Here is a 57,671-nt window from a genome sequence, read left to right on the forward strand (position 1 = left end):
TTAGATTTTCGGTAAACCATAAAACCACCACCACCTATGTTTCCGGCATATGGATAAGCGACAGCTAAGGCCAATTGTGTTGCTGCCATAGCATCAAAAGCATTGCCTCCTTTTTTAAGAATATCACTGCCAATTTTTGAAGCTTCTGCCCGTGCAGAAACTACCATAGCATGTTTGGTTATTAAACCAATTTTTTTAGGCTCAGTGGTTTTTTTGCAAGAAACAAAAAGGAGAAATAAGAAGATAGCGTATTGGAGTTGTTTCATAATATATCCTCATTTAGTGTTTTAAGTTTTTGTTTAGAAAAGGCAATCAATTCATTAAAAAATACTGTAAATTCATTTTCAAATTCCTTATAAAATGCTTCAAGTTCAACTATGGCTTCGTCCATTCCAGATCTATTTTTAGTTCTTCTGTTCATACCATCTAAAACTCTGGAAATACCATTGATGGATGCGTAACTTAAAAGCCAGTTATCTGCTATCATATACGGCATCATTTTTTGTATTCGTAGCGGGAGTATATTATAATGAGCTTCTAAGGAATCGTAAAAAGTATCTACATATGTCTCTAATGGTACGGTACTATATTTGTTCCAGTTTTTAGCAAGAAAATGGTCGTAAAGAATATCTACAATGATACCTGAGTAATGTCCGTATTTTTCGTGTAATCTTTTAGTACTTAATCTAACTGTTTTGTGGGCATCTGTATAGGTGTCTATATTTCGATGTAATAAAATACCAATTTGAATGTCTTTAGGGTATTTTTTATAATCTTTTCCTTTAATCCCATCGGCAATAAAATTGCCAATAGTTATCAAGTCATTTTCTCCAGAGAGATAAATGTGTGCTAAGTAATTCATTTGTGAAATTTACGAATTCTGATTTACGAATTCCAACTTTGTAATTGTATATTTGCATTTTTAATATTGAAACTAAATAAATATGACACTTATAAAATCAATTTCAGGAATTAGAGGAACCATTGGAGGGCAAGTTGGCGAAAACCTAACACCCATTGATGCTGTAAAGTTTGCTGCTGCTTATGGTACTTGGTTAAAACAGCACAGAGAAAAAGAAAATTACCGCGTAGTTGTTGGTAGAGATGCTCGTATTTCTGGAAAAATGATTCAAGATTTAGTAATGAATACATTGGTAGGTTTGGGAATTCATGTTATTGATTTAGGGTTATCTACAACACCTACGGTAGAAGTTGCCGTACCTATGGAACATGCAGATGGAGGTATTATATTAACGGCAAGTCACAATCCAAAACAGTGGAATGCCTTAAAGTTGTTAAATGAAAAAGGCGAGTTTTTAGATGCTGTTGAAGGGGCAAAAATTTTAGAATTAGCAGAAAGCAATACCATGAATTTTGCAGATGTTGATAGCCTAGGAAAAATAACGAAGAACAAAGCATATATAGACTTACATATCATAGAAGTTTTAGACTTACCATTAGTAACCGTAAAACCTATTGAAGCTGCACGTTTTAGGGTTGTGGTAGATGGCGTGAATTCTACAGGAGGTATTGCTATTCCACTACTTTTAGAACGTTTAGGGGTAGATGTTATAAAATTATACTGTGAACCTAATGGGCATTTCCCTCATAACCCGGAGCCTTTAAAAGAGCATTTAACAGATTTGTCTGATGCTGTAAAGAAACATAAAGCTGATTTTGGAATTGTAGTAGACCCAGATGTGGATCGTTTGGCGTTTATGGATGAAAACGGAGAGATGTTTGGAGAAGAGTACACCTTGGTAGCTTGTGCTGATTATGTATTGAGTAGAACCCCAGGAAATACTGTTAGTAATATGAGTTCTACAAGAGCCTTAAGAGATGTTACTGAGAAGTATGGCGGAACTTATGAAGCAAGTGCTGTTGGCGAGGTGAATGTTGTAAAGCTTATGAAAAAGAATAAGGTTGTTATTGGAGGTGAAGGTAATGGAGGTATTATTTATCCGGAGTCTCATTATGGTCGTGATGCCTTGGTGGGAGTTGCTTTATTTTTGAGTTTGCTAGCTGATAAAAATATAAGTGTTAGTGAACTTAGAAAAACATATCCTAATTACTTTATGAGTAAAAAGAAGATTGAATTAACGCCAGATTTAGATGTTGACGGTATTTTAAAAGCCATGGAAGAGCGTTATCAAAATGAGCAAATAACAACTATAGATGGTGTTAAAATAGACTTTCCTGAAAGTTGGGCTCACTTACGTAAAAGTAATACTGAACCTATTATTAGAATTTATACAGAAGCAAAATCGCAACAAGAAGCAGATACTTTAGCTGATAAGTTTATTGAGGAGATAGGCCATGTTGCCAATGCCTTAGTTTAACAATGTATCCGTATCATAACAAAATAAAGCAGCGTATAAATAATAACGAATTGGTTAGATATGAATATGTGGAGAAATACAAAAATATAGCACCTTGCTTATTATTATATTTTAATACGGAACCAAAAATAAGACCAATCCGAGAGCATCGCTTTGAAGTATATGAAGCTCTTTTTAAGAGTTTATTATAAAATAAGGAGTCGATTTATAATCAGTATCCATGATTATTATTTTAATAAACTGTTTTTAGTTATTTGTTATTTAGATATTTAACGGCAGGGCATGATATTAAGTTAAGGCTGAAATGTCAGTCTGAGACCCGTGTTAAAATTTAACTAGCGTAAGCAATGACGTAGTCGAAATGATAGTTTCATTGTCCTCCTGAGCGCAGTCGAAGGACTTGTTAGTTATTACCTTTAAAGCGTTTCGACTGCGCTCGAGGAGACATTACGTCATTATTCCGCTTGAGAATTTTTTTGGTCTCAGGTCTCAAAATAACAATTAATTACTCCCTAAAAACAGGCTTATCAAACAAATACCATTTAAAGCGTACACCAATTTCTGTAAATGTAAAACCTGCAGCAGTAGCAGACGCTATGTTACTGCGTGTACCAAATATATTCGCCAAACAACGTTTTGAAAATTTATAGCCTAGTTTTCCTTGTACGCGGTAAGTACTTTGACTTTTATCATTTTCAATAAATTGTAACCCGGTGGCAGCGGTTAATTCGTAAAACCATTCGTTTGGTTTGGTGATGGCTTCATTTTTAATCAGGTTTATAAAAATTTCACCAGCATTAAAAGTAGACGGGCTAAAATAAATAGTAGGTACTTGATTTTTAAACGTAATGTATTGGTAGTTTAAACCTGCTTTTAATGCTGGTTTGCTTAAAATGTTATAATATAACGATGTGAATAATAAATTTCTGGTGTTATCGTCGTTTTGAGATGTATAAAAATACTGTGTAAACCATCCCAAGTTAAAATTAGTACTAACATTATAATTGGCATACAAATGATTCATCACAATTTCTCTGTCTAATAAATCGGCATTAAAGCTTTGAATCTCTCGTTTGTAACCAATATCTAGAACTTGTAATTTAAAAGGTCTTATATTAAAAGAGATATCGGTTAATAATTGTGTGTAATTATCAGTTTCAACTTTTGCTGACGTAATACCTCCTGTTCCCTTAAATGTAATATTGGGTAATAACTGATAGCTTAGGCCTAAAGAAACATTGTTGGATGTCGCTTTGTTATCGGTTATCGAGTTACTTGTCGTTCTATAACCGTAATTTGCTAGCCATTTAAATTTGGTGGAGGTTGGAAATTCTAAATTGATCTGAAAAGAAAGGGCTTCATTATCACCATTATCGAACGTATAAGACCCTTTTGTTTCTATAAAAGGTGTAAAACTTGTATTTAAATCTTTTATAAAGTTAGTAGCATCTTTTTGTTTGTCGTAAAACTTTAACGTGTTTTCTGCCGATGCATAGGCACCTTTATAAACTCCTAAAGCTTTCAAAGCATTAGCTTTTCCTAAGTTACCATCAAACGATGTACTATCATTTTTTAAAATACGATTGTAATCCGCAATACTCTTATTAAAATCACTTTTATAAATATTTAGAGTGGCACGTAAGGCTAATATCCAATTTTCGTTGGGGTGTTTAGTAATTAATTCATCTATTAAAATTTGTGCGTTTTTATACTTTTTATTCCAGATTAAAGCCTGTATATAGCGTTCTTTAGTTTGGTTTATTAAAGTGGAGTCTTTAGTATTAGAAATCCTATTATAAGCTTGTTTACTTATTTTTAGAGCGTCTTTTTCTTTGCCTCCTAAATGCGATACTAAAGCGAGTCCGTTTAATGAAATTAATTGGTTTTTGGGTTCAGATCCAATTGTTTGGTATGTTTTTTTAGCTTTTTCAAGTTGATTTGAAATAAGATACACATTAGCAAGGTTCAATAGAGTTTCTTTATCATTTTCAAAAAGTGACAAGTTTTCTTTAAGAAGTGTTTCTGCTTTATCATAATTCTGTTGCTGTTGGTTTTGGTATGCATAGCCTAAATAGATATACTTTTTAGAAATTAAGGCATTAGGGTTTCCGGGTAATACTTCTAAAGCTTTATTTACATTAATTAATGCTTCATCATATATTTTAAGATTGGATAGGGTGTTGGCATACCCTAAGAGAGCAGCGAAACTTTGGTTGTTTTCTTTAATAAGCCCTTCGTAGTAGTGCTTTGCATCAGGATAATTTTTACCCCAAAGTAAAGATTCAGCATAATTTAACTTGATTTCAAAATCGTTAGGGAAAATAGTCAACAATTCTGTAAAAACAGACACGGCTTTTTCGGCATGTCCATTTAAACCAATAGCACGTCCGTAACATAATTTTGCTGTTTTGTTTTCTGGATAATCTTTTAAAATAGTTTCAAAAAAGGATTCTGCAGCTTTATAATTACCGGTTTCTAGTAAGCTAAAACCTTCTTGCATGTTTTGAGAAATACTTAATGTGCTAATAAACAATAGTATAATGGTAAAATGTAATTTATAATTCATGAGCGATTTTTAATACGCGCAAGTTAAGCAATAGATTTCAACCATTCGTCTACAGTAAACAGTAATTCACCGAATTTTCCTACTTTAATAAAAATTCTATTCCTATATTGGGAATTGTTAACCCCAATTAATATGAATTTAAACCAAAAATTATGGCACTTAAAATTACTGAAGAAAACGGAACATTTTTATTAGAAGGAGTTATTAACGCTACTACGGCAACTAACTTCAAGAATCATTTAGAATCTATTTTTAATGAGCATGAAACATTAACCATAGATATTGAAAATGTAACTAAAATCGATGTCAAAGGTATGCAAACTATAAGAGCTCTTTATAGTAATGCTTTAACTCTTAATAAACCATTTTATATTATTGGTACTGGTTGCAAAGAAATCTATGATGATTTTGCGTTAATAAATGCAGCTTAGTTTTATATTAAGTATCCCCAAATCTATAATATTATGAATTTTGAAATAATAAACAATAAGGGTGTTTTCGAAATACACGGTGATTTCACGCACGCACATAGTAACCAAGTTGCTAATTACTTTAATAAGCTGTTAGATAGGTATTATGAGATTGTAATTTGTCTTAAACAAGTTACATGTATGGATGAGACAGCAATGAATGTCATGCATTTTATTTCAGCTAAAGCAAAAAGAAGAAGTAAGGTGTTATTTGTTTTAGGTGAGGATAATAAAAGTATTAACAGACAATTAAATAGCTCTAACTTGAATACCATTTTTAATAATGACTATAATAACAAATAAATTAAAGAAAAGCCCCTTTTGAAAGCCTATTTGTAGTAGTGTTTTGGTTACCCGATCGAGAATTATTTATAATGAATTAATTCTCGATCGTTTTTTTGTGCATATACATCATTCAAACTAACATAAATTTTTCTTACCCATAGCTCATCTTAATTACTTTCGGTTTCACCTTTTATTTAAAAATATCACCTTCACCAATTGTTACTATTTTTTTCAATCAAAAAGCTTATACTGCTTTATTCTTTTAGTAAAAGATTCTTTTCAGGCTTAATCTAAAACAAATAACCATTCGTCTACAGTAAATGTTGACCTACCTATAATCAGCTCTTTTTCAGTTTTAAAATTCTCAAATTTATACTATATAAAAAAGAAACAATTTACGATATAAGATGTATCACTATTGATTTCACGACTTTATAGAAAGATTAAAAAGATTTTAAAACCCCATTAAAAATATACTTATGAAACTAGCAATTGTAACAGCGTATCCGCCAAGTAAGGTCACATTAAATGAATATGCGTACCACTTAGTGAAACATTTCAGACAAAGAGAAGGTGTTAAAGAAATCGTATTATTAACAGATAGGATTAAAGGTGAAAAAGATATTGAATTTACTGAAACCGGGTGTAAAATAACCGTAAGAGAATGCTGGGCTTTTAACAGCTATAAAAATATTTTTAGTGTGACTAAAGCTATTAATGAAACGAAACCAGATTCTGTATTATTTAATTTAGATTTTACAAAGTTTGGAGATAAAAAAGTTGCTACAGCTTTAAGTTTAATGCTGCCATTGGTATGTAAGCTAAAAAAGATACCAAATATTGTATTGTTACATAATATTTTAGAAACAGTAGATTTAGAAAGTGTGGGATTTAAGAGCAATTATAAATGGATACAAAGAATTTATGGGTTTATTGGAAGAACTTTTACCCGATTAATTCTTAAAGCTGATGTGGTTGTAGTAACCATGAAAAAATATGTAGCCATTTTAGAAGAGAAGTATCAAGCCAAAAATGTAAAAATGATTCCGCATGGTACGTTTGAAATTCTGGAAGAACCAGCCTATAAGGTGCCATTAAAACCATTTAAGGTATTGGCTTTTGGAAAGTTTGGAACATATAAAAAAGTAGAATCATTAATAGAAGCTATTGAAAAGATAAGAAAGTTTTCAAATTTAAATTTAGAAATTGTAATAGCAGGTACAGATAGTCCCAATGCTCTCGGATATTTGGAGTCTGTAAAAGAAAAATATAACCATGTAAATGGGCTAACTTTTACTGGCTATGTTAAAGAACAGGATGTTCCAAGGTTATTTAAAGAGAGTGCTTTGGTAGTATTTCCTTATATGTCTACAGCTGGAAGTTCTGGAGTATTACACCAGGCGGGAAGCTACGGTAAAGCTGTTGTTATGCCTAATTTAGGAGATTTAACCCTTTTAGCAAAAGAACAAGGATACAGAGGTGAATTTTTCGACCTAGATTGTGTATATAGTTTAGCTTTAGCATTGCAAAAAATTCTTGAAAATAATGCGTATCGGGTTGAATTAGAGCGCGCCAATTACAAAGCAGCAACTGCTTATTCAATGTCTAGAATTACCAATATGTATTTAAATACATTTCAATCCATAATTTTAAAAAAGGAAAAAGAAAAATTACAGCAGGAACAGGTTATTGCTTAAAAATATAAGAACGTACCCTTTTTTGCCCCAATTATATAAAAGGTGTATTCTAACTGCAGAGTAGGATACATATTAATTCTAATGGGTTTAGTCTCTCCATTTTGGTACGTATATCCAAAATGTTAGACCCGTTTATATCAAAGAAGTCGTAAAAACGACTTCTTTGGCTATTATATAGAGTTGTAAATGCGATTATAATTTTTTACTGTATTATCTATAATGTATTGCTATTTGCCCAAGTTGCCCAACAATTTTTATAGAATCTTTCATTGATAATTTAGACCCGTCGGCATGAATCCACCTTTTAAGAGGTTGTTCACAGATATACGAAATGGCTTTTTTCTTTCCGTAATATTTTCGCATTCTTATAAAAATTTCAACATCAAAAATCCAACGTGTAATAAATTTATCTTTAAACATAAGCTTGGCTATGTCTTTGTCCATAATTTTTGCGCCACATTGTGTATCATTAAATGGCATGCCTAAAATAGTCCTTATAATAAGGTTTATTGTTTTACTAATTATTTTACGGGCAGATTCTTTAGTAATATTTGCACCCATTCTACTCATTCTGGAACCACTTACAATTTTAAAATCGGAAGTTTCTATTGTTTTAACCAAATCATCAAAGTCCCTAAAGTCGGTAGATAAATCTGCATCTAAGTAACCGATGTAGTCTAATTGATCATCTTCAGCAAGGTGTAAAATGCCTTGTCTTACAGCTTCTGCTTTTCCTCCATTTTTTTCGCAGTTAAATACACTAATATTAGTTTCTCTGCTTTTGCTCAAGTCATTTAAAACTTCTAAGGTTTTATCAGTACTTCCGTCGTTTACAAAACATAAATGATACCCTAGATTACTGTTAACAAAATCAATAAACTCTTTACTTAATAACCTTTTTTCCTCATTATAACACGGTATAACAACCCCAACACATCGCTTTTGAAGCATTTGATCTTTTGAGTCTTTATTATCGGATTTGATAGTTTTTATTCCGAACATTCTAGAAATTCTTACAGTAACTTCATTAAGGGATACTGGTTTTTTCATATAGTCATCTATACCTAAACCAAACCCATCAATAATGGTGTCTTCATCTGTATTTCCCGATAAAACCAAAATTTTAGCTTTCGATTTTTTTTCTAGTCTAATAGCTTTTACGACCTCTAATCCAGACATACCATCCATATTTATATCTACAATGACAGCGTCTGGGTTAAATGTATCGAAAAGCTCTAAGCCTTCTTTTCCATTGCTAGCGTATTTTACATCATAGCCTAAGTCGGTTAAGTGTTTTTCCAGTGATAACAGTATTAATTCTTGGTCATCAATTGCTAAAATTTTTATCATGATTTGAGTGTTTTTTGAGTTGGTTTTTTCTTCCTTTTAACTTGTTAATTCTTACAAAAATGATTGTTTTTATGTGTTTAAATTTACTTTTTATGTAGTAAATATATTATTTTTTTTGAAAGAAATGTAATATTTTTTATAAAAAAATCAGATAAAATGATATATTTGTTCGACAACATGTTATTTTTTTAAGAAAAAACAACTGTTAAAAGATGCTTTTTTTAACTATTATTCCTGTCTATATATTATTGGATTGATAGTGTGAAAAATTTAATTTTTAATGAAGAAGGTTGATTTAAGACAATAAAAAATAAGTCATAGATATTAAATTATTAGCCCATGCAGATAAAATCGTTTAGTCTACCAAAAAAAATTACTCCAGAACAACTATTTATGTTAAGCGTACTTATAGTTAATGGCGGAAATTATTTATATAATTTAATACTTGGTCGCCTTTTAGGACCAACACAATTTGCTGATGCAGCTGTACTGGTTACATTTTTACTTGTACTATCATTTATGGCAATGACGTTTCAATTAGCAACAGCAAAGTTTTCTGTGCTTTTTGATTCAGGTTTGTTTAAAAGTTTTATTATAAGAGTTTATAAAAATGCTGTTTTCGCAGGGATACTTTTAGGCCTTGTTATTGTAATATTTGCTCCACAGCTACAGAAGTTATTTAATACATCAACTTCATTAATGTTTGTAATTTTTGGTTGTGGTGTACCCTTTTACTTTTTAATGAGTGTTAACAGAGGTATATTTCAAGGAAAAAATGAGTTAAAATCACTTTCTGTAACCTATCAGGCAGAAATGCTTAGTAGGCTAATAATAACTTTAAGTTTAATTTTTGCATTATCCAGTGTGGCAAATTCTGCACTGATAGCTTTGGGTATTTCGATATCCTTTCTATTTGGTTTAATACCATTTAGTTATAAAGATATTTCATTTAAAGAAGAAACAATTATAGATAAAACAGATCTAAAATCTATAAGAAGCTTTTTTTTGTTAACCGCATTTTATGAACTCACCCAAATTATTATTAATAATAGTGACATACTATTAGTTAAACATTATTTTGAACCGTATGAAGCAGGGTTATATGCATCTTTGGCACTCATAGGGCGTATCGTTTATTTTATTGCCTGGATGTTTGTGATGCTTTTATTACCCAAAGTGGTACAATTAAAAAAAGAAAATAAAAGTGCATCAAAAGTTTTATTTAGGTACGTGCTATATATAGGTATTATTTCTTTTATAATAGTACTAGGTTGTTTTCTATTTCCTGAAACAATTATTATCATTCTTTTTGGTGAAAGCTATATATCAATGGCCAGTTTACTTTGGAAGTACGGACTAGCAACTTCCATGTTTGCTATATCAAACATTTTTGCTTATTACTATTTGTCTTTAGACAAGTACATACCAGTGGTTATATCTGGTGTATTTGGTATGTTACAAATGATGTTGGTCGTGTTCTTTCATGACAGTTTAAAACAAGTCGTTTATATGCAAATAATAGCTATGGTTTTATTATTATTTATACAGCTTACGTTTTATAAATTGGATAATAAGAACAGGTAAAACCATAGATTTAAATAAATACAATATTAATTATTAACCTCGAATATTATGAAATTAGCTATCGTAACAGCATATCCACCAAGTAAAGTGACTTTAAATGAGTATGCTTATCATCTAGTAAAATATTTTAGACAAAAAAAAGACTTAACAGAATTAATATTATTGACAGATCATACTGAAGGTAGTAAGGATATTGAATTTGCCGAGTCTGGTTGTAAAATAACTGTAAAAGAGTGCTGGTCTTTTAATAGTTATATTAATATTATAAGTGTGAATAAAGCGATTAATAAAACACGACCAGATGCCATACTATTTAATCTACAGTTTATGAAGTTTGGTGACAAAAAGATTGCTGCAGCCTTGGGTTTAATGTTACCTTGGGTTTGTAAGCTAAAAAAGATTCCGACAATAGCGCTATTGCATAATATAATGGAAGAAGTCGACCTAGAAAGTGCTGGTTTTACATCGAATAAAATCATGCAAAAGATATACGGATTTATAGGGTCGACTTTAACCAAATTAATTCTTAAAGCCGATGTTGTTGCCGTGACTATGCAAAAATATGTAGATATTTTAAAGACAAAATATAAAATAGAAAATGTTAAATTAATACCACACGGAACGTTTGAGATTCCCGAAGAACCAGATTCTAAAATAGCAACAGATCCTACGCAAATTATGACCTTTGGAAAGTTTGGTACTTATAAAAAAGTAGAGGGAATGATTGAAGCAGTCGAACAAGTACGACAATCTACAGGGTTAGATTTAGAGGTTGTAATTGCAGGAACCGATAACCCAAATGTACCAGGCTATTTAGAAAAAGTTAAAGCCGATTATAAACATATAAAACAAGTACGTTTTACAGGCTATGTAGAAGAAAGTGCCGTGCCAGTACTATTTAATGAAAGTGCCGTTGTTGTATTTCCATATACATCTACAACAGGTAGTTCTGGTGTATTGCATCAAGCAGGTAGTTATGGTAAAGCAGTTGTTATGCCCGATTTAGGAGATTTAGCTTTACTTGTTAAAGATGAAGGCTATCAAGGCGAGTTTTTTGAACCTACCTCTGTTGATAGTTTGGCAAAAGCTATCGAAAAGATTGTCACAGACGACGATTACAGAAAAGCATTAGGATATGCCAATTATAGGGCAGCAACCGCATACCCCATGTCTAAAATCACAGAAATTTATTTAGATACGTTTAAAGAGATAAACAACAGGCATACTAAAAAAGTAATGCTGTATAAAAGTTGATATGGATTTTTAGAAGCTGATTAAAACAATTAAAATTACAAACTCTTGTTACCGAAAGTAGTTTGGAGCTATTAAAAACGATCTGGGTCTTTAAGTATTATTGTATATTTGGGTGTATATAAAATGAATGTATACATCTGTGTCTGTGTTGTAGCACATTAGATGAAGAAACTGCAAAAAATAAAATTAATCGATAAGATTGGGAGAGAACTTCAAGAAAGAATGAAGTTCAATGAAATTGATGGCTATTTTGAAAGTTACGGAATACCAACTGACCACCAACCAAGTTACAACAGTAAATATGTTTATGTTAAAGAAGTTTTGCCGAAAGTAAAAGATGAAATTGTATTAGAAATTGCGTCAGAATTAGGAATTGAACACGAAGCTATTTCTTCAATTCCTGTTATAGTAAAAGAAAGTGAAGCGACATTTTGGAAACCTGGACATTTTAAACTTTTTGTTAGTCATTTAGCGAGTTTTAAAACAACAATTGGAATTTTAAAAACAGAGCTTGAAAAATATGGGGTTTCGTCATTTGTAGCACACGAAGACATTGAACCGACAAAACAATGGCAAGACGAAATCGAAAAGGACTATTTTCAATGGATGCCTTTTGTGCAGTATTAATGGAAGGGTTTAAAGAAAGTAATTGGACTGACCAAGAAGTCGGAGTTGCTGTAGGTAGAAATGTATTAATTATACCTATTCGCAGAGGACTTGACCCTTATGGATTTATTGGAAAATATCAAGGATTTCAAGCAATTGGAAAAAATGTAGGTCAAGTAGCAGAAGGAATATTTGAAATTATCTCTAGAAACGAAAAGACAAAATCAAAATACTTGAATACTCTTGTAGAATTAATTTTACTTTCAAATACTGTTAATCAAGGAATTGAAAGACTAAAGGCATTGAAAAAAGTTAAAGATTTGCCGAAAGAAAAAGTTGAATATTTACAAGACAAAATAACAGATAACGAAAACCTTAAGGAAACTAGATTTCTAAATCCTTTTAATGAAATAGCGTGGAAATATAAGTTAGATGGATTAAGTATTAAATCATTTGAAAAAGTAAAAGAAGAGTATTATGACGATTTACCATTTTAAAAAAACGTGTTACAACATCGTGCAATTAATTGATTGGTTATGAGTTGTTTGTGGGGATCTGCGAAGATTTTTAATTCGGTTTTTATTTGCTAAATTTGGCGCTTAAAATACGCAACAAACCATATACAAATTGTTGTGCATAATATTATGCCATCAGAATATCAAGAGGATAAAAAGAAAAATGGATAGTTTATTTTGAGAAGAAACATTATCAACATATATAAATTCATTAAAGAATATTATTATATCATCCTATCACCTTTTGTTATAATTGGTTTTTTTCTAGCTTATTTTAATAATCAAATTGAAAAGGAAGATATAAAAGAAAATCTGAATATAACTTATGGGAAAATATATGGTTCATCAAGTATTTATAAAAAATATAGTAAGCGAAACTTTAGATATGAATTTACATTTAGAGGAAAATTATATACTGGAACTTCAACTGGATATATAACGGATGGAGTAAAAGAAGGAGGGATTTATAAAGTTGAATTCTCTAAAGAAGACCCTAAACATAACCGAATGATTTTTGATGTTGAATACGAACAAAAACTAATCTTTGACCAAAATGGACAAATAACAGACACAACTTATGTTCATAAAGGACAAAAAATTCAAAACAAAATAAAAGAAATAATTGAAGAGTACGAATTCAAAACTAATAATATAAAAAACTAAGCACAACAAAGAACAGTGTTAAAAAGCAAGTTTTTTTAAGCTAATCCTGAAACATAGTTCTCATCATAAGGCTAGTTCGCTTGTTTCGTCTAGTATTACAGTTCTGTACATCAGTTTCTTATCGAAATAATCACTCAAGTGACTGAATGAAACTCTTTTCGTATATTTGTTTTATTAAAAAAAGATTATGGATATTCAATCAACAAAAATAGAATTAATAAAGACTATTCTAGCTATAGAAAACAATGATTTTATTCAAAAAGTTGCTGAATTCGTTAAGAAAGAAAAAGTTGATTTTTGGACAGAATTAAGTATTTCTGAGCAAAATGAAATCAGAGAAGGAATTAATGAACTTGATAAAGGAAAAAGAGTCTCTTATGATTCGTTTTTGAAGAAAATTTCTTAATGAAAGTGTTTTTATCAGAACTAACTGAAAACAAACTTCTAAAATTGTCAGACTATATTTTAGAAAATTGGAATTTAAAAGCACGTGATAAGTTTATTGAAAAACTGACAGAAAAAATCAAACAGATTTCAAAACAACCTGAAAGCTGTCCTCAATCTTCTGAATTTAAAGGTCTTTATAAATGTGTCGTAACAAAACAAACTACTTTTTACTATCGAATATCAACAGAATTAAACGAAATTGAAATAATTACAATTTTTGACACAAGACAAAATCCTAATAGGTTGAAAAAAGACATTTAGCCTAAAAAAATGTACGAAAGCACAAGCCATTAAAATAATTTTAACTGATTCCTCAGTTTACGAATAATATCAAGGATTATAAATATATCTATAAGATTCTTTTTTAACGCCTTGAGCATTTATAAAACCATAGTATTTTTGTGGAGTTTTGCGCCAGGGAAGCATACCAGTAACTTCATTTGGTATTTCAGTAAAATCATAAAGCGTCCAAGACATATAGTGCATGTTATTTTTACTAAAAATGTCTTGAGCCTGTTTGTAGTAATCTGCCTGATCTTGTTCTGTTTTGCCAAAAGGATTCCATAAACCTTTATAAGAAGACAAGCCAAATTCTGTAATAGCTATTGGCTTATTAGGGATACCTTGTTTTAAATCTAAATACTTTTTTTCTAAATTGTTTAAATCTTCATAATAATGAAACGTAATAATATCAACTTTGTCTTTTAATAGGGGAGCACTCTCTATGTTAGACCAGCCAATGGTTACAGGATGATTGGGGTCAATGGATTTCACGAGGTCGATTGTGTTACTTAACCAAGCAAGAACAAGATCTTTTCCGCGGGATTTAAAATCTAGATTAGGCTCGTTTTTAATATCCCAGGCTAACAATGCATTATGGTCTTTTAGTTTAGACACGATAGTTTCTGCGTGACGTTGGTTTAAGGTCCAGTTTAAAATCGAATAATCCCCATAAAAATCAAAAAGAGTTAAGACCACTTTTAAGTTTTCTGTTTCAGCAGCGTCCATTACTTGGGTTAGTTTATCCAGTTTGCCTTTATCTACATTAGCTTTGCCAAAACTTTCATAAGGAACAAAAATTCTAATACTGCTAAGTCCTGTTTCTTTAATAAGTTTAAAGTCTTTGGTAATGGTATCTATATTAAATTTTTTTCCGAAAACTTCCCAGGGAGAAGCTTGGGGGTAATAATTAATACCTTTAATATCTATATGCTCCTTAGAAATATATTTATAATCGGGTTTAAAATCATCATTAGACGTTTTTACGATGTGACGAATGCGCCAAAAACCATCTTCTAATAGCATAATTATTTTGTAAGTAGACAGGTCTTTTGTTTCAAGAAGCAGCGTTTTGTCTTTATAAACACGTTTGTATTCCATGACATCCTTATCGGTAATCACCACCATATGCCCATCTTCGCTAAAAAACTCTAATTTAGGGTGATGTTGTAACGTTGTACTTCTTATAGTAGTACCCGTTTCAATATTCTTATTGATAATATTATAAAGATTTTTACGTGCATTTTTCGTGTAATAATCCTCAATTCCGGTTATAGTATTGGTTTGGTAGGCACAATGTTTAACATACCAGGCATCTAAATAATCATTTTCAATATTTGCAAGTGTTTGTTTATCCATAGGTCGGCCTTCATTTTCATTAGCATTCCATAAGATTTTAGGAAGAAACTGTTCCACTTTTTTTATTTCTGTATGCAGCATGGTACTTCTATCTGCTCCGGTATTTAGGTAACCAAACAAGGCACTAAGGCCGTATGTTACAAAACTTATAATTATAATATAAGATAGAAATAAAATACCTCGAATTATTTTTCTATTTATAGGGCTCATAGCTTAACATGTTTAAATGTTTTTTCAATTTTAGCGACTTCTATCATCATATTATAAGAATCACTGGGAATCTCATTAGGGTTTAGTTTGAAGGTCGTAAAACCTTCAAAAGACTCTTTTAAAATCATATCAATTTTAGTATCGTCTTTGTAAATATGTAGTTTTATTTGTAGACCATCAGGAATCATTTGACCCATAAAACTTTGTAAAGGACCTACGGTGATGGTTCTGTTATTATTAGAGAAAACCACATCGTAGCCTTTAATAATTTGTTCAAAATTAATAGTAATAATATCACTCTCTGCCATGCCTTCTATATAAGCTTTAATATTCCAGATATCCTCGTAATCCGGATGAACTGTTTTAGCCATTGCAATACCATTAATAGTAGGCGCCGAAGTTCTAAGAATGTTTTTATCGCTGTTGGTAATAAAGAAATCTACAAGCGTACCATCGCTAACAATATTGCCATTTTTATCGCGAATAATAGAGCTTAGAAGTGTTGTGATTTGATTACCATCAGCATAATTGTGATTTTGTTTAAAGGATATATTAAAATTAGTAGGAATGGCCGGTTGCACATCTATAACATATTCTTTAGAGTTTTTTCCTAAAGTTTCAGAACTTACAAGCATCCGCCCGGTTTTAGTTTCAGAATATAAGTTCTTATATGCAATTAAATTATGCATACGCACCATATTACGATATTCTGAACTCAAAAACTGATGTTTAACTTCTACCTCGGTACTGTCTTTTAGGGCATTTCCATAAATATCGGTAGGGATAACCACAAGCATAGTATAGTCCAATCCACCAGCCTCAATGCTTGGAGGCCCTATATAGGTTTCCATAGTGTTGGCGGCTTGTTTCGGATTAATATAAAACTTACCCGATAACGTATTATCATCGGCTAATAATTTCCAATTAACCAGTCCGCTTCTGTTAGCAATATTTTCTGGAATTTTATAGTTAAGTGTCTTGTTTTCAATACTTGGTTCAATTAAAATCGTACCATAACTATTAGAACAATATAATATAGGTTGCGAGTTATTACTTGTGGAAAATTGTAAATTAATACCAAGGCCAGCCTCAAACTGCGTTTTAGTAGTTAACAGTTTAATAGCTATTTCCTCATCAGATTGACCTATCAATAAAATAGATGATGAAAACATGAAAGCAATAACCAGTAAGTATGTTGTTTTACGCATTATTATTTTGGGTTTCCTATGTAGGTGTTAACTTCAATTTTTATATAACTATAATTAGGGTGTGATACGGGTTGTAAAACCGATTTGGTTTGATTAAAAATTCTGTTTGGAACTATTTTATCTGAAATAGCCTCATTAGGCAAACCGTTAACAAAACAATTGGTCATATCGTCACTTATAGATGTTAAACTATCGTTTTCAAGTAGCTTATATTCAAAGTATAGTTTTCTTTGCTGTCTAATACCTTCAGCAAGGTATTGATGGTCTACCCAGATTTTTTCTGCATCGGCATTATAATAGGAAACAATAAGCTGTGGTATGGTTACTTCTTGTAATCCGGAATTAAACAAAGTACCACTAACAACCCCCGAAGAGATTTTTAAATCACTTAAAGAGGTTCTTTTGTACAAATCTGTTTTTGCGATATTACCAGCAATTTGTAAGTTGAATTTTGTGGGTTGTTCTTCAAATTCTACCGGGGTAAACTCATCGGGATTAAAGGTTTTTGGAATAGAATCTTTGGTTTTAGACCATGCGATGCCTTCAAAATTAATTCTAAAAGCAGTGACTTCCTTAGGCACTATTTTATGTTTTACCTGATGCTTGGCATTATAGGTCGCTAACTCCTTATTATCATCATTGTAAAGCGTTCCTTTAAGTACAACATCGGCAGGAATATTGTCTATATTTTGAATATCTCCAATAATGGAATAACTATTTCCATGTTTCACCAACTTTGCCGAAAGTATTTCTAAAACAGGTTGTTTCAATACATCTTCGTGGTGAGTCTGTTCTGTGGTAATACGTCGGCGTCCCTGATTAAAATATTCTGTAACATTACCCGAATATAATTGGTCTGGAGGTAAATCTGTGGTTACATCATCGGGTAATAAATACCACTTTCCTTTTTTCTTTACAAGAGATTTATAAGCGTATGTACTCATTCTTTCCAAAGGCGTAATCCATTCCATTTCCACTTTCATATTGGCTAGACTATCTGTCTCCTTTATCATGGTAGTTTTAATGCCATCCATTTTGGCGTAAGAACTCAACAGACCATCGGTAACCGAAACCTGTAACATGTATTGAGCGATGCTTATATCGCTATCCGGATCAATTAAACTATGGGCTTGTTCGAATCTTTTAAAATCCAGCGCATCGTAATAGGCCAAAACGGCATTTTCGGGTGAATGATGCGATTCGTTTTTCATATAGAAAAGGTAAATTCCATAAAAAATGCAGATGGCTATAAAAAAAGACCAAACGTGTGTAAACGTTAAAAGCCATTTAGGGAATTTGGTATAATTATTTGTGAAATTCATGTATGCTGGCACAACCTTTTCCCTTGTTTTTAAAAGCCTAACCCATAACATTTGAATGTTAAGTATAAAGGCAAAAAGAACGGTTGTTAATGGCATCATGCCCCAAAGTATTTTTAACCAAAGGGGGACATCTTCTTTGGGTAAAATAGATGGAGCAGGGGGGACATTGAGTTTTTCCCAAACCATAATACCATTTTCTAATTGTTGTAAACGTTGCCAACCACAGAAATATAAAATGGGGTCGTAAAATTTATCGTTAGAAAAGATATACTTTAAATGATATTTTTCGGGGGTAGTTAAAAATTGTTGTAGCGATCCGATACCTTCCAGACCCCTGAATTTTGAGTTTTCTAAACGTTCTATAGGACGTGTGGTTAGCTCTGGAAGCCGTCTGGCAGAATGGTAGTTACCATCTACAGACATGGCTTTGGTTTGGGCCGACAGCCAGGCCATCTGGTCACCAAAACCTAAGGTCATGTACCGCCAGTGGTCGTGCTGGTCCTGATTGAGAAAGTTAACAATAGGAAGCATCTTAATCTTTTGCGGTTGTGAAGGCCTAAAATACCCCAGACTCATTGTAAAAATGGTCATAAATAAAAGTAAACCGGCTAGAACACCTCCAATAATTCTATGATATACAGACCCGAGCCAGTTTTGAATAAGGTCTTTTAAATCACCTTCTACAAAACGATATGCAAACTCGCCAAACATAGGCAAAGACATAATAGATGCCCAAAGAGTAAATCGGTCTAATGTTAAAATATTAAAAGCCGTTTCACCCAAAACCTTTAAGGGTATAGGAGTAGTACCTCCAGTTCCTAAAACAGTACATACGGTGATAGACAAACCAAAAAAACAATAACGTTTACTATAATACCTATAGAAAATATATGGTATAAGAATAAGCATAATACCCCAGGGAATTAAAAAAAATACCAATCCGGAAGAGGTAACCTCAAGAAAGTTATCTCTGGAACCGTGAGGGATTGGAACTTGCGTAATGGGGTTTTTCTTTGAGTTAATCCAATAGGGGAGAATACACCCTACAATGATGACTAATGAAGAGAACCCAAAAACAACAATACGTTTAAAGAGTTTGAAAAAAGTTCTTATAAAAACCTTAATAGTAACATCTTTAGTCGAGCCCACCTGTTCGGTTGCAGTGTCCATAATCACCGTACCAATTAAAGGAAATATAAAGAATACCATTCCAAAAATAGGAGTTACATGGTGTGACGTAACTGTTACCGATATTAACGATAAACATGTAAAGTAGTATCTGATTTTTCCGGTCTTTAACCATAAGTAAATTTCTGGAAGGGCATGCATTAGAACAGAAACTCCAACAATACTAGGTAGTTGTCCAAATAAATGTAATGTTTCAACAAATGATGAAGAAAGTACCGCTAAGATAGCGGCATAACCGGCAGCAGTTCTGTTTGAAGTCATTAATAATGAAAACCGATAAACCCCTGTAACGAATAATAGAATAGCAATAAAAGCAACGGTAAATAGCCCGAATTTTAAACCACCTACTAGAGATAAAGCTCCAATAGCCTGATGGACCAATGGCGGGTAACTCATAACCGTAAAACCTGTATACCATTGATAATTCCACGGCTCAAGCCAACTTGTAGCATAATGATTGGCAAAGAACAAATGGATTAATGCATCATAAGTGCTTTCTATAGTAAAGAATATAGAAGTTCCATGAAATGCTAATCCTATTAGAATAGCAGCAATTAAGTACTTGTTTGACTTTTCATGCATATAACGTAGGTTATTTTTTATGTTTTAAATATATAACAAAGTTTTGTATAGACGAATAGTATTTTTAAAAAGCAATAATTCATTCATCTATAGAAGCGCTCCTGTGACCGAGTTTCAACAAAAATTGCTGTTTATTAGAACTACTTTTATATAAGACTCTAAACAGTTTTTTTATAAAAACAGGAATTATTATACCGTGCTATAACGAAGAAAAGAAGTTGAATGTGAATGCTTTTATTAAATTTATACAATGAACTCGTTTAAACTTTTTCAATTTGCTAAAAAATTGCTGTTTTCAACTCTGTTTTTGCCTTTTTTTCCTTCCGTGCTCTGCTATGCAACTCAAAAAAGCCTTCAACAGAACTAAAAACTTCTAATTTTCGCTTAAATCCAAAAAGTTTAAACAAGTTCAATCACATAGTGCAAGGAAAATAATTAGCTTAACTATAAATTTTATTATCAGAAAGATTTTAAAAATGGATTTTAAAGATACATCGTGTGGCGCTAAAATTTTCGACATTACCTATGAATATCCCTAAACGCTACTAGACAGTTGTTTCCGATAAATTATTACTTTACATTTGAAATCTTTTTATTCAATTTCATAGCTAATATGCAATAGATGAAAACCATTTTTTTAACGCTTATATGGTTTGTTTGTTTTTTTTCCTTTTCTCAAGACTATGAGAATGGAAGTATTGATTTTGGTGTGGGTGCTGCAATTAGTGTTGGATTGCAGGAAGAAGTAGGTTTTGATATTAGACTTCAGTATCAATCTTCAACAAAAAAAAGCACTTATATCGCTGAGTATAATCGATTTTTTGTAAAAGAATTCGAAAATACAGAAGTTTATAATGAGTTTGGTGTTACCTATAATATACGTTTGATGCATTGGGACGCATTAAGCATAACTGGGGGCGTTGGATATATTGTAAACGACTATAAAGTATTAAGTAGAGCAGAAGATACCTCTTCATTGTTTTTCTCCACAGGTAATTTTAATCATGCGGCGGCACTTAAATTTAGAGGATTGTATCATATAAATCCGATACAGGTTTTTGTAGAGCTTAATCTAAAGAGTTTTGGAAAACGATACGATACTGTTATTTTTGGGCTTACATATTCTCTGGGGATTTAGGCTTAGGTTGCTTCTAAATTGTTTTTAAAAATATTGATTATTTGAGGTTTTGAAAAACTCATAACTAACTATTTTGTTTATTTTTGATATTATTTAAATAATAAGATTTTTACTCTTATAAATTTGATGAGTTTATTCAAAAAGAGTATTTAATTTTACATTTTATATCATATTTATGAAATTATTTATTAGCTCTATTTTTCTCTGTGTTCTTTGTTTATCATGTTCAAACGACAAAGATGAATCAGATAATGTAATGAATATTGAAACACTCTCTAATCAGAATATAGAAACAGGAGGAGTGATATTAAAGGGAAAGATTGAAAATGTAACAGGGAGTTTTGAATATGGTTTTATTTTGACCACACTTGAAGGAGGAACTTATAATCAAAATGGGAGAGTAGAGTTTGTAAAAGGTAGTGTTAATGGTGAATTTAGTCGTGAATTTATAACAGGACTAGTTGAAGGACAAAAATATTATTTTAATGTAATAGCTCTTATTGATGGTGATTACTTTTATGGAAAAGAAAAATTGTTCATTTCTAATGGTAGTGCATTACCTTTAATAAATGAAATAATACCGGAAAAAGCTTGCTTAAAAGATACAATCGTTATTAAAGGGAAGCATTTTTCGAAACATCCAAAGATTTATTTTGGAGATATTGCCGCATTTCCTTTTAAGGAATCTGATTCGTTAATAAAAATAATCGTTCCTAAGCCAGTTAATAATCAATTACCAACAGAACCTTATACAAGCATAAGAGTTGTTAATGAAGATAACGAAGAAAGAATTTCAACAAAATTTTCATTGCATATACCTCGCATTGATTCCATAATACCTCGCCAAATAACAGATTCTGATACTCTAAGAATTTATGGTGCTCATTTTGAAACTGAAGGCATTTCGGATTTAATAACAACAAAATTTGGAGAAATAAGATATGCTGTTAATAATGTTTTAGAAGTTAAGAAGAATAAAATAGTGTTGGCTCCAATGTCAATAAGGGAAAACAATTTTGAGTTAACGTTGAAAAGTCAATTACAAGAAGTTGTTTCGAAAATAAGTGTACTTATGCCTCAAATAACAGGGGTATCAAAATCTTGTGTTGGTTTTGAGGAAGAATTTACCGTTTATGGAAATAACTTTCCCATTCAAGATGATACGTGGGTTTCATATCGTTTAGGGACTGCCTTTGCATCTCTTTTATTTAAATCCAAAGATAGTTTGAAATTTAAAGTTACTGATCATAGCGAGTATAGTGGTTTTAAAAATAATATGTTTGAAATAAATTTTTTAGATGAAAAAATAACCTCTAATCATAGTATTTGTATTACAGAACCTTGGATAAAAACAAGTTATACTCCAATATTTAGAAGTGTTGCTCATAAGCAAGTTACAGGTACAGATATTTTAATGTTAGCATATGGAGGTTCTGGTAATCAAGAAGGGTATAAGGTTTTTGAGTTTGATATTCAGAATAAAGACTTTGTAGCAATTAAAACTGATGATGATATGCTTCATAAATACTCGATTATTTCAAGCACATTACATAATTCTATTTTATACTCCTATCGATATTTCAACCCTGGAAGTTATTTTAGTAGTTATAATATACTTACTGATGAAGAAACATTAGAATTGGCAGAATTTCCAGGAGAAGATAGACAAACTAATGGTTTAATGGTTGGAGTTGGAGAATATATTTATTATGGACTTGGTAATGGATACCCTGAAGGGCCTATGAATGATATTTGGAGGTATTCTATAAAAGATAATTCCTGGGAAAAAGTATTAGATAATTTTCCTGGTATTGATACTAATGAAAGAGCAATTATCTACCCATTAGTTTTTGTTATTAGTGATAAAATATATTTTGGATCTGGTCAAATTGATAATAGCATATTGGACTTTTGGGAATTTGATACAAAAAGTAATACGCTTACACAAAAATCAGATTTGCCTAATATGAACATAAAAGGAATTAAGCCTACTATTATTGGTAGTAAAGCATATTTTCAATATGAAGACATGTATGAGTACGATTCTATCAATAATGTTTGGAGAACAATAGAAACTAATGGTGAGACATATTCTAGAACAGGTTTTTTTAATGATGGTAGTGAAATTTACATGTTGCACAATAGATATATATATAAATTTAACTCGGATTATTTAAACTGATTTCAATATCAAAAATCATAAAAAAACAATATTGAATTATTTTCATTTGAAATAGGATTTTCATTTTTTATTAATAATAGATAATCATTTTCTAGAAATGTAGCTATATCATAATGAACAGGAATTTCTTTAATGATACTTTGGTCTTCAGTTTTAAACAAACGCCTCCAGCCTAGAGCTAGTAATCCGTTCGGAGAAACTGTTTGTATGTTTATGTCTTCTCCATTATCATTAAACTCTCCTAATTTATTTATTTCGGTATCAATTAGAAGATGATTCCAATATAATTTATTATGATTTAGTATAATTTCTGGTCTTTGATAGTTATTACTATTCCATTCTTTAGTCAAAGAAAAAATATCATTTTCTGTACTTATTTTTGAAAGTGTAGAGCCAGAAGAATTACTTCCTCCATGATATAGAGTTCCATTTTCTCCTAGTTCAAAATCTCCATGTCTAAAACTTAGTGTATTAAATGGTTGCTCTATGTCATCATCATAAGGTATATTGGTTTGATTGTGTAAATCGTAAATTCTGAATTCTGTAGAGCCACTTGTTGGTGGAGTAATATGTGTGTAAAGTCTATTAGAACCAACTTCTATTTTATGCGCTGTAGATGTCAGATTATAGGTTCTGTCTAGATCTTGACTATTTAAATTTACTTTATGTATAAGATTAGATCGTGAGCATAAATATAAGTATTGCCCAGAAGGATCTATATCCAAATCTGTAAACCGTATATTATTTAAAATTCTTTTTTCAACGATTTTTTCATCAGTATTTATAAAAACTAATCCATAACCAGTTTGGTTTTGTTCGTAAATACTCTCCACATTTACTATTCCATAAGCATAATTCTTTACAGGATCTTTAATGACTTTATAAAGAGGGTAATCTAATTTAATAAAATTTCCAGGTATTATAGAATCCTTATTACTACCTACGTAACTGGGAGAATTCATTTTTCTTTTAATAAACGCCCTATAGTAATGTTTGTTACCTAATATAGCCTCTGTATCAATATAAGTAGTGTCTTTTTGATCAGTGGTTGTATAAATAAGTGTACCTTTTCTATTGTCTAAATCGTATTTGCTATATGAGCGATATAATTCATAGGCTTCAAAATCATCATCTTTATTTTTACTCCAATGTATTTTGGAACTATTACTATTATTAGTTATTTCATAAAGCCATATTGCATTATAAACTATTGCTTCATCATATATAGCATCATTTTCTAAATTGTAAATATATAGCCTAATACGATGAATATCTTGGCTTAAACTTTTACTTGTGAATTTAGTAATTCCATCTGAATCAATTCCACTTTCAAATAAAATACCATCAATATCACTTTCCCAAACAGCCGTGAGGCTAGAATAATTATTTGGATCTTCAATTTGAACTTTTCCAACAAACTCTATAGGATTATTTGGTGGTAAGGTTTTAGAATTATAAGGAGAGTCAATTTTTACAGATACAGTTTCTAAATCAACATTTACACCTTCATCTTTATCACAAGACGATATAAATAATAAAACAAATAATAGAAGTTGTAAAGAGTTTTTTAATGTAGGTACCATCTCATGTGAATTTTAATAATTTGCAAGATAAATAAATTGGTGTTTTAAATATATAACTATTTATAAAAAGGAATTACCCTCCAATCGTAATCATACTTCTGTTATTAGTATGCAACTTAGGTTCCTGTAGTTTTTTTAATGTATCCATACCACCCCGAACTTTAAGCTTTGCTTGCACTGCTTTTTGAATAATAGGCTCTATAGGTTTTCCTGAACGAAGCGTAGTCAATAAATCAGATTCAGAAGATGAAAATAAACAGTTTTTCAATTGTCCGTTGGCTGTTAATCTAAGTCTGTTACAAGAATCGCAAAATGGATTCGTTACAGAACTAATAATAGCGAAACTACCTTCATAACCTTTTATTTTATAGTTTTTAGAAGTATCGTTTGGAGCATCTTGCAGGCGAATAATATTTCCCTCTTCAAAAGCATCGTTCACATAATTCATCACTTGGGCGTAAGAAACCATTTTACTCATATCCCATTTATTCCCATCAAAAGGCATGAACTCAATAAAGCGAACGGAAATTGGTAAATCTTTGGTGAAATTTATAAAATCTATAATTTCATCATCATTAAAATTTTTCATTAAAACGGCATTCACTTTTACTGTAAAGCCTTCTTTAACGAGTAGTAAAATATTGTTATAAACTTTTTTAAATTCATGTCTTCTGGTAATGTGCTTAAACTTAGCTTCATCTAAGGAATCTAAACTCACATTAATTTTATTGACACCATTAGCTTTTAAAACGGGAATGAATTTATCGATAATAACAGCATTAGAGGTAATGGATAACTCTACTGGCAACGAAGCTAGTTTTTCTAAAATAACAGGAATATCTTTCCTAATTAGAGGTTCTCCACCAGTTAATCTGATTTTAGTAACCCCGTGGTCTGCAAAAGTTTTGGCTATATCATAAATTTCTTCGTAAGTCATTAAATGACTTTTGGGAGAGAGTTGTACACCTTCTTCTGGCATACAGTAGGTACAGCGTAAATTACATCGTTCTGTTAACGAAATACGTAAATACGCATGGTCTCTACCATGTAAATCTTGCAATATATTTTTATTCTGACTTCTATTCATTTTATATCCTAATTATACCTACCCTTTTGGGAGGTCGGAATTGCTATTTAGCAATTTCGGGTGGCGCTTAATCGTGTCTTGCACCTTTTAATATTCTAAAAATATGTAGTACCGATGGAAATATAGCATCCATCGATTCTCTAGCGCCATTTGTTGAGCCGGGCAGAGCCAATACCAAGGTGTTATTCATAGTACCAGCAACGCTTCTGGATAACATCGAAAATGGCGTTCTATCTTGTCCGTAGTTGCGAATAGCCTCTTCAATACCAGGAATTCTTCTGTTTAAAAGTGGTAAAAGTGCTTCTGGAGTGATATCTCTCACAGAAAGTCCGGTACCTCCTGTATAGATAATTAAATCAACACCTTGCTTCTGATAGCTTTTTGCTTTCTCCTGAATGATTGCTTTTTCGTCTGGAATAATAATGTAATCTTCAATTTTAACATCACTCTCCTCTAACTTCTTAATGATGGCCTTTCCTGCTTTATCTTCTTTCTGTCCTGCTGAAATGGTGTCTGAGCAAACAATCACTGCAGCTTTCAAATCCTTTCTAAAACGATCTCTAAAATCAGATTTTCCACCTTTTTTATTAAGTAGTTTTATTTTATGAACCTCAATGCCTTTATCAATAGGTTTTAGCATATCATACATGTTTAAAGCAACAACGCTGGCGCCGTGCATGGCTTCAACTTCAACCCCAGTTTTGTAAATGGTTTTAACAGTGAATAAAACAGTAATTTCTAAATCATTGATTTCATACTCCACACCAGTAAACTCGATAGGTAAGGGGTGGCAATCTGGTAAAATGTCTGGTGTGCGTTTTACACCCAATAACCCAGCTGCTTTGCTCATAGCAAAAACATTACCTTTTGGAACGGTATCGTTTTGAATGGCGATTATGGTTTCTGGTTTACTAACTTTAACAATAGCTTGAGCTACTGCAGTTCTTAATGTGGTGTTTTTATGTGTAATATCTACCATTGTGGTGTTTATTGTATAATTGTATGTTGTTTATTTGTTCTCGACTTAACGACAAACTGCTGAACAAAAAAACAGTTTACGAGTTTACTTTCCATTGATGCGATTCATCCTCAAAAATCTCCTTTCCAAATACAGGAACATCTGCTTTTATAGCCTCTACAATAAATTCTAAAGCTTTAAAAACGACTTTACGTCTTGGTGATGATACAAAAACGAATAGGCATATTTCTCCTGCCTTAACGGTTCCTAAACTGTGATAAATATGCATACAGGTTAATTCGAATTTTTCAAAAGCAGCTTCTCTTATCTCATGGAATTTGGCATTAGCCATATCCTCATAAGCCGTATATTCTATCGCTGATACTGTTTTATTATCTATCACATCTGCACGTACCTGACCTAAGAAAATATTATGAGCGCCTATGCTTGTTTTAGTTTGATGTTTTGCAATGGAATCTCCTATAAATTCTGAGGAAATTGCCCCTTGTCTAAATACGTTTTTTATTTTTTTGTCTGCCATTATTTTTTATTATGTTTTATAGACCTGCCAGGTCTGATTACTTTAATTATTTGATTTTTAATTTGTCAGCACTTTGACAAAATTCATTTATTTCTGAAGCCCCTTCAATAAGGCTGTAACAATTCTTGATTTCAAATGCTTTTAGCATAGAAACGGCTTTTTTACTTCTTATGCCTGATTGACAAAAAATAGCTTTTGTCTTTTCTGGGTTGATTTTATCTAATTGAGATTCTAATACACTCAAAGGCATGTATGTAACGTCTAAACTGTCAACTTTTGGAGTTTCATGAGTTTCACGAACATCTATAATTTGAATGTTTGTTTGATTGATAACTTCCGTTATCGAAATAGTATCTATTTCTATGTCGCAAATTTCTTCAACATCTTGACTATGGAAACTATCTTTTTTGTCTAAAACAGTCTCTATTTCAGAGGCTGATTTGTTTATTTTTAATGTGATGCTTTGATTGTTTAAGGCATTGTAACAAAGCAACTTTCCAGAAAGTGGTTGCCCTAGACCTAAAATGATTTTTAAAACTTCATTTGCTTGCATACTTCCAATAATACCAGGCAACACACCTAAAACACCTATTTCTGAGCAATTAGGAACGGTGCCTTTTTCTGGAGGAGTAGGGAATAGGCAACGATAGCTTGGTCCGTTGTTATAATTGAAAACCGATACTTGACCTTCAAACTTATAAATAGACCCAAAAACCAATGGTTTGTTGGTTATAACAGTCGCATCGTTGACTAGGTAACGCGTTGCGAAATTATCGGACCCATCAACAATAATGTCGTATTGATTGAATAAATCAACCGCATTTTTGTGAGTGAGTTTTTCGGGGTAAGCAACTATAGAAATGCTGTCATTTAAATCTTCTAAGCGTTTTTTTGCTGCGCTTGCTTTATTTTCTCCTAATGATGATGTACCAAATAGCACCTGACGTTGTAAATTTGATAGTTCTACCACATCAAAATCCACTATACCAAGTGTTCCAATACCTGCTGCAGTAAGGTACTGTAACACAGGACAACCCAAACCACCAGCACCTATTACTAATACTTTAGCCTTAGAAATTTTGTCTTGACCTTCTTGTCCGATTTCTGATAATATGATATGTCTATTGTATCTGTTCATTCCTAACTAAATTCCTGTATTTCGTCTTTAAGTTTATGCTGAGCGCAGTCGAAGTACTCAATATAAACTCCGGCAGGAATCTCATCCTACCATTTCTAATTATTTTATACTTCAATATTTCATTTTTTGTCATGTCGAAAGAGGTACGATTGAGACATCCCATAACAGTGAATATGTGATGTCAACCTCTAAGTCGAAACGACTACCCACCCGCAAAAGGCGGTAATAATGCTATTTCTTTTCCTGATATTTTCGTTTCTAAAGACACTAATTCCTGATTTTGAGCAATTTGAAAATCTTTCTTTTTCAGAATGCCGTATTTTGAATATATATATTCTATAAGCTCAGAAATCAAGCTACCTGAAAACTCTAAAGACTCTTCTTCCCGCTGAGTTACTTCAGCTATTTGTCCAAAATATTTAATCGTTATGAGCATCTTCTAATTGTTTTAATTCTTCTTTTGTATTCACGTTCATCGTCGTTTTATAATCAGTATGGTCCAATGAAATATTTTTAACACGACATTGATTAACCGCTATGCGTAAACGCCTTTCGTCTTTTTCCAATAGACTATTAAAAACACGACCACATTGCTTTTTATAAAGCGCTATTAATGGCATCGTTTTACCATTGCTTTCTATCTGAATAATATCAGAGTCAGTATCTATATTAGTTATCAGTTTTTCCAGTACCTCAGTTTTAATTAGAGGAATATCACAGCTTAAAATTAAATTGTAATGAGTATTGGAAGCTTCAAGCCCAGAACAGATTCCAGCAACTGGCCCTGCATCTTTTATGGTGTCCGTTATTCTTTTGAAACCTAAGGTGTCATAATCAGTATTATCTGAAACAATTATAATGTCAGATACCAAAGGTTTTAAAGCATCAATACTGTGCTGAATGAAAGGTTTCTCGTTTAACATTAAAAAACCTTTATCCGTTCCCATTCGAGAGCTTTTGCCGCCAGCCAAAATAATACCTGTTATGTCTCTTTTATCTATCATTTTATGTGAAAAATAATTTAGCACAAGCTATTAGTAATACAAAAGCTAAGATGTATTGCAAGTTCTGGTTGTTTATTTTTTTACTGCCATAATAGCCACCTAAAATACCCCCAATTAATGCGATAGCGACTAATAAGAAAGAGGCTTTTTCTAAGGTAACACCAATGCTAAACTGACCTATTAAACCAGAAGCAGAATTCACCCAAATAAATAAAGCTGAAACTGCTGCAGCTTCTTTCATGTTTCCCCAATGCAACAACAAAATAATAGGAGTTAATATAATGCCTCCACCAATACCAATAAGTCCAGAGAAGAAGCCAATAATGCCTCCAACTAATAAGCCTTGCCATAGTTTTACATCTTTTATTGATGTACTCTCTTTTCCGAAAACGTTTAGCATTTTTAGTATGGCAAAAATCAATAGAACAGCTAATATTTTTTTATATATAGAAGCATCAACTTCAATCATACCACCAATAAAAGCTAATGGTATTGAAGCCATTGCAAATGATATAAATAACTTTTTATTAAAATGACCTTCTTTATAATAGTAATAAAATGAAATACCGGCAACAAACAAGTTTAGCAATAGTGCAGTGGGTTTCATACTCTCTGGAGCAAAAGAAAACAAAGCCATAAGCGCCAAATACCCACTGGCACCACCATGTCCCACACTGGAATACAGAAAGGATACTACTGGTAGTATGATTAAGAATATGTATATGTTTTCTGTTTGTAGCATTATAAACACCTAAAGTTTACTATTTTGTCTGGTCGAGTACTTCGTCTGCGCTCAGCATAAACTAAAGTCGAGACCTATTTAAGTTTAACCTCTCGACTGCGCTCGAGGAGACAATATTTCTATTTTATAATTGTTCTATTTTCAACAATTGTTTATCCAAAAACGCCCAGCAATTTTTATTAATTTCATCAAAAGCATTGACTAATGATAATCCATAGTCAGTTAGTTCGGCGCCACCACCACCTTTACCACCAATACTATTGATAGTTACCGGTTTTTTAGCTGATTTATTGACCGAGTCTAAAAGTTGCCAAGCCTTCTTATATGATATACTCAATGATTTAGCAGCTTTTGAAAGCGACCCCGTTTCATGTATGGCTTTTAATAAATGCACACGTCCTTCTCCCAGAAGTACATTGTTTTCAGATTCAATCCAGATTCTACTTTTTATTTTATAGCTCATAATCTGTCGTTTAATAATTTGAGTATATTTGAGAACAAAGCTATACATACATAGCTGTGGTGTCTATTTTTATACTTTTTTCACTTTAAATATGTCTCTAATTTCAGGATTCAATTTTTCCCAATTTTGCTTATCCTTTTCAGTCCAAATTTCAGTTTTATTGAAAATACTTCCTGTTGGCCAAATAAGTCCAACTCCAATAGCTTTCTCATAAAGGTCATAGCTGTTTTCAATATTTATTTGAGAGAACGCCCAGTATTTCCATTTAACGATTTTATAACTCCACCATATCCACCCAATCATAGTTGCTATCACTACAGTGATTGTTATTATAAAATCCGATTTTTCATAATTCAGAATATTCTTTGCAAACCAATTTGCTGTAAAACCACAAATCAAAACAAATGACGTTAATGGTCCATAAACTGTTAATAATCCTTTGTTGATTAATCTTTTTAAATTCATTTTATTCTTGATTTAATTAAAAGAACTTCAATTAGGTAATAAAATAACTTCTAACATATCATTGTGTTTAATTTCAGAAACATCTTCAGGAGCAAAAACCAACGCATTTGAAAGTGCAAATGTTTGCAACATGGATGAGTTTTGCCCTTCTAAAATTTCAACTTCATCATCATTATATATGGCTTTTAAAAACTGAGGTCTATCGCCTCGTTTCTCAAATTTAGAAACCGACTTCGCTTTAACTCGAGGCAATTCAACGATATCTTTATTCACCATTTTTTGTAAGGCGATAAAAACGTAAACATAAAAGCATGATAAAGCTGCTGCAGGATTACCGGGCAAAGCAAATATGGCAGTATCTTCTTTTTTTCCAAAGAATAAAGGTTTACCAGGTTTTTGCTTTACCTTATAGAAAACTTCCTCTACCTGTAATTCTTTAAGAGCCTTTCCAACAAAATCGTAATCACCAACCGAAATACCGCCAGTGACAATAACCATATCATTAGTATTGATAACAGTTTCAAGTTTATTTTTGGTTTTTATGTAATCGTCTTCAATTTTATGAATCGTAACATCATAAAATTTAAGATTATATAAAGCGTTCAAAAGCATTTTAGAGTTGCTTTCGTATATTTTTCCGTAAACTAACGGTTTGCCGGGTTCAACAAGTTCATTACCCGTAGTTATTAAGGCTATGGATGGTTTTTTATAAACAGCGACTTCAGTTATACCTAAAGATGTTAAATAACCGATAGCAGCAGGTGTAAGTTTGGTACCTTTTTTTAAAGCTAATTCACCCGTTTTAACCTGTTCCCCTAAAGGGCGAATATTATGCGCTACAGGGATGTCGTTTTCTATCGTAATTTTAGAGTCATTAACAACCACTTTTTCTTGCATCATAACAGCATTAGCCGTTTCGGGAACAGGAGCACCTGTAAATATTCTAACGGCCTCTCCGGGTTTTAAAACAAGTTCATGACTATCACCCGCTTTTACTTCACCAATTAAAGTATAGGCTAAATCACTATGTAAGAATAGCGCGTAACCATCCATAGCAGATTGCCTAAAAGGTGGCATGTTTATAGGTGAAACAATATCTTTAGATAGGTAATAACCACCACATCTTTCCAAAGGTTTTATAGTCTCTTTGAATAGCGGATTAATATTGTTTTTAACAGCATTTAAAGCGTCATGTATTGATACCATGTATTAAATCGTTATATCCATGCAAATATAACGATTGTAATTTTTATTTGGATATGATAATTGTCAGTTTTTTTTTAATATCTTTAAAAGATACCTTACCAGGCTTATTTAGATTTAGTTTAAATTATTCACCTAAGCTTTTTCTATGATAATTGTCAGTTTTTATTTTTTTCTATTAAGATATTTTTATCCTAAATTATAAAAACAAGTTTTTTATGCCCATTAAAAGTTACTTAGCACATCCCGAAGAAGGTCAAAAAAAAGCTCTTATGGAAGCTTTATCTAAGATTGACCATTGCGATGTTATCCCTGCAGAAAACAAAGATTTACTTATTGTAGTAACAGATACGGATAATAAAACTGACGACGAAAAAGTAAAAGAATCCATTGAAGCTATTGAGAGTTTAAAACTACTGGCGATGGTTTCCGGATTTAATACACCCAAAAACAAATAAATATGCAAAATTCTTTAACAAGCAGAAGAAATTTTTTAAAAAAGATGGCAGCAGCGGCAGCAATGACAGCAGCTGCATCGATGTTTCCCGGAATTATATTTGCTTCAGAACAAGACGCCAACCTGCCTAAAGGAGCTAATCTGGATTGGAAAAAAGGTCCTTGTCGTTTTTGCGGTGTAGGATGTGGTATTCTTGTGGGCGTAGATAAAGGAAAAGCTGTGGCAGTAAAAGGAGATCCTAATTGCTCGGTTAACAAAGGATTACTTTGTGTAAAAGGCTATCACCAAATTATGTGTACACAAGCTAAAGATAGGTTAACACATGCTTTAGTTAAGAAAAATGGAAGGTATGTACAAACACCTATTAACGAAGCCTTAGATATTGTTGCCAATAAAATGAAGGAAACCATTGAAAAACATGGTAAAGACTCGGTAGCCATGTATACCTCTGGTCAGTCAACAATTCCAGAAGGTTACGTAGCTTCAAAATTAATGAAAGGGGCTATTGGTACTAATAATTTAGATTGCAACGCCCGTTTATGTATGGCAAGTGCTGTGGCAGGGTTCTTAACGACGTTTGGAGCCGATGAGCCCATGGGATGTTATGAAGATATAGAGCATGCAGATTATTTTATAACATGGGGAAATAATATGGCAGAAATGCATCCTGTATTATTCTCAAGAATGTTAGAACAAAAGAATAGAAGAGGTGCAAAAATTATAGATTTTGCTACAAGAACCACACGTTCCAGTACAGCATCCAACAAATCTATTTTATTTGAACCCCAAACAGATTTAGCTGTTGCAAATGCCATTTGTTATGAGATTATAAATAATGGTTGGGTAAACAAATCGTTCGTAGAAAACCATGTGAATTTTAGTAAAGGACTCACGAATATGGGGTATGGTTTAGAGGATAAATTTAAGTTTAGTGATAAGCCGACCAAAATAGATTTTGAATCTTATAAAAAATTCTTAGAAGATTATACGCCAGAGAAAGTGGCAAAATACTCTAAAGTATCAGTAAAAGATATTAAATATTTAGCTGCTATTTATGGAGATCCTAATAAAAAAGTAGTGTCTTATTGGTGTATGGGAATGAACCAGCACACTAGAGGAACGTGGATAAATAACTTAGTTTATAATATCCACTTATTAACGGGTAAAATTTCACAACCAGGAAATGGTCCATTCTCTTTAACAGGTCAGCCATCCGCCTGCGGAACAGCCAGAGAGGTTGGTACGTTTACGCACAAATTACCAAAAGGTGTGGTAACGAATGAAAAACACCGACGTTTGGCAGCAAAAATCTGGAATGTACCTTATGAGAGAATTCCATCGAAACCTACATACCATGCCACAGAAATGTTTAGAGCTGTAGACCGTGGTGATATTAAATTTATTTGGACACAAGTAACCAATCCGTTGGTGTCATTACCAAAAACAAGTCGTTATCGTCCGGGAATGGAGAAAGAATCTTGTTTTGTTGTGGTTTCAGATGTATTTCCAACACCAACATCAGATGTGGCCGATGTTATTTTACCAGCATCATGGCATATAGAGAAAAGTGGATTGTACGGAAACTCAGAACGTAGAACACAGCACTGGAATCAAATGGTAGAAGGCCCGGGAGAAACAACTCCAGATGCATGGATGACCATCGAAGTTGCAAGACGTATGGGCTATGGTGATTTATTCCCGTATAGTGAAGAAAACCACGTAGAAGAAATCTACAAAGAATATACACAGTTTCATGAAGGTGCCAAACATGGTATGGCTCCTTTAGAGGTTCTTAAGAAAGAATCTGGAGCTATTTGGCCTTATGTAAATGGCAAGTCGACACAATGGCGATTTAATGCAAAATACGATCCGGCATGTGATAACGGTAAAGACTTCCATTTTTACGGAAAACCAGATGGAAAAGCTGTTATTTGGCAACGTCCGTACGAGCCTGCACCAGAGGTTCCAGATGCAGAATACCCATTCTGGTTAAATACAGGGCGTGTTATAGAACACTGGCATACAGGGTCTATGACTCGTAGAATTCCGGTGTTACATAAAGCAGTACCGGAGGCCTATGTAGAATTTCATCCGGATGATGCCAAACGTCTCGGTATTAGGAACGGAGAAAACATAAAAGTAAGCTCCAGAAGAGGGTCTTGTATTTTACCTGCTTCCATTAATCAAAGAGGATTGCCAACAAAAGGACAGGTCTTTGTGCCTTTCTTTGATGAAAATATGCTGATTAATGATGTAACGTTAGATGCTTTTTGTCCAATATCCAAAGAACCGGACTATAAAAAATGTGCTGTTAAAGTAGAAAAAGCTTAGCCATGAAAAAAAGACTAGGTATCATATCGTTATTCGTAATACTATTTATAGCATTTATTACTATCTGGAATTATAGCTATCAGCTAGGATTAGAAGAAGCCTATATTCCAATAGAAGACCATAGTAATATTTATGCAATTCCTTCGGAGTCAGGTGTTTTTAAGCGCTCGGAACATGCCTTAGATTATAGCAACATGCCGATAGATGAAAACCATCAAAGGTCATTAACAACCTATTATAAAAACAGGGCCTATCACGGTGCGCCTCCCAGTATTCCACATCCCGTAGAAGAACATCAAAATATGGGAGGACAAAGCTGTTTAAAATGTCATGAAAATGGCGGTTTTACAGAAAAGTTTAAGGCGTATGCACCAGTAACACCACATCCAGAATTGGTAAACTGCAAGCAATGTCATGTAGAACAAAACACAAAAACCTTATTTACATCGGGGCATTATGCCAGTGTAGAGGCTCCTAAAGCCGGGGTAAATAATGCCTTATTAGGAAGCCCTCCAATGATTCCGCATCAAATTCAATTGCGCGAAAATTGTTTATCCTGTCACGCAGGACCTAGCGCTCCAAAAGAAATTAGAGTGACACATCCCGAGCGGGTTAACTGTAGACAATGTCATGTGCCTAATAATAAAGAAATGGCAGCAGTAGGAACATTTAAAAGAGTAAGTAATGAAGAATAATATAAATATGATGAATAAAATAGTTTGTTTTTCTTTTTTCTTACTGATATTTTTTTCCTGCAAGCATCACGAAAATGAATACCATAGCATTACAGATAAGATCGAAGCCGAAAGCAAGAATTATCAAGGTACCTCCATATCATCTGAAGCACATATAGGAGATCTAAAAACGATTGAAATTACAGAAGGAGAACATACCTTTTTAATACCAGAACGGAAAAGCCAAATAAAATCGTATGCATGTACAGAATGCCACACGAAACCTTTAGCGCAGATGCAGAGCAAAGATTTTAAAAAAGCACATTGGGATATTAAATTAGATCATGCCAATGAAAATACGATGAATTGTGTGACTTGTCATAATCCAGATAACATGGATCATTTAAAAAGTTTAACAGGAAATACGATTGATTTTAATCATAGTTATAACCTGTGTAACCAATGCCATACCAAGCAGTTTGAAGATTGGAAAGGAGGCGCACATGGTAAGCGTATAGGGGGGTGGGCACCACCAAGAGCATCTATGACCTGTGTAAACTGTCATAACCCACACAAACCCCATTTTGAGTCGAGATGGCCAGCACGTTTTAATACTCAAAAGGTAAAAGAAAGAGAATAATAAACACCATTTATGGCATTAATAATATTTAGGTATGAGTAATAATAACAAAAAATGGTTTTCATTAAATCTTGGTAAAAAGGAGCACGTGTCTTCCAGCTCTTGTAGTTGTGGAAAAACTTCTGGAGGTTGTGGCGGAACGTCAAAAGCTCATGATATGACCGACGATGAGTTTGCAGAAGCAGCTATAAAAGCATCTATAGGAGAAGAAAGAACCAAAGATGGATTTGAGCAGGTTTTTGATGTTAAGATGGATAGACGAACGGCTTTTAAAAAATTAACAGCCAGTTTGTTAATTGGAGCAGGTGCCGTGAGTACCTCTTGCAATGTGATTAGTGGCGATGAAAGCAAAGAAAAAGCACAAATAGATTGGGAAGAACAATTTAAAGGCAACTATAAATTGATGACCGATGAAGAAAGACAAGCTACCGTAGACAGGTTGGTACGCTCGTACCAGTTAAGAACAGGAAAGACGATTAATATGTCTTCTAAAAATGCAGAAGAAGATGTCTTATTTGGTTATGCTTTTAATATTTCTAAATGTCAGGGTTATATGGATTGTGTCAATGCTTGTGTAGAAGAAAACAATCAGGACCGAAACTCAGAGATGCAGTACATTAGGATACATGAAATGAAGGATGGAAAGGGTTTCAATTTTAATGAGGCAGACGACAACTATTATCATGAAGTACCAGCCGAAGGGCATTTTTATATGGGAACACAATGTTTTCACTGCGATAACCCGCCATGTGTAGAGGTATGTCCTGTACAAGCCACTTGGAGAGAAGATGATGGATTGGTTGTAGTAGATTACGATTGGTGTGTAGGTTGTAGATATTGTATGGCGGCATGCCCTTATGATGGTAGACGCTTTAACTGGAGCAAACCAGAAGTACCCGAAGAAGCCATTAATAAGAATCAGCATTACTTAGGAAATCGTATGCGTAAAAAAGGTGTTATGGAAAAATGCACCTTCTGTGTACAACGATCCAGAGCCGGAAAAAACCCAGCTTGTGTAGAAGCATGCCCTACGGGAGCACGTATTTTTGGAAATCTATTAGACCCCAATAGCACCATTAGATGGGTTTTAGAAAACAAGAAAGTATTTAGGTTAAAAGAAGATTTAGGAACAGAACCTAAGTTCTGGTATTTTATGGACTAATAATGATGCGTAATTATATTTAAATGAGACGATTAAGAGTTTTTAAAAGTTTAGTTAAAGATAGCTTAGATACTATTACACATGGTTCTAAAAAATATCATTTATGGATGGCATTTTTAACTTTCGGTATGTTGGTTGGCATGTATTGCTATTCCATACAACTAGAACATGGACTTAGTGTTACAGGTATGACAGATAGAGTGAGCTGGGGATTGTATATTTCTAATTTTACTTTTTTAGTTGGTGTTGCAGCAGCAGCAGTCATGTTAGTCATGCCAACCTATGTTTTAAAAGATATAGATTTTAAACAAGCCGTACTAATTGGAGAAGGACTCGCCGTGTCTGCTTTAATTATGTGCTTAGCTTTTGTAGTTGCAGATATGGGAGGACCTTCGGTTTTATGGCATATGATTCCGGGTATAGGCGTGTTTAATTTCCCAAATTCTATGTTAACCTGGGACGTATTGGTACTTAATGGCTATCTGTTTTTAAACATAACTATACCTTTTTATATATTATTTAGGCATTACCAAGGTAAAGAGGCTAAATCTAGAGTGTATATCCCAGGAGCGCTTTTATCCGTTTTTTGGGCAGTAGCCATTCACTTAGTAACAGCATTCCTTTATCAAGGACTACAAGCACGTCCGTTTTGGAACAATGCTTTGTTAGGACCTCGGTTTTTGGCTTCGGCATTTGCGGCAGGACCAGCATTAATTATTTTGGTTTTAGCCATTATTAGAAACTTTACAGAATTTAAAATTCAAGATAAGACCATTAAAAAGATAGCAATGGTTGTTACAGTGGCAGCTCAGATAAATTTAATCATGTTGATTTCTGAATTATTCAAAGAATTTTATGCACCTACACACCATAGTGAAAGTGCCTATTATCTTTTCTTTGGATTGCATGGTAAAGATGCTTTATTGCCATGGATATGGACGGCTATTCCTTTAAATGTTCTGGCTACGGTCTTACTGACTTTTCATAAGCTTAGAAACAATTTTAAAGTGCTGTTTTTCTGTTGCTTTATTTTATTTATTGCAATATGGATAGAAAAAGGCTTCGGACTTATTGTTCCAGGCTTTATTCCAGGGCCTTATGGGAAAATAGCAGAATATACACCAACAGGTATTGAAATAGGCGTAACATTAGGTATATGGGCACTAGGCGCATTTGTATTTACTATACTAGCTAAAACAGCTATAGGTATAGAATTGGGGAAATTAAAATATAAAAAGAATTCATAACTTTAATACTTTAAGTTTATAAAAAATTAAGTTTAAAATATTATTAAATATGACATATATCAGTTTATTAATTCTTAAAAAATAAGAGATTTACACTAGTTTTAAAAGTGCTTATAGTACTTATAATATTACTTAATGTATTCTTTTAATTGTCAATAAAGTATCTCACGTTAGATACTCTAATTAAGATAGAAATTTAACAAAGTGAACCTTAAAAAAAATATATTACCAGATAAAAAATCGAGATGGCGAACCGTTGCGGTTTTTTTTATAGCTGTAATTACCGGCTTAGGTTTTTTTATGTCTAAAGAAGCAGAATTGGTTTCTTATATGTCTGATAGCCCACAAGCCTGTGTAAATTGCCATGTTATGACACCTGTATATAATAGTTGGATGCATAGTTCTCATAGAGAATGGGCAAACTGTAATGATTGTCATGTGCCACATAATAATGTTTTTAATAAATATTATTTTAAGGCTAAAGATGGTTTGTTTCATGCTTCGGTGTTTACACTAAGATTAGAACCAGAAGTTATGTTTATGAGAGAGGAATCTCAAGAGGTGGTCCAAAACAATTGTATTCGTTGCCATGTGCAGCAAGTAACACAAACCAAATATGATGGCTGGATAGACGATCATAGAAAAAACAGAACAGAAAGGCAATGTTGGAGTTGCCACCAAGAAGTACCACATGGTACAGTTCATGGCATATCAACTATAAAAAATAATATAGCACCTCTTCCTACAGATTCAGAAGAGGCAGTAATTCCAGATTGGTTAGAAGAACAAATAGTAGACAAATAATTAAACAAAATGAAAAACAAAGTCTTATTTATTGTTACCGCAGTAGTCGTATTTCTACTGGGATTGTTAGCATCTAGTATCGTTAACAGAAAAAACGAAGCAAAATATAAATACGTTCCACAAGTTGAAATAAGTGAGAATGAACCACGTAACGAAGAGTGGGGGAAAAATTACCCCGCAGAGTATCAATCGTTTTTACAAACGGCAGAGACTGATTTTGCGTCTGTTCAAGGTGGGTCTGCTATGAGAGATGTGTTACACGAAGATTCTCGTTTAGTGGTACTTTGGGCTGGATATGGATTTTCAAAAGATTATAATCAAGGTAGAGGGCATCAATATGCTGTTGAGGATTTAAGAAATTCCCTAAGAACAGGCGGCCCTAAAGGAAAAGGCGACGGACCGATGCCTGCAACATGTTGGACCTGTAAAAGCCCAGATGTTCCTCGTTTAATGAATGAAAAAGGCATTGCCGAATTCTATTCAGGAAAATGGGCAGATAAAGGTGCTGAGGTTGTAAACCCTATAGGTTGTGCAGATTGTCACGATTCAAAGACTATGAAATTAACCATTTCAAGACCTGCCTTAGTAGAGGCTTTTGAAGAGATGGGGAAAGACATCAATCAAGCAACACATCAGGAAATGCGTTCATTGGTTTGCGCACAATGTCATGTAGAATACTATTTTGATAAGAAAATACCCGGTAAAGAAGGTGTTCCTTATTTAAAATTCCCTTGGAAGAATGGTATGTCTGTTGAAGCCATGGAGAAGTATTACGACGATATAAATTTTTCAGATTGGACACATAAATTAAGCCGAGCGCCTATGCTTAAAGCACAGCATCCCGGTTACGAAACCTATTTAACCGGAGTACATGCAGATAGAGGGGTGTCTTGTGCAGACTGTCATATGCCTTATAAGAGTGAAGGTGGACAAAAATTTACAGATCACCATATACAATCGCCATTAAATAATGTTTCTAATGCATGTCAGGTTTGTCATAGAGAAGATGCCGATAAATTAAAATTGAATGTTTACGAGCGTCAACAAAAAGCAACCGAAAACAGGTTAAAATTAGAAGACTTTATAGTTAAGGCTCATATAGAAGCTAAAAAAGCCTGGGATTTAGGAGCTACAGAAGAGCAGATGAAAGATATTTTAATGGATATTCGTCATGCACAATGGCGTTGGGATTATTCGGCAGCGGCACATGGAGCGTCTTTTCATTCACCTGTTGAAACTGCCAGGGTTATGGGAGGTGCATTTACCATTATTCAAGAAGGGCGTTTAAAATTAGCTAGATTATTATCAGAATTAGGATATAATAAACCTGTTGAGATGCCCGATATTTCTACAAAAGAAAAAGCGCAAACCTATATTGGTTTAGATGTTGAAAAGATGAAAGAAGAAAAAGAAGCATTTAAGCAAAACCTAGTACCAAAATGGTTAGAAGAGGCAAAAACTCGAGAAGCTGGTTACGATGCTAAAAAAGTATCAATGACAAAATAAAACTTATATTAATAAACTAAAAACACTAACTAAAGGGATAGCATTTGGAGGTAAAACTACAAATGTTATCTTTCTTTTTTAAGGCAATTTTATGCAAAAATTATATAAACTCTTTTCATCATCAAGTTTAGCATTATTACTGTTATTAGTTTTTGCTATTGCTATGGCAACCGCTACCTTCATAGAAAATGATTTTGGTACAGCTACTGCATGGGCAACTATTTATGATGCCAAATGGTTTGAGTTTGTCATGTTGGGATTAACCATTTCTTTTATTGCCAATATCTTCAAATACAAACTTTTTCGTAAAGAAAAATGGGCCACATTATTATTTCATGTAGCATTTATTGTTATAGTTTTGGGGGCAGGGATTACAAGATATATGTCTTATGGAGGTATTATGCGAATTCGAGAAGGTGCTTCTTCAAATATTGTTATATCCGACACTAACTTTTTAACAGCAACTATTACCAATGGTGTTGATACCAAAACCATAAAAGAAAAATTATCATTTTCTCCTATAAAGAATAATGATTTTACACTCACTACCGACTTTAATGGTAAAGCCATAACTGTATCGTATCAAGATTTTATAGCAGATGCGGTTCCAGAAATAGTTCAAGATGATAAAGGTGAGCCACTTTTAGAAATGGTTGTAACTGTTGGAGAAGGCAGGAATACAGTGTATCTTAAAAAGGGTGAAATTGAAAAGATAGGTAAGCACCAGCATGAAATTGGTTTCAATACCAATAGAGAAGATATTATTAACATTATAGAAGAAAAAGGTGTGTTTAGTATTAAAGCGCCACATGATTTAGACTTCTTTATTATGTCGTCTCAACAGGCAGGTAAAATTGTTAAAGATAGCTTACAGGCTATTACTTTACGAACATTATACAGGCATGGAGATATTTCTTTTGTGCCCTTAATGTATTATGAAAAAGGTAAATTTCATTTAAAAAGCGATTCAGAAAATACTAAGGACAATGACAAAACCAGAGATGATGCTTTAGTTGTGAATGTTTCTGTTGATGGAGAAGAACAACCTGCAAATATTTTATATAGAGAAGGCTTTTTACCAACACATCATCATATAGAGCTTAATGACACAAAAGTTACGCTGTCGTATGGCGCAGCGGCAATTCAAACCCCATTTTCAATTCAATTAGACGATTTTCAATTAGAACGATATCCGGGATCTTCAAGTCCGTCTGCCTATGCCAGTGAAGTAACCATTTTGGATAACGATATAAAAACACCATTCCGAATTTTTATGAATAATGTTCTGGATTATAAAGGCTATCGCTTTTTTCAAGCCAGTTACGATACCGATGAAAAAGGCACTGTACTTTCTGTAAATCATGATAGATTAGGAACCTTTGTAACGTATTTAGGGTATTTATTAATGATGGTCGGTATGTTTTTTACCCTTTTTGGGAAAACATCGCGTTTTAGATTTATCAATAAAAAGTTAAAGCAGCTTAAGAAAAAAACGGTTATAGCATCATGTGTGTGTCTTTTTGGTTTAGCTAATACTTTTGCACAAACTCCTTCAATCGATTCGTTAACGATATCGGTTGAAAAGGCTATCGAGAATCAAGAAATAGATAAGCAACACGCCGCATTTTTTGGTAGGCTGTTGGTTCAGGATTTAGATGGACGTATAAAACCAATAAATACACTGGCATCGGAATTCCTTAGAAAGATTTCCAGAAAATCTAGATTTACTTATCCATTAGATGATAAAAAAATAGTACTGGATGCGAACCAAACCTTCTTAGCTATGCATATGTTGCCACATATTTGGCAGCGTGTACCCATTATTAAGGCTGACTTTGCAAAAACAGGAGCGTTATTTGATAACATCCCCAAAGGAAAAAATAACCTAATAGCATTCACCAATTTATTACATGAGAATGGTGATTACCTCTTAACAAATCAGGTTGAAGAAGCCAATAAAAAGAAACCAGCAGAACGTAATGAGTTTGATAAAGAGGTCTTAAAAATAGATGAACGCTTTAATATTCTTTACAATGTGTTTATAGGGAATTATATGAAAATTTTCCCCAATAAAAATGACACTAATAACACTTGGTTTAGTTACACACACAGTTTTGATGATTTCCCGGAAGAAGATGGTCAGTTTGCAAAAAGTATTATCCCTTCGTATTTTAAAGACATTGCTGTAAAAAACTACGAAAGTGCTCATGAAAAGCTTAGTTATATAAAAAAATATCAAGAAATTTTGGGTGCTGAGGTGATTCCAACCCCAGAGCGTATAGAAGCCGAATTGTGGTATAACAAAGCCAATATTAACTTTTGGTTGTTTCAGGTGTTTTTTACACTTGGTTTTGTTTTGTTGATTTTAGCTATTGTTAGAATGTTTTCAAATAAAAAATGGGTAGCGTTTTTAAACAATGCGTTTATCATTCTAACATTGGTCTCTTTTCTTTGCTTTACCGGAAATATTTTATTGCGTTGGTATGTAGCACAACATGCTCCATGGAGTAATGGTTACGAAATGCTAATTTTTGTAGCTTGGGTATTGGTATTGTGCGGATTGATAACGTTTAGGAAATCTGATTTTTCACTTCCACTATCTACACTGTTTTCTGGTGCTTTGTTGTTTGTTAGTTATTTAGATTGGTTGAGTCCGGAGATTACCAATTTAATGCCAGTATTAAAATCGTATTGGTTAAAAATCCATGTAGCTACTATTGTAAGTAGTTATGCGCCTTTGGCATTGTCGGCTATTTTAGGATTGATGGCTTTGTTATTATTGATCTTTAAAACACAAAAAACAAAAGACACTATAGAGATTAAAATTAAAGAGCTTACTTATATTAACGAAATAGCAATGACTATTGGTTTGTTTGTACTTGCCGTAGGCACTTTTTTAGGAGGTGTATGGGCGAATGAATCCTGGGGGCGTTATTGGGCATGGGATCCTAAAGAAACCTGGGCATTAATAAGTATTATCGTTTATGCCATCGTACTACATTTGCGTTTTATTCCAAAATTGAATAATATGTACGTCCTTAATGTAGCCAGTATGTTTGCGTTTTGGTCTATTATAATGACATCTTTTGGTGTTAATTATTACCTCTCGGGTTTACATAGTTATGCAGCTGGCGACCCTTTGCCTATTCCTGTTTTTGTATATGTTTTAGCTGTATTTATGATCATTGTAACTATTGTGGCTGCAATTAGAAATCGTGATAACCAGGTCGTTTCTGAAAAATAATGACTATTTGAAAAGAAATAATGAGGTTTTGTAGTTAAAACCAATTTTAACAAAGTTATATCTGCGAATACTATAAAAATGACTGGTCAAAATTACTTTGTTGCGATTTTGGATGTTGATTTTTGGTTTTCTCTCAAAAATTAGTACCCTAAACATAAATATAAGTATTAATACTTATATTTGTTTGAGAGCTATTAAATTTCAGATGTCTTTAAAAGAATGGAAGCGATAACTAAAACAACACATAAAGCTAGGTCGGGAGCAAGGTTGTTTTCTGGTGTAGTTTGTAATTCTTGCGATAATATAAATTGCCTGATAAAAAAGAATTTATCAGTTTTGGAAAGCTCAAACTTCACTAATTATAAAAGTAACATTAAATGTAAAAAAGGACAGCAATTTATTATAGAGGGCGCTCCTGTAAATGGATTGTTTTTTATTTTAAAAGGAACTGTTAAAGTCTTTAGAACAGGAATTAATGGAAAAGAGCAAATAGTGCGATTTGCCAAAGAAGGTGAAATTATAGGACATCGTGGTTTTGGTACCGAGGAGTATTATTCTATTGGTGCGATTGCTTTAGAAAATACAACTTTATGCTATTTTTCAAAAGATATTTTACAAGACACGTTGCGTAATAACCCTGAGTTTACATACGACATGATGCTTTTCTATGCGAATGAGCTTAATAAAAGTGAATCTAAAGTAAAGTCACTATCTCAAATGACTGTTAGAGAGCGTATCGTCGATACCTTATTATATATACACAGAAAGTTTGGAGATGTTAACGGTTTTTTAAACCTACCACTAAGTAGAAGAGAATATGCAGATTATGCAGGAACTTCAGAAGAACAAGTTATTAGGGCTTTTTCTGCTCTAAAGAAAGAAGGTTTAATTTCGGCCAGTGGAAAGAAAATAGGCATTAATGATGTCAATCTTTTAAAAAAAGAAATTAACGAACATAACTTCTTTCTAGATACCTAGTTAGTAATATCCCATCTTCAAAAAATGATATAATTTAAAACCTGTGGTTAACACAGGTTTTCTTATGTTATCTTATAGGTTTTAAGTTGTTGTAAAAAGTTGTTTTCTTCTGCCAATAGCCATATTTATTCCAATTAAGTCGTATTAGATTTGTTTCGTAAATAAGTATTAATACTTATGCGCAAGTATAAGTATAGTACATAATAATATATAGATTTATGGAACAAAAAACAATTACTCTCGTACAAGACTCTTTTGAAAAAGTGAAACCAATTGCCTCTACCGCAGCAGAAATATTTTATTCTAAATTATTTGAATTGGACCCGGCCTTAAAACCATTATTCCCGAATAGTGAAGAAGCTATGAAAACACAAGGAAATAAGCTAATGTCTATGTTAGCTTCAGCCGTAGCTGGATTAAACAATTTAGATGCGTTAATACCAATTTTACAGGATTTAGGGAAGCGCCATGTAGAATACAAAGTAGAAGCTTTTCATTATCAAACAGTTGGAGAGGCTTTGTTAGGAACTCTGGAAGCAGGGTTGGGAGACGATTTTACAGCTGAGGTAAAAGACGCCTGGGCATCGGTGTATACTACCATGTCTAATGTTATGATAGAAGCTACTTATGAAACAACATAACTATTAAAAATGAATTATGAAAAACATTACTAAATTTTTAAATATCGCGTATATCATAGCCATAGGGAGTATTAGTTTAATTTCCTGTGGAGGCGTACCTGAAGAAAATAAAGCTTCTGCAAGTACTGAGAATGTATTTTCGGTAGCAGAAGTATTGGAAATGGTTTCTAAAGAAAATGATGTAACACGTACATTATATACCAAAGCCATTGTTGGTAAAGGAAAAACTCAAGGTATGAAGTTTGATGAAGATTGGCGAAAAGATGATGTTGAAGCTGGACCACTACCAGCGTTGTTTTTAAGAGGCGTGGCGACAAGTATAAAGAAAAGCCCTGTGCCATTAGGTTTATATTTGGGGTCTGATTTCCCTGTTAATGCAGCAAATAAATTTGTTGGTAAACAAGCCGTTCTTTTTGAAAAGATTAAAGAAGACCAAGAACCACAATTTTTTTATGATGAAGAACAAGAACTACATACCGCTATGTTTGCAGATGTAGCAGGTGCAGATGCTTGTGTAACATGTCATAATAATCATAAACAATCACCAAAAACAGATTGGAAACTAGGAGATGTTATGGGAGCTACAACATGGCAATATCCTAAGGATTCTTTAAGCTATAAAGAAACGGTAGCTGTGTTAAATTCTTATGCTAAAGGCACAGTAGATATTTATATGGAATACTTGGACGAAATTAAAGCTTTTGAGAAAAGTGAAAAACCAGTAATAGGAGATAAATGGCCTGTAGAAGGAAACTATTTACCAACAGCAGAAGTCTTTCTTGACAGCGTTAAAAAGTTATCATCTTACGAAACAATGAAACATTTGGTGACTATGAATTAGATGAATTTTGTGTTTATTAGCTACAATCATGTCTATAGCTGCTAGTAAGCTTAAGCTATAGACAGGTTGTATTGTAATTTAATTATTAGAATATAATATTGATATATGGTAACCAATAACAAATCTACCATTTTAGGCCTAGTCTTGCTCATACTTTTCCTGATACAATTTTTTTTAAAGTTAGAATGGAATTGGCTATTAGCACTTCAACAAGAGGAAATGTACAAACGTTGGTCTGGTCTGACAATTGCTTTATTAATAACGTTTCAGTGGCTACTTACTATTACCAGAGTTGTTAAAAAATTGAGGAGCTACTCTATAAAAATGACACTCATACATAAATGGTTAGGTGCTTTAAGTCCTTTGTTTTTTTATGCACATAGTATGGGCTTAGGGTATGGTTATTTGCTTTTACTTTCATACATATTCTTTTCAAACGCTTTATTGGGCTATATAAACTTGGACGTCATTAAAAATAACAGTGATTTGTTATTTAAGGGATGGATGATTGTTCATGTGGCATGCTCTATTATCATATCAATACTCATGTTTTTCCATATAGGAGTTGTTTTCTATTATAAATAAATACGACGTATGAAGTTACAGATAAAACATATCATTAAGGAAACAAAAGACTCAATAAGCCTGAGTTTTAAAAACGGAAATTTATTCAACAAATTATCGTATAAACCTGGACAATTTTTAACAGTACATGTACCTATAGATAATGTTGTTCATAAAAGGGCCTATTCGTTTAGTAGTAACCCTTTTACAGAAAAAGATTTAAAAATAACGATTAAACGTGTTGAAAAAGGATTGGTTTCTAACTATCTGCATGATCATATTAAAATAGGAGATAAATTAGGAATAGATAAACCGGCAGGTTCATTTTACGTAGAACCCAAACCTGAAGTAAAAAAACAATATGTTTTATTTGCCGGAGGGAGTGGCATAACACCTATTTATTCTATAATAACATCTGTTTTGGTAAAAGAAGAACAGTCTAGAGTATTGCTGGTATATGCAAATCAAAATATGGAATCTATAATTTTTCATGACGAATTAAAAGCTTTAGCAAATCAATATCCAAATAGGTTTTATGTAGATCATATCCTATCTACTTGTGCAGATGCAGATGCAAACTATCATTCAGGTTTAGCAAATAAAACGTTGTTAGATAAAATACTTTTAAAGTATGATATTAAATATGAGGATCATACTTATATGATTTGCGGACCTTTTGGATTTATGGAAAAAATAAAAGAGATATTAAAAGAAAACGGTATTTCTAGAGAACAAATAAAATTAGAGGTGTTTAAAAGCCCTAAAATAAAGCTTTTAGGTAAAGATTTAATAAGTAACGTGACACTAAAAGTTAAGGGGAATTCCCATCAAATTAAAGTTAGAGGGGATAAATCGATATTGTGGCAAGCGATGTCAGATAACATCGTATTGCCTTATTCCTGCAGATCGGGTATGTGTTCAACATGCAAGGCAAAATGTGTTTCTGGAGAAGTTAAAATGACAGAAGGTCATTTTCTTTCGGAAAATGATGTTGCAAATGGAGATATTTTAACTTGTATAAGCTACCCTATAAGTGAAGAAGTAGTTATTGAAATTTAATTAATATGTATGTTTAAAGTAGGCTCATTAAGAAAAAGACAGTTTATAGGTGGTATTGCAGGTGTTATTATAGGTTTTTCTGTTTTTTATTTTTTAACATTAGAATCGGCTGGAGAATATGTATCTATTGGGCCTATGAATACTGGACACCAAGAATTATCTTGTGTTGCTTGTCATGCAGATGCTAGAGGAAACCTAATGCAACAAATTCAATCAAATATATCTTATGCAGTTGGTAGTAGAGAAGAAGGTGTAGATTTTGGTACAGAAGATGTTACCGTAGACAATTGTTTACAATGTCATGATAGACCCAACGACAGACATCCTAATTATCGTTTTTCAGAACCAAGGTTTAAAGAAGCTGTTAAAAAAATAGATGCCAGAACTTGTATCACGTGTCATTCAGAACATCATGAAGAGCGAGTAAGTGTAACATCTATAGATTACTGTATAAACTGTCATCAAGATTTAGTTGTTGAGAATGATCCTCTGGATATATCACATAAAGATTTAATTACTAAAGAAGAGTGGTTTACTTGTATTCAATGCCACGATTTTCATGGAAATCATAAATATGAAGTCCCAACTAAATTAAAAGATACCATCCCGATGAAAGTTATTCAAGCTTATTTTGCCGGCGGAGAAGATCCGTTTGGTACAGATAAAAAGTATATTGGCTTATCCCAATCTGAATGGTTAGAGCAATTGAATAATAAATGATTAACCCTGCAAAAAAAAGTTTGTAATAGGCTGTTAAGACTTCCCTAAATAGTATCATACTAAATACCATGTATTCTTAAGGAATATTTTCCTTTCTTCACAAAAACATCAATTTATAATTTGCAAAATTGGTGTTTTTGTAATTATTTATATGTTTTTTTGTTAAAATAATATGTTTTATATAAAATATTAATAAATATCATTATATTTGGTAAACCAATCTGGAAAACCAATCTGGTTTTCCAATAGATCTTCAGACAAAAGTTGCTAATTAATGTTATTTAATATTAATTTAAAACTAAACTATTATGAAAAATTTTTTGAAACTTAAAACATCTGTTTTACTATTAATTATTATGGGGTGCTCTGTAGATGAAGGAAAAACTCCAGAACAAATGGAAGCAGTTAACTTAAAGCCTGAAAACCTATCAGCAAAAACTTCTGGAGGATTCTGCGGACCTAATGTTGATTTTGAAGATTTGGTTGTGGAAACTAGTTGGATTTCCGGTAGTACAGGAAACCGTAGTACTTTTGGAGCCTGTGGTGTAGATAATGAAAGCTGGATGGATAAATATAATGACGGTATTGTTATGATGAAATGTTTATCAGGTAAAGGTCATAGAACTGAATTGAAAGAGAATACAGGAGATGAATCCTCATTAAGTACATCCAAAACTATGACATTTACAGCTAAGTACACTAATATAGCAAAAAATGGTATTAGTATAGCTCAGATTCATAACAGAGGCAGTGGGATTAAAAGACCTTGGATAAGACTTTATATAGACGATGATAGGTATATTAGAATTAAAGAAACTGAAACAAACCCTACTGGTAGCAGTTCTAGTTATTCTACTTATACTGGGCCAAAATATACTTCTGGGAATGTTATAACAGTTACAGTTAAAACAGGTTTAAGTGGTCAGTCTAAAGCAGAGGTGAAAGTGCAAACTAATGGAAATAGTTGGACAAAAACGCTTTCTCCCAGCAGTGCATGGAGTAGTAAGAGCAATACATATTATTTAAAAGCCGGTGTTTACACAGAAGGTAATGATAAAACCTGTACTGTTAAATATAGTTACTTCTCAATAAATCACTAAAAAGATTTTAAATAGGGTAAAATCGATTATTATTTTTTATAAGACCTGTCTTTATTTATTAAAAACGCATAATACGTATTTTATATGTTACTATTAAGTGACTATACTTACTTATTTAATTTGTTTATTATTAGATATTTATAATTAAAACCTGTTTTTTGACAGGTTTTTTTATGGATTAAAAAGAGGTTTCAACGTGGTGTTCATCATGAAATAGAACTAAGACTACTTATATATTTGCAGTATAAATAAGTATTATTACTTAGAAATTATTAAAAACTACAAATATGAAATCATTAATTACTAAAACAACATTGCTATTTTCTCTTTCATTATTGTTTTTTTCTTGTGGAGGAAAAGAAAAAAAGGAAACTGCTACAGAAGGTGTTGTAACTAAAACCTCTAAAACAAAAACATTAGATATTGAAAAACCGCAATTAACATTCGGTTTTATAAAATTAACCGATATGGCGCCATTAGCCATCGCAAAAGAAAAAGGTTTTTTCGAAGATGAAGGTTTATTTGTATCTGTAGAAGCACAATCAAATTGGAAAAATGTATTAGACCGTGTTATTGATGGTCAGTTAGATGGTTCACATATGTTAGCAGGTCAGCCTATTGCTGCAGGTGCAGGTTTTGGACGTCAGGCAGAATTGGTAACACCTTTTTCAATGGATTTAAATGGTAATGGTATTACCGTATCGAACGATGTTTGGTCTAAAATGAAACCTAATGTACCTAAAGGAGCAGATGGGAAACCTATTCACCCTATTAAAGCAGAAGCTTTAAAACCGGTTATTGAAGATTACAAAAATTCTGGTAAAGCTTTTAAAATGGGTATGGTATTCCCAGTATCTACACACAATTATGAAATTAGATATTGGTTAGCAGCAGCAGGTATTCACCCAGGGATGTACACAGCAGAAAATGTGCAAGGACAAATTGATGCAGAAGTTTTATTATCTGTAACGCCACCACCACAAATGCCAGCAACGCTTGAAGCAGGTACCATTTATGGGTACTGTGTAGGAGAGCCATGGAACCAACAAGCTGTTTTTAAAGGTATTGGAGTGCCAGTAACTACTAACTATGATATATGGAAAAACAACCCAGAAAAGGTATTTGTAATGACAAAGAAGTTTGTTGAAGAAAACCCAAATACAGCTGTTGCAGTTACTAAAGCTTTAATTAGAGCTGGAAAATGGTTAGATGAGCCGGGTAATAGAGCAGAAGCTGTAAAAATCTTATCGATGTCTCAATATGTTGGAGCAGATGAAGTTGTATTAGCAAATTCTATGACAGGAACTTTTGAATTTGAAAAAGGAGACAAACGAGACATGCCAGATTTCAACGTATTCTACAAATACAATGCAACATATCCGTTCTATTCAGATGGTATTTGGTTTTTAACTCAAATGAGACGTTGGGGACAAATTCCAGAGTCTAAACCAGCAGCTTGGTACTCTGAAACTATAAAAGATATTTACAGACCAGATATCTGGAAAAAAGCAGCTGCACTTTTAGTAGAAGAAGGTAATATTCCTGCTAAAGATATTCCAACAACAGATGGATATAAACCTGTAACCACCGATTTTATTGATGGTACTAAATATGATGCTAAAGATCCTATAGGCTATATCAATAGTTTCTCAATAGGAAATAAAGATAAAGTTGCACAGTAAATATGTAACTAGATATCATCCATTTATTTCAGTTGTTTGTCATTTCGACAGAGTGGGGACAAACGACGAGAAATCTCATAAAGTAAAGAGATTACTCAGTGTTCGGAATGACAAATAACAAAATTATAATAAGCACATTATTAAAACAAAATAAAAATGAAACAGAGTTTAACCTTAAATAAAGTCACCAAGTTTGTTGGTTTAGGTTTTTTAGGAACACTAAAAGATTTATTTACTGGAAAACTAGAAAAAGAAGATTTTAAAACGGTCTTACGTAAAACAATAGTACCTATTGCTTCTATATTCTTGTTTATAGGATTGTGGCATATGGGGGCAAAGACACTTTATAATATTGAAGCTGATTATAAAATTAATAAAGCTTTAAAGGAACAAGGACAAGCAGCAGCAGATGCAACTGCTGCCTGTATAGCTTCTGGTGACATTAGTTGTCAACCAAACTCCTTACCATCTCCGGCACAAGTTTGGGAATCTTATAAGTCACTACTTAGAGACCATAGTATTATTAGCGCCGACAAAGCAGCATTTAAAGAAAAGACTGCTGCTTTAAATGAAAAGCGAATCGCAGAAGGAAAAATTCCTATTGTTTATACAGGAAGGCCTTCGTTTGTAGATCAAATTTTTAGAAGCCTAAAAACGGTATTTGCTGGATTTTTATTAGCTCTTTTAATTGCTGTACCTCTTGGGATATTTATTGGACTAAGCCCCACTTTAAAAAGTTCATTTAATTGGTTTATTCAAATTTTTAAACCAGTATCACCAGTAGTTTGGTACCTGTTAGTATTTATGATTGTAAAAACACTTCTTATTGATTCCAGTGAGGACAGTTCATTTACAATTTCGTTTATCAGTGTTGGTTTATGCTCTATGTGGGCAACTTTAGTGAATACTGCTATGGGAGTATCATCGGTAGATAAAGATTATATTAATGTTGCTAAAGTATTAAAACTCGGATCTGCTCAAAAAATATTTAAGGTGGTATTACCGTCATCCTTACCATTAATATTTACAGGTTTAAAAATAACCTTATCTGTTGCATGGATGGTGTTAATTGCTATCGAATTATTAGCACAAAGCCCTGGTTTAGGATTATTTGTTTGGGAAGAATTTCAAAATGGAGCCAACGATTCTAACTCAAAAATTATTGTAGCCATGTTTGTTATTGGAATCATAGGATTCTTATTAGACAGATTGATGTTAACAATACAAAATGCGGTGTCTTTTGATAAAACAGATGCGATTTAAAATATGAAAAGTTGTTTAGATGTCTAGTCGTATAATCCAGCAATCGAGTAGCGGCTTAACAAATCAATAACTTAACAAATCAACATTAAAAATATGGCATATTTAGAATTAAATAATATACACAAGACTTACGGACAAGGCGATCATGCCACCGAAGTACTTTCCAATATCAATTTATCAATTGAAGAAGGTGAGTTTGTAGCCATTGTAGGTTTTACAGGCAGCGGCAAAACGACTTTAGTAAATTTGATTAATGGTTTATTAGAGCCAACAAAAGGGGAGGTTTTATTTAAGGGAACTCCTGTAGTAGGTACAAGTCATGAGCGCGGTGTCATCTTTCAAAACTATTCGCTATTACCATGGTTAACAGTGGGACAAAATGTATTTATGGCTATTAAGGAAGCTTTTCCGAAGAAAAGTAAAAAGGAATTAAACGAAATTGTTGCAGAATATGTAGAAATGGTAAGTTTAACACCTGCAATTAATAAACGTCCTAAAGAATTATCTGGTGGAATGCGTCAACGGGTTGCTGTTGCTAGAGCTTTAGCTATGAAACCAGAAATGATTATTATGGATGAACCCTTAGGAGCATTAGATGCTTTAACTCGTGGAAATCTTCAAGATGAAATCTTAAATATATGGGGTAAAGATAGAAGAACCGCTTTGCTAATTACTAATGATGTAGATGAAGGTATTTATATGGCAGATCGTATTATTCCTTTAAGGCCGGGACCAAATGCAACTCTAGGGCCAGAGTTTAAGATTGATATTGACCGCCCAAGAGATAAAACAGAGATGAATGATAATGCCAATTACAAAAAGACAAGAAATGCCATTATAGAGTATTTAATGGATATAGGGGACGAAAGAAAATCGCAAAGCAAAGAAGAGTTTGTGCTTCCGGATTTGAATCCGAAAGATTTTGTTAATCAATTTAAATAAGGTATCAGCATGAGTACAATACTTGAAAATAAAACAACAAAAAGTCATACAGATAATGGACTTTTTCCTTCTAACGATGTCATGTTAGACCTAAAAAAGTTAAAAAAAGTTTATCCTACACCAAAGGGAGATTATGTGGTTCTTGAGGATTTAAACCTTCAAATAAAAAAAGAAGAGTTTGTAACTATAATAGGGCATTCTGGTTGTGGTAAAACCACTATGCTTTCAATGATTGCTGGATTAAATCCCATTTCAGGAGGTAATATATCTGTTTTAGGAAAGTATATTAAAGGTCCCGGACCAGACCGAGGGGTTATTTTTCAAGCTCCCAGTTTAATGCCTTGGATGACATCGCTTCAAAATGTATTATTAGGCGTTAATAAAGTATTCCCACATGCTACCAAAGGCGAGCGTCATGATATTGCTAAATATTACCTTCAAAAAGTAGGATTAGAAGGTGCTTTTATTAAAAAGGCATCCGAATTATCTCAAGGTATGCAACAGCGTGTAGGTATAGCAAGAGCTTTTGCTATAAAACCTAAAGTGTTATTGTTAGATGAGCCTTTTGGAATGCTAGACTCTCTTACCAGAGGGGAGCTTCAAGATATTCTTATTGAAATTTGGAACAAAGAAAAAATTACAGCTGTAATGATTACCCATGATGTTGATGAGGCTATATTTTTGGCCGATCGTGTCGTTATGATGACAAGTGGCCCTAAGGCAAAAATAGGGGATATACTGAATATTGATTTTGAAAGACCTCGTACACGAAAAGCCGTTTTAGAGCATGATGATTATTATAAATATAGAAAACATTTAATAGATTTTTTAGAACATTAATTAAGATTAAAACGTGAGATATATCATAAAATACTACATATAGTGAAGTTATATTTGTCAGTGTAAGTATAGGCTTATGTTTTATTAAATAGAAAGATTAAAAAACAACTCAAAATTAGAAACAACTTGAATTTACAATCAAAATTAAAAATTATGAAGCAGATTTATTTATTTATAGCAATGTTGGCCATGTCGGTTCAGTTTGCAAACGCACAATTTACATTAGATGGAGAGTTACGTTCACGTGCAGAATACCGTCATGGTTTTGGAAGTCTAATTGCTGATGGAACAGATGGCGGATTTGGTATTTCAACTCGTATGCGTTTAAACACAGGCTATTCAGTAGATGCCTATAAATTTTATGTAAGCTTGCAAGACGTATTAGTATGGGGAGAAAACAGACAAATATTACCATACGATCAAAACAATTCGTTTGCCGTTTTTCAAGCCTGGGCAGAAATTAATTTAGCAGAAGGACTTTCAACTAAATTAGGACGTCAGGTATTATCATACGACGACCAACGTATATTAGGTGGGTTAGATTGGGCACAACAAGGACGTAATCATGATGCTGCTTTGTTAAAATATAGCAAGAATGGATTTGCTTTAGATTTTGCTTTAGCTTTTAATCAGGATTATTCAAACCCTACAGGTTTTGTGTCAACAGGAACAGGTTATAATACATCCGGTTTCTTCTCTTATAAAACGATGCAAATGTTGCACTTAAATAAGAAATGGGAAAACTTTGGAGGAAGCTTGTTAATTATGAATAATGGATTTCAAAATGAAGCTGCAGGTTTAACAGATGTTGCAAATTTACAAACTATAGGAACTCACTTAACTTTCTCTAAAGAGACGTTTTCTGTAGCCGCAAATGCTTATTTGCAAACAGGAGAGGCGATATATACTCCAGCATCTGGGGCTGTTTACAAAGATGTTAAAAGTGCTTATTTATTAGGCTTAGATTTGGGCTATAAAGTATCTCCTAAAGTAAATTTAGGTGCAGGAATAGAGATTATTAGCGGTAATGACGAAAGTGATGCAGCCAATACAGGTGCATTTTTCCCACTATATGGAACCAATCATAAATTTAACGGATTTATGGATTATTTCTATGTAGGTAACCATGCTAATTCTATTGGTTTATTCGATGTACATGTAAGTGCTAACTTTAAATTTACTGAAAAATCTAGTCTATTGATTAAAGCATTAAATTTTAGTGGTGAACAAGAGTTAGCAAGTGGCGAAAAATCTTTAGGAACTGAAATAGATTTAGTATTTAAACAGGCATTTAAAGGGTATGCTTTAGTTGTAGGATATTCTCAAATGTTTGCCAGTGATGGTATGTACGAGCTAAAAGGTGTAACCGAAGATGTTGCTGCCAGTGGACAAAACTGGGCATGGGCTATGTTGGTGTTAAAACCTAAATTTTTAAATGGTGCTAAAAAATAATTGACATAATTTTAGTTACTTTAAATTGGAAACAGTGTTTTGTTTTAGTGTTAATCCAATTTGAAAATCCCCGAGAGGGGATTTTTTTTGCTTAAGTTTTATGAAGTTTAAATAATGGACTTTCTAAATGCCGTATCACAATTTATAAATTCCATTTTTAATAGCATATAATACAAGCCCGATTCTATTCTTAATATTCAATTTTTGAAACAGGTTATCTCTGTAACCATCAATTGTTTTTGGACTTAAAAACATCTTTTCTGCTATTTGCTTATAAGTCAATTCAGAACATGAGTATTTTATAAATTCTATTTCTCTTTTTTTTAGTTGAATTTTAGTTGAATTATCATCATTTAAAGAATTGATCAAAATATTTGACACATCTTTCGTATGATAATAGCCATTTTTTATGGTTTCTTTTAAAGCTAATTCTAAAATATCTTTTTCAACATCTTTTAAAAGATACCCTTTAGCTCCGGCTTTAAGCATTTTTATAATAGTTATATCATTTTCTTCAACAGAAAGGGCTATAACATTAATTTTAGGGTATTCTTTTTTTATGATTTCAGTAGTCTCAATGCCGTTTAAGATAGGCATGTTAACATCCATAAGTATAATTTCAGGAATATTATCGAATGTTTTGAGCTTAGTAAGGAGCTCTTTGCCATTTTTGCAAGTATAAAGTACATTAAAATCTTCAAAAGAATTTACTAGGCTTGCTATGGCTTGAGATAATAAAACATGATCTTCAACAATGACTATCTTATGTGCTTTCATGGTTAAAGTTTGTAAGTAATAGTTAGTTTGGTTCCTTTATTTGGTTCGGATAAAATGGTAGCATTCGCATTTACCAATTTAGCTCTATTTTTTATGTTAGTTAAACCAATTCCAGAATAGTTTTTTTTGTTTAAATCAAACCCTAAACCATTATCCTTTGCAATAATAGTTAACATATCTGGTTGATAGTTTAATAAAATATCTAAATGAGTTGCTTTGGCATGCTTTATAGTATTCGAAAAAAACTCTTGTAAAATTCGAAAAAATACAATCTCAATTTTGCCGTCTATTTTTATTTGTTGCCCTTTAATAGTAAATT

General features: G+C 32.6%; 54 protein-coding genes (2 of these 54 cut by a window edge). 34 read left to right on the forward strand and 20 right to left on the reverse strand.

Annotation, left to right across the window (positions count from 1 at the left end; all coding sequences use genetic code 11):
• Positions 1 to 266: the 5' portion of a gamma-glutamyltransferase gene (gene ggt / locus Q4Q35_RS04515; RefSeq protein ID WP_303276749.1), read on the reverse strand. The gene continues 1,423 nt to the left of window position 1, outside the view; 266 of the gene's 1,689 nt are visible here — the first part of the coding sequence; its start codon is at positions 264 to 266; the stop codon falls past the left edge of the window.
• The gene (locus Q4Q35_RS04520; protein WP_303276750.1) at positions 263 to 862 is read right to left on the reverse strand and encodes an acyl carrier protein phosphodiesterase; all 600 of its coding nucleotides are present in this window, start codon (positions 860 to 862) and stop codon (positions 263 to 265) included. Before Q4Q35_RS04520 ends, ggt begins: the two co-directional genes overlap by 4 nt.
• A gap of 82 nt (positions 863 to 944) precedes the next feature.
• Here Q4Q35_RS04520 and glmM point away from each other — a divergent pair, with 82 nt between their 5' ends.
• Positions 945 to 2,339: a phosphoglucosamine mutase gene (glmM, locus tag Q4Q35_RS04525; RefSeq protein ID WP_303276751.1), complete on the forward strand. Its 1,395-nt coding sequence runs from the start codon at positions 945 to 947 to the stop codon at positions 2,337 to 2,339.
• A 505-nt stretch (positions 2,340 to 2,844) separates the two neighbouring features.
• Here the strand turns inward: glmM and Q4Q35_RS04530 are convergent.
• Positions 2,845 to 4,905, reverse strand: a complete 2,061-nt coding sequence (locus tag Q4Q35_RS04530; protein WP_303276752.1) for a tetratricopeptide repeat protein — start codon at positions 4,903 to 4,905, stop codon at positions 2,845 to 2,847.
• 152 nt (positions 4,906 to 5,057) lie between these two features.
• On the opposite strand from Q4Q35_RS04530, the gene Q4Q35_RS04535 reads away from it, so the two are divergent.
• The 3 genes from Q4Q35_RS04535 (at position 5,058) to Q4Q35_RS04545 (ending at position 7,357) form a co-directional block, all read left to right on the forward strand.
• Positions 5,058 to 5,336 (forward strand): STAS domain-containing protein, encoded by a 279-nt coding sequence (locus tag Q4Q35_RS04535; RefSeq protein ID WP_303276753.1) that lies wholly within the window; start codon positions 5,058 to 5,060, stop codon positions 5,334 to 5,336.
• A 33-nt stretch (positions 5,337 to 5,369) separates the two neighbouring features.
• Positions 5,370 to 5,678, forward strand: a complete 309-nt coding sequence (locus Q4Q35_RS04540; protein WP_303276754.1) for an STAS domain-containing protein — start codon at positions 5,370 to 5,372, stop codon at positions 5,676 to 5,678.
• 461 nt (positions 5,679 to 6,139) lie between these two features.
• On the forward strand, positions 6,140 to 7,357 hold the full coding sequence (locus tag Q4Q35_RS04545; protein WP_303276755.1) for a glycosyltransferase: 1,218 nt from the start codon (positions 6,140 to 6,142) through the stop codon (positions 7,355 to 7,357).
• A 210-nt stretch (positions 7,358 to 7,567) separates the two neighbouring features.
• Here the strand turns inward: Q4Q35_RS04545 and Q4Q35_RS04550 are convergent, their stop codons facing one another.
• Positions 7,568 to 8,704, reverse strand: a complete 1,137-nt coding sequence (locus tag Q4Q35_RS04550) for a response regulator (protein WP_303276806.1) — start codon at positions 8,702 to 8,704, stop codon at positions 7,568 to 7,570.
• A gap of 342 nt (positions 8,705 to 9,046) precedes the next feature.
• On the opposite strand from Q4Q35_RS04550, the gene Q4Q35_RS04555 reads away from it, so the two are divergent.
• The 7 genes from Q4Q35_RS04555 (at position 9,047) to Q4Q35_RS04585 (ending at position 14,037) form a co-directional block, all read left to right on the forward strand.
• Entirely contained in the window at positions 9,047 to 10,291 is a 1,245-nt protein-coding gene (locus tag Q4Q35_RS04555) for an oligosaccharide flippase family protein (RefSeq protein ID WP_303276756.1), read from the forward strand.
• A gap of 48 nt (positions 10,292 to 10,339) precedes the next feature.
• On the forward strand, positions 10,340 to 11,545 hold the full coding sequence (locus Q4Q35_RS04560; protein WP_303276757.1) for a glycosyltransferase: 1,206 nt from the start codon (positions 10,340 to 10,342) through the stop codon (positions 11,543 to 11,545).
• A 162-nt stretch (positions 11,546 to 11,707) separates the two neighbouring features.
• On the forward strand, positions 11,708 to 12,172 hold the full coding sequence (locus Q4Q35_RS04565) for a hypothetical protein (protein ID WP_303276758.1): 465 nt from the start codon (positions 11,708 to 11,710) through the stop codon (positions 12,170 to 12,172).
• Positions 12,115 to 12,648 (forward strand): hypothetical protein, encoded by a 534-nt coding sequence (locus Q4Q35_RS04570; protein ID WP_303276759.1) that lies wholly within the window; start codon positions 12,115 to 12,117, stop codon positions 12,646 to 12,648. The genes Q4Q35_RS04565 and Q4Q35_RS04570 overlap by 58 nt, the downstream gene beginning before the upstream one ends.
• A gap of 195 nt (positions 12,649 to 12,843) precedes the next feature.
• On the forward strand, positions 12,844 to 13,329 hold the full coding sequence (locus Q4Q35_RS04575; RefSeq protein WP_303276760.1) for a hypothetical protein: 486 nt from the start codon (positions 12,844 to 12,846) through the stop codon (positions 13,327 to 13,329).
• Between the two features lie 187 nt (positions 13,330 to 13,516).
• Complete coding sequence (locus Q4Q35_RS04580) at positions 13,517 to 13,735, forward strand: hypothetical protein (protein WP_303276761.1); 219 nt, start codon at positions 13,517 to 13,519, stop codon at positions 13,733 to 13,735.
• Positions 13,735 to 14,037, forward strand: coding sequence for a type II toxin-antitoxin system RelE/ParE family toxin (locus tag Q4Q35_RS04585; protein WP_303276762.1), 303 nt, complete (start codon positions 13,735 to 13,737; stop codon positions 14,035 to 14,037). The genes Q4Q35_RS04580 and Q4Q35_RS04585 overlap by 1 nt, the downstream gene beginning before the upstream one ends.
• 69 nt (positions 14,038 to 14,106) lie before the next feature.
• On the opposite strand, the gene Q4Q35_RS04590 is transcribed toward Q4Q35_RS04585, so the two are convergent.
• The 3 genes from Q4Q35_RS04590 to Q4Q35_RS04600 are packed head-to-tail and all read right to left on the reverse strand — an operon-like array spanning position 14,107 to position 19,924.
• On the reverse strand, positions 14,107 to 15,624 hold the full coding sequence (locus tag Q4Q35_RS04590) for a glycoside hydrolase family 2 TIM barrel-domain containing protein (protein ID WP_303276763.1): 1,518 nt from the start codon (positions 15,622 to 15,624) through the stop codon (positions 14,107 to 14,109).
• Entirely contained in the window at positions 15,621 to 16,832 is a 1,212-nt protein-coding gene (locus tag Q4Q35_RS04595; RefSeq protein ID WP_303276764.1) for a hypothetical protein, read from the reverse strand. The genes Q4Q35_RS04590 and Q4Q35_RS04595 overlap by 4 nt, the downstream gene beginning before the upstream one ends.
• A 2-nt stretch (positions 16,833 to 16,834) precedes the next feature.
• Positions 16,835 to 19,924 (reverse strand): putative glycosyltransferase family protein, encoded by a 3,090-nt coding sequence (locus Q4Q35_RS04600; protein WP_303276765.1) that lies wholly within the window; start codon positions 19,922 to 19,924, stop codon positions 16,835 to 16,837.
• A gap of 622 nt (positions 19,925 to 20,546) precedes the next feature.
• Between Q4Q35_RS04600 and Q4Q35_RS04605 the strand changes: the two genes are divergently transcribed.
• The gene (locus tag Q4Q35_RS04605) at positions 20,547 to 21,062 is read left to right on the forward strand and encodes a hypothetical protein (RefSeq protein WP_303276766.1); all 516 of its coding nucleotides are present in this window, start codon (positions 20,547 to 20,549) and stop codon (positions 21,060 to 21,062) included.
• Between the two features lie 175 nt (positions 21,063 to 21,237).
• Positions 21,238 to 23,244: a Kelch repeat-containing protein gene (locus tag Q4Q35_RS04610; protein WP_303276767.1), complete on the forward strand. Its 2,007-nt coding sequence runs from the start codon at positions 21,238 to 21,240 to the stop codon at positions 23,242 to 23,244.
• A gap of 8 nt (positions 23,245 to 23,252) precedes the next feature.
• On the opposite strand, the gene Q4Q35_RS04615 is transcribed toward Q4Q35_RS04610, so the two are convergent.
• From Q4Q35_RS04615 to Q4Q35_RS04665, 11 genes are all read right to left on the reverse strand, one after another.
• Positions 23,253 to 24,827 (reverse strand): hypothetical protein, encoded by a 1,575-nt coding sequence (locus tag Q4Q35_RS04615; RefSeq protein WP_303276768.1) that lies wholly within the window; start codon positions 24,825 to 24,827, stop codon positions 23,253 to 23,255.
• A gap of 73 nt (positions 24,828 to 24,900) precedes the next feature.
• Positions 24,901 to 25,914, reverse strand: a complete 1,014-nt coding sequence (moaA, locus tag Q4Q35_RS04620; protein ID WP_303276769.1) for a GTP 3',8-cyclase MoaA — start codon at positions 25,912 to 25,914, stop codon at positions 24,901 to 24,903.
• Positions 25,915 to 25,981: 67 nt separating this feature from the next.
• Positions 25,982 to 26,893 carry a bifunctional molybdenum cofactor biosynthesis protein MoaC/MoaB gene (gene moaCB, locus Q4Q35_RS04625; RefSeq protein WP_303276770.1) on the reverse strand — a complete coding sequence of 304 codons (912 nt, stop codon included), beginning with the start codon at positions 26,891 to 26,893 and terminating at the stop codon, positions 25,982 to 25,984.
• Between the two features lie 76 nt (positions 26,894 to 26,969).
• Complete coding sequence (locus tag Q4Q35_RS04630; protein ID WP_303276771.1) at positions 26,970 to 27,413, reverse strand: molybdenum cofactor biosynthesis protein MoaE; 444 nt, start codon at positions 27,411 to 27,413, stop codon at positions 26,970 to 26,972.
• Between the two features lie 46 nt (positions 27,414 to 27,459).
• A complete protein-coding gene (gene moeB / locus Q4Q35_RS04635) occupies positions 27,460 to 28,551 on the reverse strand; it encodes a HesA/MoeB/ThiF family protein (protein ID WP_303276772.1) in 1,092 nt (363 codons plus the stop codon).
• A 202-nt stretch (positions 28,552 to 28,753) separates the two neighbouring features.
• Positions 28,754 to 28,987, reverse strand: coding sequence for a MoaD/ThiS family protein (locus Q4Q35_RS04640; RefSeq protein WP_303276773.1), 234 nt, complete (start codon positions 28,985 to 28,987; stop codon positions 28,754 to 28,756).
• Positions 28,971 to 29,555: a molybdenum cofactor guanylyltransferase gene (mobA, locus tag Q4Q35_RS04645; protein WP_303276774.1), complete on the reverse strand. Its 585-nt coding sequence runs from the start codon at positions 29,553 to 29,555 to the stop codon at positions 28,971 to 28,973. The genes Q4Q35_RS04640 and mobA overlap by 17 nt, the downstream gene beginning before the upstream one ends.
• A gap of 1 nt (position 29,556) precedes the next feature.
• Positions 29,557 to 30,297: a sulfite exporter TauE/SafE family protein gene (locus Q4Q35_RS04650; protein WP_303276775.1), complete on the reverse strand. Its 741-nt coding sequence runs from the start codon at positions 30,295 to 30,297 to the stop codon at positions 29,557 to 29,559.
• A 124-nt stretch (positions 30,298 to 30,421) separates the two neighbouring features.
• Entirely contained in the window at positions 30,422 to 30,760 is a 339-nt protein-coding gene (locus tag Q4Q35_RS04655; RefSeq protein WP_303276776.1) for a winged helix-turn-helix domain-containing protein, read from the reverse strand.
• 69 nt (positions 30,761 to 30,829) lie between these two features.
• A complete protein-coding gene (locus Q4Q35_RS04660) occupies positions 30,830 to 31,225 on the reverse strand; it encodes a hypothetical protein (protein ID WP_303276777.1) in 396 nt (131 codons plus the stop codon).
• A gap of 27 nt (positions 31,226 to 31,252) precedes the next feature.
• The gene (locus tag Q4Q35_RS04665) at positions 31,253 to 32,431 is read right to left on the reverse strand and encodes a molybdopterin molybdotransferase MoeA (RefSeq protein ID WP_303276778.1); all 1,179 of its coding nucleotides are present in this window, start codon (positions 32,429 to 32,431) and stop codon (positions 31,253 to 31,255) included.
• Between the two features lie 215 nt (positions 32,432 to 32,646).
• On the opposite strand from Q4Q35_RS04665, the gene Q4Q35_RS04670 reads away from it, so the two are divergent.
• The 21 genes from Q4Q35_RS04670 to Q4Q35_RS04770 all read left to right on the forward strand — a co-directional run bounded on the left by Q4Q35_RS04670 (position 32,647) and on the right by Q4Q35_RS04770 (position 56,575).
• Positions 32,647 to 32,886, forward strand: coding sequence for a hypothetical protein (locus Q4Q35_RS04670; RefSeq protein WP_303276779.1), 240 nt, complete (start codon positions 32,647 to 32,649; stop codon positions 32,884 to 32,886).
• Between the two features lie 2 nt (positions 32,887 to 32,888).
• Positions 32,889 to 35,216, forward strand: coding sequence for a molybdopterin-dependent oxidoreductase (locus Q4Q35_RS04675; RefSeq protein ID WP_303276780.1), 2,328 nt, complete (start codon positions 32,889 to 32,891; stop codon positions 35,214 to 35,216).
• A 2-nt stretch (positions 35,217 to 35,218) separates the two neighbouring features.
• Positions 35,219 to 35,911 (forward strand): multiheme c-type cytochrome, encoded by a 693-nt coding sequence (locus Q4Q35_RS04680; RefSeq protein ID WP_303276781.1) that lies wholly within the window; start codon positions 35,219 to 35,221, stop codon positions 35,909 to 35,911.
• Positions 35,901 to 36,530 (forward strand): cytochrome c3 family protein, encoded by a 630-nt coding sequence (locus Q4Q35_RS04685; protein ID WP_303276782.1) that lies wholly within the window; start codon positions 35,901 to 35,903, stop codon positions 36,528 to 36,530. The genes Q4Q35_RS04680 and Q4Q35_RS04685 overlap by 11 nt, the downstream gene beginning before the upstream one ends.
• A gap of 34 nt (positions 36,531 to 36,564) precedes the next feature.
• A complete protein-coding gene (locus Q4Q35_RS04690; protein ID WP_303276783.1) occupies positions 36,565 to 37,692 on the forward strand; it encodes a 4Fe-4S dicluster domain-containing protein in 1,128 nt (375 codons plus the stop codon).
• A gap of 23 nt (positions 37,693 to 37,715) precedes the next feature.
• Positions 37,716 to 38,939 (forward strand): sulfate reduction electron transfer complex DsrMKJOP subunit DsrP, encoded by a 1,224-nt coding sequence (gene dsrP / locus Q4Q35_RS04695; protein WP_303276784.1) that lies wholly within the window; start codon positions 37,716 to 37,718, stop codon positions 38,937 to 38,939.
• A 204-nt stretch (positions 38,940 to 39,143) separates the two neighbouring features.
• Entirely contained in the window at positions 39,144 to 39,743 is a 600-nt protein-coding gene (gene nrfH, locus Q4Q35_RS04700) for a cytochrome c nitrite reductase small subunit (protein WP_303276785.1), read from the forward strand.
• A 9-nt stretch (positions 39,744 to 39,752) separates the two neighbouring features.
• Positions 39,753 to 41,249 (forward strand): ammonia-forming cytochrome c nitrite reductase, encoded by a 1,497-nt coding sequence (gene nrfA, locus Q4Q35_RS04705; RefSeq protein ID WP_303276786.1) that lies wholly within the window; start codon positions 39,753 to 39,755, stop codon positions 41,247 to 41,249.
• Positions 41,250 to 41,340: 91 nt separating this feature from the next.
• On the forward strand, positions 41,341 to 44,493 hold the full coding sequence (locus Q4Q35_RS04710) for a cytochrome c biogenesis protein CcsA (RefSeq protein WP_303276787.1): 3,153 nt from the start codon (positions 41,341 to 41,343) through the stop codon (positions 44,491 to 44,493).
• Between the two features lie 219 nt (positions 44,494 to 44,712).
• Positions 44,713 to 45,471, forward strand: a complete 759-nt coding sequence (locus Q4Q35_RS04715; RefSeq protein ID WP_303276788.1) for a Crp/Fnr family transcriptional regulator — start codon at positions 44,713 to 44,715, stop codon at positions 45,469 to 45,471.
• Positions 45,472 to 45,689: 218 nt separating this feature from the next.
• Positions 45,690 to 46,112, forward strand: coding sequence for a globin family protein (locus tag Q4Q35_RS04720; RefSeq protein WP_303276789.1), 423 nt, complete (start codon positions 45,690 to 45,692; stop codon positions 46,110 to 46,112).
• A gap of 16 nt (positions 46,113 to 46,128) precedes the next feature.
• Entirely contained in the window at positions 46,129 to 46,953 is an 825-nt protein-coding gene (locus tag Q4Q35_RS04725) for a c-type heme family protein (RefSeq protein WP_303276790.1), read from the forward strand.
• Between the two features lie 105 nt (positions 46,954 to 47,058).
• Positions 47,059 to 47,538 carry a hypothetical protein gene (locus Q4Q35_RS04730; RefSeq protein WP_303276791.1) on the forward strand — a complete coding sequence of 160 codons (480 nt, stop codon included), beginning with the start codon at positions 47,059 to 47,061 and terminating at the stop codon, positions 47,536 to 47,538.
• 9 nt (positions 47,539 to 47,547) lie between these two features.
• Positions 47,548 to 48,576 carry a ferredoxin--NADP reductase gene (locus Q4Q35_RS04735; protein ID WP_303276792.1) on the forward strand — a complete coding sequence of 343 codons (1,029 nt, stop codon included), beginning with the start codon at positions 47,548 to 47,550 and terminating at the stop codon, positions 48,574 to 48,576.
• A gap of 9 nt (positions 48,577 to 48,585) precedes the next feature.
• Positions 48,586 to 49,296, forward strand: coding sequence for a cytochrome c3 family protein (locus Q4Q35_RS04740; RefSeq protein ID WP_303276793.1), 711 nt, complete (start codon positions 48,586 to 48,588; stop codon positions 49,294 to 49,296).
• 308 nt (positions 49,297 to 49,604) lie between these two features.
• On the forward strand, positions 49,605 to 50,396 hold the full coding sequence (locus Q4Q35_RS04745; RefSeq protein ID WP_303276794.1) for a polysaccharide lyase family 7 protein: 792 nt from the start codon (positions 49,605 to 49,607) through the stop codon (positions 50,394 to 50,396).
• Positions 50,397 to 50,683: 287 nt separating this feature from the next.
• Entirely contained in the window at positions 50,684 to 52,078 is a 1,395-nt protein-coding gene (locus Q4Q35_RS04750) for a CmpA/NrtA family ABC transporter substrate-binding protein (protein ID WP_303276795.1), read from the forward strand.
• Positions 52,079 to 52,234: 156 nt separating this feature from the next.
• Positions 52,235 to 53,341 carry an ABC transporter permease gene (locus tag Q4Q35_RS04755; RefSeq protein ID WP_303276796.1) on the forward strand — a complete coding sequence of 369 codons (1,107 nt, stop codon included), beginning with the start codon at positions 52,235 to 52,237 and terminating at the stop codon, positions 53,339 to 53,341.
• Positions 53,342 to 53,434: 93 nt separating this feature from the next.
• Complete coding sequence (locus tag Q4Q35_RS04760; protein ID WP_303276797.1) at positions 53,435 to 54,283, forward strand: ABC transporter ATP-binding protein; 849 nt, start codon at positions 53,435 to 53,437, stop codon at positions 54,281 to 54,283.
• Between the two features lie 9 nt (positions 54,284 to 54,292).
• Complete coding sequence (locus Q4Q35_RS04765; RefSeq protein WP_303276798.1) at positions 54,293 to 55,123, forward strand: ABC transporter ATP-binding protein; 831 nt, start codon at positions 54,293 to 54,295, stop codon at positions 55,121 to 55,123.
• A 153-nt stretch (positions 55,124 to 55,276) separates the two neighbouring features.
• Positions 55,277 to 56,575 (forward strand): alginate export family protein, encoded by a 1,299-nt coding sequence (locus Q4Q35_RS04770; RefSeq protein WP_303276799.1) that lies wholly within the window; start codon positions 55,277 to 55,279, stop codon positions 56,573 to 56,575.
• Between the two features lie 135 nt (positions 56,576 to 56,710).
• Here the strand turns inward: Q4Q35_RS04770 and Q4Q35_RS04775 are convergent, their stop codons facing one another.
• Both Q4Q35_RS04775 and Q4Q35_RS04780 read right to left on the reverse strand, forming a co-directional pair.
• Positions 56,711 to 57,352, reverse strand: coding sequence for a response regulator transcription factor (locus tag Q4Q35_RS04775; RefSeq protein WP_303276800.1), 642 nt, complete (start codon positions 57,350 to 57,352; stop codon positions 56,711 to 56,713).
• Positions 57,353 to 57,354: 2 nt separating this feature from the next.
• Positions 57,355 to 57,671: the 3' portion of a sensor histidine kinase gene (locus Q4Q35_RS04780; protein ID WP_303276801.1), read on the reverse strand. Its footprint extends 430 nt past the window's final position; 317 of the gene's 747 nt are visible here — the last part of the coding sequence; the start codon falls outside the window, past its right edge; its stop codon occupies positions 57,355 to 57,357.

The organism is Flavivirga aquimarina (assembly GCF_030540835.1).
Lineage (GTDB): Bacteria > Bacteroidota > Bacteroidia > Flavobacteriales > Flavobacteriaceae > Flavivirga > Flavivirga aquimarina.

Bases quoted from the DNA above. Each gene is read 5' to 3' on its own strand.
- moeB (WP_303276772.1), bottom strand. From the start codon at position 28,551: ATGAACAGATACAATAGACATATCATATTATCAGAAATCGGACAAGAA.
- Q4Q35_RS04660 (WP_303276777.1), bottom strand. From the start codon at position 31,225: ATGAATTTAAAAAGATTAATCAACAAAGGATTATTAACAGTTTATGGA.
- Q4Q35_RS04740 (WP_303276793.1), top strand. From the start codon at position 48,586: ATGTTTAAAGTAGGCTCATTAAGAAAAAGACAGTTTATAGGTGGTATT.
- Q4Q35_RS04520 (WP_303276750.1), bottom strand. From the start codon at position 862: ATGAATTACTTAGCACACATTTATCTCTCTGGAGAAAATGACTTGATA.
- Q4Q35_RS04640 (WP_303276773.1), bottom strand. From the start codon at position 28,987: ATGCTCATAACGATTAAATATTTTGGACAAATAGCTGAAGTAACTCAG.
- Q4Q35_RS04590 (WP_303276763.1), bottom strand. From the start codon at position 15,624: ATGAGCCCTATAAATAGAAAAATAATTCGAGGTATTTTATTTCTATCT.
- Q4Q35_RS04650 (WP_303276775.1), bottom strand. From the start codon at position 30,297: ATGCTACAAACAGAAAACATATACATATTCTTAATCATACTACCAGTA.
- Q4Q35_RS04675 (WP_303276780.1), top strand. From the start codon at position 32,889: ATGCAAAATTCTTTAACAAGCAGAAGAAATTTTTTAAAAAAGATGGCA.
- Q4Q35_RS04545 (WP_303276755.1), top strand. From the start codon at position 6,140: ATGAAACTAGCAATTGTAACAGCGTATCCGCCAAGTAAGGTCACATTA.
- Q4Q35_RS04720 (WP_303276789.1), top strand. From the start codon at position 45,690: ATGGAACAAAAAACAATTACTCTCGTACAAGACTCTTTTGAAAAAGTG.
- Q4Q35_RS04690 (WP_303276783.1), top strand. From the start codon at position 36,565: ATGAGTAATAATAACAAAAAATGGTTTTCATTAAATCTTGGTAAAAAG.
- Q4Q35_RS04630 (WP_303276771.1), bottom strand. From the start codon at position 27,413: ATGGCAGACAAAAAAATAAAAAACGTATTTAGACAAGGGGCAATTTCC.
- Q4Q35_RS04570 (WP_303276759.1), top strand. From the start codon at position 12,115: ATGGCAAGACGAAATCGAAAAGGACTATTTTCAATGGATGCCTTTTGT.
- glmM (WP_303276751.1), top strand. From the start codon at position 945: ATGACACTTATAAAATCAATTTCAGGAATTAGAGGAACCATTGGAGGG.
- Q4Q35_RS04560 (WP_303276757.1), top strand. From the start codon at position 10,340: ATGAAATTAGCTATCGTAACAGCATATCCACCAAGTAAAGTGACTTTA.
- moaA (WP_303276769.1), bottom strand. From the start codon at position 25,914: ATGAATAGAAGTCAGAATAAAAATATATTGCAAGATTTACATGGTAGA.
- Q4Q35_RS04755 (WP_303276796.1), top strand. From the start codon at position 52,235: ATGAAACAGAGTTTAACCTTAAATAAAGTCACCAAGTTTGTTGGTTTA.
- Q4Q35_RS04770 (WP_303276799.1), top strand. From the start codon at position 55,277: ATGAAGCAGATTTATTTATTTATAGCAATGTTGGCCATGTCGGTTCAG.
- nrfA (WP_303276786.1), top strand. From the start codon at position 39,753: ATGAAAAACAAAGTCTTATTTATTGTTACCGCAGTAGTCGTATTTCTA.
- Q4Q35_RS04735 (WP_303276792.1), top strand. From the start codon at position 47,548: ATGAAGTTACAGATAAAACATATCATTAAGGAAACAAAAGACTCAATA.
- Q4Q35_RS04775 (WP_303276800.1), bottom strand. From the start codon at position 57,352: ATGAAAGCACATAAGATAGTCATTGTTGAAGATCATGTTTTATTATCT.
- Q4Q35_RS04600 (WP_303276765.1), bottom strand. From the start codon at position 19,924: ATGCATGAAAAGTCAAACAAGTACTTAATTGCTGCTATTCTAATAGGA.
- Q4Q35_RS04750 (WP_303276795.1), top strand. From the start codon at position 50,684: ATGAAATCATTAATTACTAAAACAACATTGCTATTTTCTCTTTCATTA.
- Q4Q35_RS04745 (WP_303276794.1), top strand. From the start codon at position 49,605: ATGAAAAATTTTTTGAAACTTAAAACATCTGTTTTACTATTAATTATT.
- Q4Q35_RS04555 (WP_303276756.1), top strand. From the start codon at position 9,047: ATGCAGATAAAATCGTTTAGTCTACCAAAAAAAATTACTCCAGAACAA.
- Q4Q35_RS04585 (WP_303276762.1), top strand. From the start codon at position 13,735: ATGAAAGTGTTTTTATCAGAACTAACTGAAAACAAACTTCTAAAATTG.
- Q4Q35_RS04580 (WP_303276761.1), top strand. From the start codon at position 13,517: ATGGATATTCAATCAACAAAAATAGAATTAATAAAGACTATTCTAGCT.
- Q4Q35_RS04615 (WP_303276768.1), bottom strand. From the start codon at position 24,827: ATGGTACCTACATTAAAAAACTCTTTACAACTTCTATTATTTGTTTTA.
- Q4Q35_RS04765 (WP_303276798.1), top strand. From the start codon at position 54,293: ATGAGTACAATACTTGAAAATAAAACAACAAAAAGTCATACAGATAAT.
- Q4Q35_RS04605 (WP_303276766.1), top strand. From the start codon at position 20,547: ATGAAAACCATTTTTTTAACGCTTATATGGTTTGTTTGTTTTTTTTCC.
- Q4Q35_RS04710 (WP_303276787.1), top strand. From the start codon at position 41,341: ATGCAAAAATTATATAAACTCTTTTCATCATCAAGTTTAGCATTATTA.
- Q4Q35_RS04680 (WP_303276781.1), top strand. From the start codon at position 35,219: ATGAAAAAAAGACTAGGTATCATATCGTTATTCGTAATACTATTTATA.
- Q4Q35_RS04685 (WP_303276782.1), top strand. From the start codon at position 35,901: ATGAAGAATAATATAAATATGATGAATAAAATAGTTTGTTTTTCTTTT.
- Q4Q35_RS04540 (WP_303276754.1), top strand. From the start codon at position 5,370: ATGAATTTTGAAATAATAAACAATAAGGGTGTTTTCGAAATACACGGT.
- mobA (WP_303276774.1), bottom strand. From the start codon at position 29,555: ATGATAGATAAAAGAGACATAACAGGTATTATTTTGGCTGGCGGCAAA.
- Q4Q35_RS04655 (WP_303276776.1), bottom strand. From the start codon at position 30,760: ATGAGCTATAAAATAAAAAGTAGAATCTGGATTGAATCTGAAAACAAT.
- dsrP (WP_303276784.1), top strand. From the start codon at position 37,716: ATGAGACGATTAAGAGTTTTTAAAAGTTTAGTTAAAGATAGCTTAGAT.
- Q4Q35_RS04715 (WP_303276788.1), top strand. From the start codon at position 44,713: ATGGAAGCGATAACTAAAACAACACATAAAGCTAGGTCGGGAGCAAGG.
- Q4Q35_RS04565 (WP_303276758.1), top strand. From the start codon at position 11,708: ATGAAGAAACTGCAAAAAATAAAATTAATCGATAAGATTGGGAGAGAA.
- Q4Q35_RS04535 (WP_303276753.1), top strand. From the start codon at position 5,058: ATGGCACTTAAAATTACTGAAGAAAACGGAACATTTTTATTAGAAGGA.
- Q4Q35_RS04665 (WP_303276778.1), bottom strand. From the start codon at position 32,431: ATGGTATCAATACATGACGCTTTAAATGCTGTTAAAAACAATATTAAT.
- Q4Q35_RS04595 (WP_303276764.1), bottom strand. From the start codon at position 16,832: ATGCGTAAAACAACATACTTACTGGTTATTGCTTTCATGTTTTCATCA.
- moaCB (WP_303276770.1), bottom strand. From the start codon at position 26,893: ATGGTAGATATTACACATAAAAACACCACATTAAGAACTGCAGTAGCT.
- Q4Q35_RS04725 (WP_303276790.1), top strand. From the start codon at position 46,129: ATGAAAAACATTACTAAATTTTTAAATATCGCGTATATCATAGCCATA.
- Q4Q35_RS04730 (WP_303276791.1), top strand. From the start codon at position 47,059: ATGGTAACCAATAACAAATCTACCATTTTAGGCCTAGTCTTGCTCATA.
- Q4Q35_RS04760 (WP_303276797.1), top strand. From the start codon at position 53,435: ATGGCATATTTAGAATTAAATAATATACACAAGACTTACGGACAAGGC.
- Q4Q35_RS04530 (WP_303276752.1), bottom strand. From the start codon at position 4,905: ATGAATTATAAATTACATTTTACCATTATACTATTGTTTATTAGCACA.
- Q4Q35_RS04670 (WP_303276779.1), top strand. From the start codon at position 32,647: ATGCCCATTAAAAGTTACTTAGCACATCCCGAAGAAGGTCAAAAAAAA.
- Q4Q35_RS04610 (WP_303276767.1), top strand. From the start codon at position 21,238: ATGAAATTATTTATTAGCTCTATTTTTCTCTGTGTTCTTTGTTTATCA.